Source organism: Nostoc sp. C057 (genome assembly GCF_013393925.1).
GTDB lineage: Bacteria > Cyanobacteriota > Cyanobacteriia > Cyanobacteriales > Nostocaceae > Nostoc > Nostoc muscorum_A.
Genome location: NZ_CP040281.1, coordinates 4,688,118 through 4,745,788 on the forward strand (window position 1 = coordinate 4,688,118; position 57,671 = coordinate 4,745,788).

At 41.5% G+C, this 57,671-nt stretch carries 34 protein-coding genes and 1 tRNA gene (1 of these 35 only partly in view); 17 read left to right on the forward strand and 18 right to left on the reverse strand.

The window, feature by feature from the left end; translation table 11 throughout:
* Positions 1-1,443: the 3' portion of a PRC-barrel domain-containing protein gene (locus FD724_RS20165; RefSeq protein ID WP_179073852.1), read on the forward strand. The gene continues 183 nt to the left of window position 1, outside the view; only the last 1,443 of its 1,626 coding nucleotides appear in the window; its start codon lies beyond the left edge, outside the window; the stop codon is at positions 1,441-1,443.
* A gap of 184 nt (positions 1,444-1,627) precedes the next feature.
* Here the strand turns inward: FD724_RS20165 and FD724_RS20170 are convergent, their stop codons facing one another.
* Positions 1,628-3,157 carry a PAS domain-containing sensor histidine kinase gene (locus FD724_RS20170; protein WP_179073853.1) on the reverse strand — a complete coding sequence of 510 codons (1,530 nt, stop codon included), beginning with the start codon at positions 3,155-3,157 and terminating at the stop codon, positions 1,628-1,630.
* Between the two features lie 487 nt (positions 3,158-3,644).
* Between FD724_RS20170 and FD724_RS20175 the strand changes: the two genes are divergently transcribed.
* Positions 3,645-5,018 (forward strand): AAA-like domain-containing protein, encoded by a 1,374-nt coding sequence (locus FD724_RS20175; RefSeq protein ID WP_179073854.1) that lies wholly within the window; start codon positions 3,645-3,647, stop codon positions 5,016-5,018.
* Between the two features lie 36 nt (positions 5,019-5,054).
* Here FD724_RS20175 and dnaG read toward each other — a convergent pair whose 3' ends face one another.
* Complete coding sequence (dnaG, locus tag FD724_RS20180; RefSeq protein ID WP_179073855.1) at positions 5,055-6,998, reverse strand: DNA primase; 1,944 nt, start codon at positions 6,996-6,998, stop codon at positions 5,055-5,057.
* Between the two features lie 141 nt (positions 6,999-7,139).
* Here dnaG and FD724_RS20185 point away from each other — a divergent pair, with 141 nt between their 5' ends.
* Together FD724_RS20185 and FD724_RS20190 are read left to right on the forward strand one after the other, a co-directional pair.
* A complete protein-coding gene (locus FD724_RS20185; protein WP_114081317.1) occupies positions 7,140-8,492 on the forward strand; it encodes an N-acetylmuramoyl-L-alanine amidase in 1,353 nt (450 codons plus the stop codon).
* A 123-nt stretch (positions 8,493-8,615) separates the two neighbouring features.
* Positions 8,616-12,740 carry a response regulator gene (locus tag FD724_RS20190; protein ID WP_179073856.1) on the forward strand — a complete coding sequence of 1,375 codons (4,125 nt, stop codon included), beginning with the start codon at positions 8,616-8,618 and terminating at the stop codon, positions 12,738-12,740.
* Between the two features lie 398 nt (positions 12,741-13,138).
* On the opposite strand, the gene FD724_RS20195 is transcribed toward FD724_RS20190, so the two are convergent.
* The 3 genes from FD724_RS20195 to FD724_RS20205 form a co-directional block, all read right to left on the reverse strand.
* Positions 13,139-14,983 (reverse strand): tetratricopeptide repeat protein, encoded by a 1,845-nt coding sequence (locus tag FD724_RS20195; protein ID WP_179073857.1) that lies wholly within the window; start codon positions 14,981-14,983, stop codon positions 13,139-13,141.
* A 527-nt stretch (positions 14,984-15,510) separates the two neighbouring features.
* Positions 15,511-18,693, reverse strand: a complete 3,183-nt coding sequence (locus FD724_RS20200; protein WP_179073858.1) for a PAS domain S-box protein — start codon at positions 18,691-18,693, stop codon at positions 15,511-15,513.
* Positions 18,694-18,995: 302 nt separating this feature from the next.
* Entirely contained in the window at positions 18,996-20,291 is a 1,296-nt protein-coding gene (locus FD724_RS20205) for an adenylate/guanylate cyclase domain-containing protein (protein ID WP_179073859.1), read from the reverse strand.
* Between the two features lie 164 nt (positions 20,292-20,455).
* Here FD724_RS20205 and FD724_RS20210 point away from each other — a divergent pair, with 164 nt between their 5' ends.
* The gene (locus tag FD724_RS20210) at positions 20,456-22,057 is read left to right on the forward strand and encodes a DEAD/DEAH box helicase (protein ID WP_179073860.1); all 1,602 of its coding nucleotides are present in this window, start codon (positions 20,456-20,458) and stop codon (positions 22,055-22,057) included.
* Positions 21,987-23,201: a DUF790 family protein gene (locus FD724_RS20215; RefSeq protein ID WP_179073861.1), complete on the forward strand. Its 1,215-nt coding sequence runs from the start codon at positions 21,987-21,989 to the stop codon at positions 23,199-23,201. The genes FD724_RS20210 and FD724_RS20215 overlap by 71 nt, the downstream gene beginning before the upstream one ends.
* Positions 23,202-23,296: 95 nt before the next feature.
* Here the strand turns inward: FD724_RS20215 and FD724_RS20220 are convergent, their stop codons facing one another.
* Complete coding sequence (locus FD724_RS20220) at positions 23,297-24,628, reverse strand: DEAD/DEAH box helicase (protein ID WP_114081309.1); 1,332 nt, start codon at positions 24,626-24,628, stop codon at positions 23,297-23,299.
* 291 nt (positions 24,629-24,919) lie between these two features.
* Between FD724_RS20220 and infC the strand changes: the two genes are divergently transcribed.
* Positions 24,920-25,354: a translation initiation factor IF-3 gene (gene infC / locus FD724_RS20225; protein WP_012409964.1), complete on the forward strand. Its 435-nt coding sequence runs from the start codon at positions 24,920-24,922 to the stop codon at positions 25,352-25,354.
* 180 nt (positions 25,355-25,534) lie between these two features.
* Here the strand turns inward: infC and FD724_RS20230 are convergent, their stop codons facing one another.
* The gene (locus tag FD724_RS20230; RefSeq protein ID WP_114081308.1) at positions 25,535-26,149 is read right to left on the reverse strand and encodes a TetR/AcrR family transcriptional regulator; all 615 of its coding nucleotides are present in this window, start codon (positions 26,147-26,149) and stop codon (positions 25,535-25,537) included.
* A gap of 258 nt (positions 26,150-26,407) precedes the next feature.
* Here FD724_RS20230 and FD724_RS20235 point away from each other — a divergent pair, with 258 nt between their 5' ends.
* The 3 genes from FD724_RS20235 (at position 26,408) to FD724_RS20245 (ending at position 29,671) form a co-directional block, all read left to right on the forward strand.
* Positions 26,408-27,715, forward strand: coding sequence for an HlyD family efflux transporter periplasmic adaptor subunit (locus tag FD724_RS20235; protein WP_179073862.1), 1,308 nt, complete (start codon positions 26,408-26,410; stop codon positions 27,713-27,715).
* Positions 27,712-28,887, forward strand: coding sequence for an ABC transporter permease DevC (gene devC / locus FD724_RS20240; RefSeq protein ID WP_179073863.1), 1,176 nt, complete (start codon positions 27,712-27,714; stop codon positions 28,885-28,887). Before FD724_RS20235 ends, devC begins: the two co-directional genes overlap by 4 nt.
* Before the next feature lie 73 nt (positions 28,888-28,960).
* Positions 28,961-29,671 carry a DevA family ABC transporter ATP-binding protein gene (locus tag FD724_RS20245; RefSeq protein ID WP_114081305.1) on the forward strand — a complete coding sequence of 237 codons (711 nt, stop codon included), beginning with the start codon at positions 28,961-28,963 and terminating at the stop codon, positions 29,669-29,671.
* Between the two features lie 131 nt (positions 29,672-29,802).
* Here FD724_RS20245 and FD724_RS20250 read toward each other — a convergent pair whose 3' ends face one another.
* From FD724_RS20250 to FD724_RS20260, 3 genes are all read right to left on the reverse strand, one after another.
* Positions 29,803-31,308, reverse strand: a complete 1,506-nt coding sequence (locus FD724_RS20250; RefSeq protein WP_179073864.1) for an NB-ARC domain-containing protein — start codon at positions 31,306-31,308, stop codon at positions 29,803-29,805.
* 4 nt (positions 31,309-31,312) lie between these two features.
* Positions 31,313-31,657 carry a hypothetical protein gene (locus FD724_RS20255; RefSeq protein ID WP_179073865.1) on the reverse strand — a complete coding sequence of 115 codons (345 nt, stop codon included), beginning with the start codon at positions 31,655-31,657 and terminating at the stop codon, positions 31,313-31,315.
* Positions 31,658-31,803: 146 nt separating this feature from the next.
* Entirely contained in the window at positions 31,804-34,455 is a 2,652-nt protein-coding gene (locus FD724_RS20260) for an AAA family ATPase (protein ID WP_179073866.1), read from the reverse strand.
* A gap of 347 nt (positions 34,456-34,802) precedes the next feature.
* On the opposite strand from FD724_RS20260, the gene FD724_RS20265 reads away from it, so the two are divergent.
* The 5 genes from FD724_RS20265 to FD724_RS20285 all read left to right on the forward strand — a co-directional run bounded on the left by FD724_RS20265 (position 34,803) and on the right by FD724_RS20285 (position 44,757).
* Positions 34,803-37,283, forward strand: a complete 2,481-nt coding sequence (locus FD724_RS20265; RefSeq protein ID WP_179073867.1) for a VIT domain-containing protein — start codon at positions 34,803-34,805, stop codon at positions 37,281-37,283.
* Positions 37,284-38,478: 1,195 nt separating this feature from the next.
* Positions 38,479-38,563 (forward strand) — tRNA-Ser (locus tag FD724_RS20270).
* Positions 38,564-38,756: 193 nt separating this feature from the next.
* Positions 38,757-39,935 (forward strand): CapA family protein, encoded by a 1,179-nt coding sequence (locus FD724_RS20275; protein WP_179073868.1) that lies wholly within the window; start codon positions 38,757-38,759, stop codon positions 39,933-39,935.
* A 749-nt stretch (positions 39,936-40,684) separates the two neighbouring features.
* A complete protein-coding gene (locus tag FD724_RS20280) occupies positions 40,685-43,459 on the forward strand; it encodes a hybrid sensor histidine kinase/response regulator (RefSeq protein WP_179073869.1) in 2,775 nt (924 codons plus the stop codon).
* Entirely contained in the window at positions 43,459-44,757 is a 1,299-nt protein-coding gene (locus FD724_RS20285) for a sensor histidine kinase (protein ID WP_179073870.1), read from the forward strand. The genes FD724_RS20280 and FD724_RS20285 overlap by 1 nt, the downstream gene beginning before the upstream one ends.
* Before the next feature lie 215 nt (positions 44,758-44,972).
* Here the strand turns inward: FD724_RS20285 and FD724_RS20290 are convergent, their stop codons facing one another.
* A complete protein-coding gene (locus FD724_RS20290) occupies positions 44,973-46,577 on the reverse strand; it encodes a serine/threonine-protein kinase (RefSeq protein ID WP_179073871.1) in 1,605 nt (534 codons plus the stop codon).
* 417 nt (positions 46,578-46,994) lie between these two features.
* Here FD724_RS20290 and FD724_RS20295 point away from each other — a divergent pair, with 417 nt between their 5' ends.
* Complete coding sequence (locus FD724_RS20295) at positions 46,995-48,383, forward strand: serine/threonine-protein kinase (RefSeq protein ID WP_179073872.1); 1,389 nt, start codon at positions 46,995-46,997, stop codon at positions 48,381-48,383.
* A gap of 51 nt (positions 48,384-48,434) precedes the next feature.
* On the opposite strand, the gene FD724_RS20300 is transcribed toward FD724_RS20295, so the two are convergent.
* The 3 genes from FD724_RS20300 to FD724_RS20310 all read right to left on the reverse strand — a co-directional run bounded on the left by FD724_RS20300 (position 48,435) and on the right by FD724_RS20310 (position 52,806).
* The gene (locus tag FD724_RS20300) at positions 48,435-49,763 is read right to left on the reverse strand and encodes an ATP-binding protein (protein WP_179073873.1); all 1,329 of its coding nucleotides are present in this window, start codon (positions 49,761-49,763) and stop codon (positions 48,435-48,437) included.
* 96 nt (positions 49,764-49,859) lie between these two features.
* Positions 49,860-51,149, reverse strand: coding sequence for a tellurite resistance TerB C-terminal domain-containing protein (locus FD724_RS20305; protein ID WP_179073874.1), 1,290 nt, complete (start codon positions 51,147-51,149; stop codon positions 49,860-49,862).
* 301 nt (positions 51,150-51,450) lie between these two features.
* Positions 51,451-52,806 (reverse strand): ATP-binding protein, encoded by a 1,356-nt coding sequence (locus FD724_RS20310; protein WP_179073875.1) that lies wholly within the window; start codon positions 52,804-52,806, stop codon positions 51,451-51,453.
* Positions 52,807-52,893: 87 nt separating this feature from the next.
* On the opposite strand from FD724_RS20310, the gene FD724_RS20315 reads away from it, so the two are divergent.
* On the forward strand, positions 52,894-53,211 hold the full coding sequence (locus FD724_RS20315; protein ID WP_179073876.1) for a TMEM14 family protein: 318 nt from the start codon (positions 52,894-52,896) through the stop codon (positions 53,209-53,211).
* A gap of 383 nt (positions 53,212-53,594) precedes the next feature.
* Here the strand turns inward: FD724_RS20315 and FD724_RS20320 are convergent, their stop codons facing one another.
* From FD724_RS20320 to FD724_RS20335, 4 genes are all read right to left on the reverse strand, one after another.
* Positions 53,595-54,455 carry a fructosamine kinase family protein gene (locus FD724_RS20320; protein WP_179073877.1) on the reverse strand — a complete coding sequence of 287 codons (861 nt, stop codon included), beginning with the start codon at positions 54,453-54,455 and terminating at the stop codon, positions 53,595-53,597.
* 134 nt (positions 54,456-54,589) lie between these two features.
* Positions 54,590-55,870 (reverse strand): pitrilysin family protein, encoded by a 1,281-nt coding sequence (locus FD724_RS20325; protein ID WP_179073878.1) that lies wholly within the window; start codon positions 55,868-55,870, stop codon positions 54,590-54,592.
* Positions 55,871-56,144: 274 nt separating this feature from the next.
* A complete protein-coding gene (locus FD724_RS20330; RefSeq protein WP_179073879.1) occupies positions 56,145-56,573 on the reverse strand; it encodes a hypothetical protein in 429 nt (142 codons plus the stop codon).
* 61 nt (positions 56,574-56,634) lie between these two features.
* Complete coding sequence (locus FD724_RS20335; RefSeq protein ID WP_114081288.1) at positions 56,635-57,504, reverse strand: zinc metalloprotease HtpX; 870 nt, start codon at positions 57,502-57,504, stop codon at positions 56,635-56,637.
* Positions 57,505-57,671: the final 167 nt, after the last annotated feature.

Below are 57,671 nucleotides of genomic sequence, written 5' to 3' on the forward strand. Positions count from 1 at the left end.
GGGTTGGATGCGATCGTAGTTAACTCGAAAAAATCTGTTGTTAAGGCACATCGTGTCCCTGCAATTAAAGAGATTCTGCACCAAAATATTGTGCTGAGAAAAAAAAGAATTCTGACTACTGAGGGACTTGACCTCGGTGGATTGGTCGATTTGTTCTTCGATGAGCATAGTGGACTGGTAGAAGGATACGAAGTTTCTGGCGGTGTATTTGCCGATGCTTACTCGGGGCGATCGTTCGTTCCTGCTCGTGAAGCCCTGAAAATTGGTTATGATGTTGCCTTTGTACCACCAGAAACCTCTCAAATGATGGAAGAACAGGTGGGTGGTATCCGAGGAGTTGTTCAAGCAACTGGAGATAGATTACAGGAATCGGCTGAGACTACCAATAGCAGATTGCAAACAGCAGCTCAAACCGTGAATCAGCAGCTGCAAAGCTCGGTAGAGAGTGTGAACCGTGGGCTACAGGAAGCGAGCCAGAATGTAGGTGAACAATTACAAGCTGCAACTGATGCTACTAGCAGCAAACTGCAAGACCTCAATCGAGATGCAACTGCTTCCCTAACAAACAATTTGGTTGATCCTGCCGAGCAAAAGGTATATGTGATTGGCAAGCATGTTGAGCAGGATGTGCTGACTCCAGACGGCAATGTACTGCTACTACAGGGGCAGGAAGTGACGCTAGTCGATGCAGAAGCGGCCGATCGCATGAACATTCTGGATGAACTTTATCGAGCTACGGGTGGTAGCCTGACTGTCAATATCAGCCGCAATTTGCAAGCAGCAACAGAATCTACTAGCAATCGAATTGGGAGCCTAACTCACAGTAGCGCCGCTAATCTGCGCCACTCGGTTGATTCGCTGGTAGGACATGTGGCGATCCAGCAGGCAAGAGGGCGTAGAGTCGTACAAACAGTGCGTGCCAACGATGGCTTAATTATTGCGGCATCTGGGCAAATTGTGACGGAATCCCTTCTGGATCGGGCCCAGACTTACGGTAAAGAAATAGAATTGCTGAACGCTGTTGGTCTGACTCTGGCAACCGCAGTCGGTTCTACCGCAAGTGACAGATGGTTAGAAAACAAAGTTCAACTGCGTGACGGGGCAAGTATTGCTCAAGAGAATCTCAACACTTTTTGGCAAGCCTTGAAAGCGAAGGCAGAAAACTTACAAGGACGCGGCACACGGGCAATGAAGAAGCAACGGATTGAACAAGCTCTGGGTCGTCCAGTTACCCGTGTCATTCTTGACCCAGAAGACAACGTGATTCTGAATGTAGGTGAATTGATTACACATCGCGCTGTTAGTCAAGCTGAAGAAAGTGGAGTTCTGAATATCTTACTGAGTTCGGTCTATACCAAGGAGCCAGAAATCTCTGATAAGGAGTTACGTGCTTCAGAATATGGAATGGCAGCCTTGGCGCATCATGGTAATGGGATAAAATGAGCAACCGATTCTGTTGCAATACGGTTCGGTTAAGACAAGAGACGCGATGAATCGCCGTCTCTACAATAATCAGTCTTTCATAGAGACGGCGATTTATCGCGTCTTTGTGATCTAGAATTTTCATCAAAAAACCTTAACCGAACCGTATTGGGCGTGTTGGCAACGCTCGTATTCATGAATTTATTTAAAAGCTGGCATGTTTTCTAATCGCGGCATAGTGCCTTGCTGTTGTATTCATTTCAATTACCAACTCTGTACCTTGACCTAATTTAGAATTACACTTAATTTTACCTTGATGTTTTTCAACGATAATTTCCCGACTAATTGATAGTCCAAGTCCCTTACCTTTACCTACTGGTTTGGTAGTAAAAAATGGTTCAAACATCTGTCTTTGGATATGGGGAAGTATGCCTTGGCCATTGTCAGAAATGCGAATTATAACTTTGTGTTTTTTTCCTATTTGTTTGTTATTTGGCCAAATATCATTACTATTGACTAATGACAAATGACTTCTAACAATTTCTGTATGAATAAAGATTTTGGGAGTAAAGGAATAATCATATTTCATCCTTTCTTCTAAGGCATCAATGGCATTAGTTAAGATGTTCATGAATACCTGATTTAAATCGCCGGGGTAACACTCGATTAAGGGCAGTTCCCCAAACTCTCTAATTACTTCAATCCTGGCTCTGTCAGGCTTTTCTTTGAGCCGATGTTGTAAAATTCTCAGAACACTATCAAGTCCTTCGTGCAGGTCAACCTTTTTCATTTGGCCTTCGTCAGAGGTTGAAAAATTCCGCAAGGCAAAAACAATTTCTTTAACGCGCTCTGAGCCGGCTCGCATTGACCACAGTAATTTTAAAAAGTCTGTCTTCACGAAACTAAGGTCGAGGCATTGCAGATGTAAGGCTATGACTGGGGTAGGTTTGGGATAGTAATGTTGGTAAAGTTCAATGATTCTGATTAAATCTTCAGCGTATTGACTCGCAGGATGGAGATTGCCGTAGATGAAGCTAACAGGATTGTTAATTTCGTTAGCCATATCCGCCACCAGTTGGCCGAGGTTAGCCATTTTCTGGTTCTGCAATAACTGCCTTTGGGTATATTTGAGTTCTTCGAGGGTAGTTTCTAGCTGCTGTGATTTTTCTCTAACTTGGTCTTCTGTAGACTGGTGTTGGGCAATTTCTCTTTGGAGTTGTTCAAGTAGTTGGTATTGTTGAGTAGCGATCGCTTTATCCTGACTAATATCCTTGTGTGTCCCCGCCATTCGCACTGGTTTACCGGATTCATCCCACTGAAATACTTTGCCACAAGCCAAAATCCATTTCCATTCGCCGGATTTAGTCAACATTCGCAATTCAACTTCAAACACAGGCGTGCATCCTTGGAGATAATCGTGCAACACCTGGCGAATTCTCGGTAAATCTTGTGGATGTACAAGTCGCTCAAAGGATTTATGCTCATGAGCGATTTCGTCTAATCCATACCCCAGAATGCCCTTCCACTGGGGATCGTAATAGGTTTTATTGGTTATAAGATTCCAATCCCACAACCCCAAGCCACTGGCGATTAATGCCATTTGTAAGGCTGCTTGTGAGCATTGACAAGGATCTAAATTTTCTGGAGATAAGTCTTTTGATTCTGGGAAACTCTGCGAATCTTGTACTGAAAGTGGAGCTTCCGGTTTATGGGTAGCGGGTTCTTCGATATGCATAGCTGCTGGTACGGTGAGGAAGATATCCTGTAGCTCTCTCTCTACGCTGTCTTAGCACCCTGACGATCCATTTATGGATAAATCGTCTACTTGGTTGATTAGGCTGTAACTTCAGTTAGAAATATATCAGCCCATATCATCAATTTGGATGGAATTTCGAAAAAGGTAAACGGACGAATGTAACCTCTGTTGCGATCGCCGCAGCCATTTTTTAGAAAAAATAGCTACATTGTGTGCATCTACATTCTAAGATATGTCTAAAAAAAGTAGTTCAAATCAAATATAATCACTTAAAAACTCGAAAAATTTTGTAAAAAAAATTCTATGATTGAGTCACGTCAAATGTTTCAGGATACAAAAATATTGTCAAGCCTTGTTTGTAGCTTTTTTAGGAAAGGGCTGGCTGCTATTCATACAAGGTAGACTACATTGATTTCCAAAACATAATGGTGTGATAAAATTCATGCTGAATTGGAGCCGATGAGTAATGACTATAGATGAAGTAGTATTGCTACTAAAAGCCAGTCAAGCAACGGGTTTAACAACGCTCCAAGAGATTATATTGCGTTCTTCATGGGAAGGAAAAACTTACACGAATATTGCCTGTAAAGCTCACTATGGCGAGGAACGTGTGAGGAAAATTGCTGCTCATTTATGGCAAGTAATGAGTGATTTTTGTAAAGAACCGATAAATAAATCTAACTTCCGCCAGACTGTAGAAAATCACCGTCTTAGCAAAGCACATCAGCAATTAATTAAGGAATTCAACAAAGCAGCTACGGCTATATCTTTAGAATTTCCTAGTGGCCCAGTATCCCTTAATTCCAGATTTTACATCCCTCGCCCGCCAATTGAGGAAATTGCCTACGCAGAAATAGCTAAACCTGGCTGTTTCATCTGCATCCAAGCACCCAAGAAGATGGGGAAAAGCTCTCTGATTTTACAATTGCTTGCACGCGCTAACAATCAAGGCTTTCGCACCGTGACGTTAGATTTTCAGCAAGCAGATAAAGTAATATTTACCAGTTTGGATAAATTTTTGCGCTGGTTCTGTGCTAATCTCAGCCGAGAGTTACAGTTAGAACCAAAACTCAATGATTATTGGGATGAAGATATGGGTAGCAAAGTAAGTTGCTCTATCTATTTTCAACATTATTTACTGTCTGCGCTGGAAACTCCCCTTGTGTTGGTATTGAATGAGGTGGATTGGGTATTTGAATATGAGGAAATTGCTGGAGAATTGTTACCGTTAGTGCGATCGTGGTATGAACAAGCTAAAAGGGTAGAAATTTGGCAAAAACTGCGGCTGATTCTGGTTTATTCAACGGAAATTCTTGTTCCCATAAAACTAACTCAATCACCATTTAATATTGGTTTGCCGATTAAGTTACCTCCCTTTACAAAAGAGCAGGTGCAGGATTTAGCACTACGTCACGGCTTGGATTGGACAAATGCTAAAGTCGAGAGTTTGATGGCACTGGTAGGAGGATATCCTTATTTGGTGCGATTAGCTTTTTATCACCTAGTGGGTAAAGGGGGACTAGAACGGGATTTAGAAAAGCTATTGCAAGAAGCACCCACAGAAGCAGGAATTTATCACGAGTATTTAAAGCAATATGTGTTAGCGCTACGAGATGAATCAGCCTTAAAAAATGCTTTTTATGAAGTAATTAACGCTACAAATTATGTAAAATTAGAGCCAGTATTGGCATATAAATTACAAAGTATGGGGCTAATTAATTTAGAAGGCGATCGCAGTACTCCTGCCTGTGAATTATATCGTTTATATTTCCGACAATATTTGAAGACAAGCGAGCATTTCAATAACGGCTGTTTTAACTGTGAGTTTAAGCATGGCTAGCGTTATTTCTGCGAGGGTAACTTCAGGAGAGCAAAGCTACAGCAACTCTGTGATGGAAAAGAGCCGTTGTCGGTCTATTTTCTGGAGCTTGATTTTTTCGGTGTAGAAAGCTTGATAATAAGATTGATAACGCTCTGGTTCAGCTTCTGGATCGGTTTGTTGCCATAGTTCCAAAAAGTGGCGATAGCGTTTTTCCAGCATAACCAAGTCCATGCAAGCGATCGCAGCTTGAACTACTTGCGGAGTCCGAAGTATTTCTTTCTGGTTTTTTTCATTCACATGAAATAAATGGGAAATTAACCCCATCTCGCTGCTAAATTCTAAAAAGTGGTCTTGCAAGCGGGAAATTAAATCTGGTTGAGACGCAAAATTTCTTATCTCTCCATCACCGGATGAGATTTCTAAAATCTGTTGCCATAAAAATCGGTGGTGGGAAAGGCTAAATTGCAAATCTCGTTCCTCTAGTTCGGCAATAATCGCTTGACGTTGTTCAGGACAATGCAAGTAAATTCGCAGTAATAAGGCTTCTGCGTGTTCTAAAAGACTGCGTTCTGTAGGAAGTGGGGATTGAGAAACTTTACTACTTCCCCATGCTTGCTTCGCTGATACAGGTTTAGTGTATGCAGCCGCAGCCGGAGCAATTTGAGTTAGCAGATTTTCGACTCGCAGGGGTATAAGTCTGGTATCTCCCAAACTGAGTATTTCTGCACAGTAGGAAACGTAATAATTTCGTGTATCGCTGTTAGCTATATTTTTAAGTAATTTGACTAATTGCTGAGTTACTTGCTGAAAATCAGTAGCCTGTTTCAAGTCTCGGTTTTGAATAATTTGTTGAATCTGCCAATCTAACCAAAGTGGCGCATTTTTTAGCAGTTCTCCATAGTCTTCTGGAGTGTGGCTATGCAAATATTCATCAGCATCTTTACCATCGGCTAAATTAAGAATTTTTAGCTGAACTTCGCCTTTGTATGCTAGTTCGGCAATTTCACCGATCGCACGTTCGGCGGCATTGGTTCCGGCTTTATCAGCATCAAAGTTGAGTACTAATTGTTTCGATTCGGTATAGCGTAAAATTAACCGGACTTGTTCTAAGCTTAAGGCTGTACCGAGGGAAGCAACGGCATTATTAATCCCAGCAGCGTGGAGAGCGATCGCATCAAAATATCCCTCTACCACCACCGCTTGATCGAGTTGGGAAATCCCACCCTTAGCTTGATCAAGGGCAAATAATGTTTTACCTTTACTAAAAAGTTCCGTTTCTGGTGAATTCAGATATTTCGGTTGTTCATCTGTGAGAGTTCTGCCACCAAAGGCAATGACGCGCCCTTGAACATCGCGGATGGGAATCATCAAGCGATCGCGAAATACATCATAATAACCGCCTCCTTCCTTGCGCGGCTTAATCAATCCCGCTTTTTCTAGGATCTGCGCTGGGTAATGTTTATCTTCCACTAGATAACGATGGAGAGTTTCCCAACCTGCGGGGGCATAACCTAAACCAAATTGCTGTATAGTTTCTTCTTTGAGTTGGCGGTTAGATTGCAAATATTGAAGTGCCTTTTGCCCTTGGGATTGTCTCAGGGCGTGTTGATAAAATTGGGCGGACATTGCCAGAACTTCATACAACTGCTCACGCAAAGATAGCTGACGCTGCAATTCTTGGCGTTGTTCTGGTTCGAGGGTTTGTACAGGTACTTGGTAACGCCGTGCTAAATCCAGCACCACATCGGCAAAAGAGCGCTTTCCCAACTCCATTACAAACTTGATGGCATTTCCTCCAGCTTGACAGCCGAAGCAATAGTACATTTGCTTAGTCTGGCTGACGGTGAAACTAGGAGATTTCTCGTCATGGAAGGGGCACAAACCGACAAAATCCTTTCCACGTTTGCGTAAAACTGCGTATTCCGAGACGACATCTACAATATCGGCCCGTAGTTTAACTTCCTCAATTGTATCTGGGTGCAAGCGGGGGATTTGCATTCTAGTCTATTTGTTAAGTCATGAGTTGGTAGTTAACACTGCGGTGGGTTTACCAACTGATAGCTATTATATTCTTGTTGCTAGACCAAGAATGATCTATACAATTGCTTACATTTAATTTTATCAGAGGAAATACTGAAAATGGGACGTATTTTTATATCAGCCGCTCATGGAGGCAGAGAAGCTGGAGGGATCGATCTAGGTGCGATCGCAGGTGGTACAACTGAAGCTAAAGAGATGATTCTGCTGCGGGATTTGATTGTCACCGAACTGAGGGCGCGGAATTTGGAAATTTTGGCAGTTCCCGATGACTTGAGTGCCGCCCAAACCATCACCTGGATCAATTCTCGCGGCCGCCGAGGTGATATTGCCTTAGAGATTAAATCTGATGCAGCTAACAGCCCTTCTGTGCGTGGGGCTAGCGTCTTTTATATTGCGAATAATAGCGATCGCAAAAGCAATGGTGAACAGTTGCTAGTGGGTTTATTGCGCCGCGTCCCTCAATTACCAAATCGGGGAGTCAAGCCAGATACAGATAGTGGATTAGGTAGTTTAGCATTCTGTCGCCAGACAACGCTTCCAGCTTTGGCAATGCAAGTAGGCTTTCTTAGCAATCCAGAGGATCGGGCTTTGCTGCAAACTCGTCGCCGCGATTTTGCTTTAGGAATTGCTGATGGATTGGCAACTTGGAGCCGTGCGATCGATCCTACTCCTGGCACTCCAACCGAAGCAAATTATCCACCAATTAATATTAATATTAATGGACAAAATTACTCAGAGCAAGGAGTATTAGTTAATGGCAATGCTTACATCCCCATTGATTTAGTAGATCGTTTGCGAATTGACCTTTCAAAAGCCGCTAATGTTAATCGAATTACCTATCGCAAAATAGTTTATATTAAAGCAATAGAACTCCGAGATTTTAATGTCGCCGTTAATTGGGACGCTGCAACTCGGACTGTCAGTTTGCGCTCCAATTTGATCGTTTGCCCTGGTCAATTGGAACGAGTAATGTCAAATGGTAATACTTCCGAAATACAGTTGCAATTATTCCTCAGAAACAATAACGAAAATGCTTTGGCAAAGTTTCCAGATATTCCCAAACTTTATCGGGAAGAAGCAGGGATAGAGGGAGTAAACTATGATATTGCCTTTTGCCAAATGTGTGTAGAAACTGGATTTTTACGCTTTGGCGGAGATATTAAACCTGAGCAAAATAACTTTGCAGGTTTAGGTGCGATCGGTGGTGGTTCAGAGGCTGCATCTTTTCCAAGTGCCAGAATTGGAGTGAGGGCACACGTCCAACATTTGAAAGCTTACGCCAGTTTAGAACCTTTGGTACAAGAAGTAGTAGATCCAAGGTTTCGCTTTGTCACACGTGGAATTGCAACATTAATCGATCAACTATCAGGGCGATGGTCAGCAGATTTAGACTATGGTGCCAGGATTTCAGCAATGCTTAAACGATTATATGAATCAGCAGGACTTCTTTGAGTGTTGATTAAATAAACTTGCACTAAGTTTATTTTCTTTTATATTTTAGTGCCCGTGTTAAATAGGTTAGTAGAACGGGCATTATAAAGTGTCAGTTGAAAAATTTGAAATGTCCTTGTAAGAATGTTCATATCTTCCACTGCTTTGACAGAAGCTGATTTGGAGTCAGCGATTGTTCGCAACCCACTGATCGTTTTGCCAAGTACATCTGTGATGGCGGCGATCGCTCAGATGAGTGGTAGTCGCACTGTGTGTTCATCTTCAAGAGAAGCAGATATGGAAATTGAAGCCAGGCATCTTGAGGCGCGATCAAGTTGCGTGTTGATTGTTGAAGGGAATCAGTTGTTAGGGATTTTTACTGAACGAGACGTGGTTCGACTCAGTTCTCAAATGCGAAAACTAGAGAATCTGGCGATCGCTGATGTCATGGCACATCCAGTCATTAGCTTACACCAATCTGCATTTACCGATCTGTTCTTAGCTGTCAATTTACTCCAGCAGTATCGGATTCGCCACTTGCCCCTGCTCAATGAACAAGATGAAATAGTTGGACTATTGACTCATGAAAGCTTGCAGCAATTGTCACGTCCAATAGACTTGCTGCACCTGCGCCTAGCGGAAGATGTGATGACTTCGGAAGTGATTTGTGCTGCTCCAAGCATCTCTATGCTAGCTATTACTCATTTGATGGCAGAAAATCGGGTCAGTTCAGTGATGCTTGTAAAAGAACGAGTAGCGCAAGATCAACTCATACAACTACCGATTGGGATTTTAACAGAGCGAGATATTGTTCAATTTCAAGCATTAAAACTGGATTTTGAACATCTCCAGGCAGAGGTTGTGATGAGTACGCCAGTTTTCTCAGTCAATCCTGAATACTCTCTGTGGAGAGTTCAAGAGCTAATGCGGCAATACTTAGTCAAGCGGATAGCAGTGACTGGAACTCGAGGAGAGTTATTAGGAATCGTCACTCAGACCAGTATTCTGAAAGTACTCAATCCAGTCGAGTTAACTAATTTAGTTGGAGTATTGGAATATCAGGTGAATCGATTAGAAGCAGAGAAATTAGCACTGCTGAAAAATCGCAACGCCGAATTAGAGGAGCTAGTCCAGCAGCGTACAGCTACACTCAAGGCAAAAGCAGAGCGAGAACAATTAATTGCAACTATTGCTAGCCAAGTCCATTCTTCGCTCAATCTACAGGATATTCTCGACACAACAGTTCAAGAGGTGCGATCGCTCCTAGATTGCGATCGCGCGATGATCTTGCAGTTTCAACCCGACTGGAGCATGGTTGTGGTGGCAGACTCAGTAAAGAATGGTTATGTTTCTTACCGAGGTAAACAGATTGAGGATACCTGTTGTGCTACTGATGTGTTTGATCTATATCACCATGAAGGAATTCGAGTTGTGTGTGATATCTACACAGTACAGATGAGTGATTGCCATCGAAAACTACTGGAAACGTTGCAGACTAGAGCCAAAATTTTGGTTCCAATTATCCAAGATGGCAACCTGTGGGGACTCCTGAACGTTGTTGAAAGTCTTGCTCCTCGAATTTGGCAAGCTGAAGAAATCTCTCTAGTGCAACAGCTTTCGACCCAGATGGCGATCGCAATTAAACAAGCTACTGCTTACCAGCAACTTAAAACAGCAGAGCATGAATTGCAACAGCAAAACCTGCGCTCGAAATTGTTAGCTAATGTCACCCTAAAAATTCGTGAATCTTTACAAATTGATGAAATCCTCAAAACCAGCGTTACAGAGGTTCAAAAGCTTCTAAAGGCAGACCGTGTATTAATCTTCCAGCTAGAATCAAATTATTCCCTAACTGCGGTTCAAGAGGCAGTGCTTCCCAATTTTCCCGCAGCTTTCGGAGAGAACATTTTCGACCCTTGTTTCACGGAAAATTATATTCAGAAATACCGTGAAGGACGGATACAAGCTTTTACCGATATAGAAAAAGCGAATATCCAACCTTGCCACATTGAATTACTGCAAAGATTTGCTGTTAAAGCTAATGTTGTTGTCCCCATTATCCTCAAACATGAACTTTGGGGATTGCTCATTGCCCATCAATGTAGTCATTCCCGACAATGGATAACCTGGGAAATTGAACTTTTAGGAGAACTAGCTAACCAAATAGGCATTGGTTTAACTCAGGCCAAGTTACTAGAAGCGGAAACCCTGCAACGACAAGAACTTGAAATAGCTCGCCAACAAGCAGAATTGGCTTCGGAAGCCAAAAGTAGTTTTTTGGCGAACATGAGCCATGAAATTCGCACTCCCATGAACGCTGTTTTGGGAATGACTGGTTTGCTATTAGAAACTTCTTTAACACCAGAACAAAGAGATTTAGCAGAAACAATTAGTGTCAGTGGTGATGCGCTTCTATATCTCATCAATGAGATTTTGGATTTATCCAAACTGGAGGCTGGGGAAATGATGCTTGAAACCCTGGATTTTGATTTATCCACTTGTGTTGAAGAAGTTTTAGAATTGTTGGCTCCTCAAGCCCATCATAAGGGATTAAAAATTGCCGCCTTGATTCATCGCAATGTCCCTACTTATCTTCAAGGAGATGCTAATCGCTTACGGCAAGTTCTGATGAACCTAATAGGTAATGCTATTAAGTTTACCAGTACTGGTGAGGTGGTGGTACGAGCAGAATTGCAATCAGAAAATTATGCTACACCTACGATCCAGTTCTCCGTTACAGATACGGGGATTGGCATGGCATTACAAGACCAAAGTAAACTTTTTCAACCATTTACCCAAGTGGATGCTTCTATTACACGTAAATATGGTGGTACAGGTTTAGGATTAGCTATCTGTAAACAATTAGTAAATTTGATGGGAGGAGAAATTAAGGTCGAAAGTCAAATAGATAAAGGATCTAAATTTTGGTTTGAGTTACCTTTTACCAAACAGCATCAACCTGTTTATCAAAATCATGAACGTGAACTTTTAAATCAACGGCGCTTGTTAGTCGTAGATGACAATGCAACTAATCGTAAAATTATCTATCATCAAGCTACACGTTGGGGGATGCACGTAGATGAGGCTAGTTCTGCAACTACGGCTTTACAAGCTTTACAGCAAAGTGTCGAGCAGGGAGTACCCTATGATATAGCTGTGATTGATATGCAAATGTCCCAAATAGATGGGATGACCTTGGGGATACAAATTAAGAAAAACTCTGCTATTGCTGATATCCCTTTAATCATGTTGACCCATACTAATCAAACAGATGAAGTGCAAAGGGCGCTAAACATAGGATTTACTAGTTATTTGGTCAAGCCAGTGAAGCCATCACGGTTACTTGAGACGATCGTGAATATCTTAGGAAATCAAACAAAACTAGATGACTCTCATGTTTATAGAATTGAGCAAACGTTTGTGCCAATACAGGTAGAACCAATACATAATTCCAATAAACCCAAATTGAAATTGTTGCTAGCAGAAGATAATCTTGTTAATCAAAAAGTCATCCTTAAGCAGCTTCAGAATTTAGGCTACAAAGCTGATGTTGTCGCCAATGGTCGAGAAGTTTTGCAAATATTAGATAAAATTCCTTACGACTTGATTTTCATGGATTACCAAATGCCAATTTTGGATGGTTTAGAAACGACAAGAGAAATTCGTCGTCGGTCAGCAAGTTCATTTGCTAGCCATCGGCAACCTGTGGTGGTTGCTCTTACTGCTAACGCTATGGCAGAAGACCAACAAAACTGTAGAGATGCAGGGATGGATGACTATTTAAGTAAACCAGTAAATAAAAAAGATTTAGCAGTAGTGCTAGAGCGTTGGAGTGAAATAATTATTACTTCTGAGGCCGTTATGATTCCAGATCCCGCATCTACTAATCAAGATAGTCAAAATAGAGATTTAATCGACCTAATAATTGATTGGGAATACTTACATCAACTTTCAGATAACGATACAGAGTTGGAGTTAGAATTTTTGCAACTGTTCCAAGAAGATAGCCAAATTCATTTAGAGTCTACCAAAGCTGCATTCGCTGCTCAAGACTTTCGACAAATTGCATGGGAAGCTCATCATCTCAAGGGTTCTAGTGGGAATATGGGAGTTACAATTATACAGAAATCGGCAGAAAAGCTAGAACTACTAAGTCGTAAACATGAGATTGCTGGTATGGTCAATTTAATCGCAGATTTGGAAAATTTCATCAATCGGATTCAAGATTTTTTAACCAAGACAAATCTTAATAAGTTGACTGATCAATAGACAAGACAAAGTTAACAATTCAAAATTAAAAAATAAATTTTAAACTGTGTCCCTACTTATTATAGTTTTCCTCTAATTCTATTGACGATCAGAACTTGGCAATATATCAATGCGCTTGGGTTAAGAAAAAATTGTAGTGGCATTGCAAGACTAAAATAACGTGAGTTCGACAAGTCTTATTTGACCTCTCCCCCAGGGCAAACGCATCTAAAGTATAAGAATCCTTTAATAGCAAGGGTTTTGGCGTTTTTTAATTTAGCCTATTTTTTCATCAAGATCCTTGCCCAGCAAGGGTTTCAGAAATCCCGTGCGTTCGCCCTGACCTCTCCCCCAACCCCTCTCCGACATGGAGAGGGGAGCAAAAAGCTGAATTTTTCGTTGCTCAGAGATTTTAGAAGTCACATATCTTGCTTGTATATCTCTAATAATTTTGGAATGTAATCATACCCATCTACACCGATAACCGCAATTATTTTAGGGCGATGTTGCTGTAAGAACTTTTGGAAAGTTTCTGCCCCAATTTGCCCCTGCAAGATTGTTAGTAACCCTGCTGCTTGCCGCCACTCATTAGAAGCAATTTGCTCCAAAAGATACATTCCCAAGCAGCCTGTGTAAACGGTTTTTTCAGAATTTTGGAGATGATAATAAGCTTCTGCCAAATAAGCTAAGTTCCGCCCTTGAAGATACAAATCGCCGGAAACTTGCGCTGTTTTAAAGCCATCCTCCAGATATTTAATTGCAGTTTGGTGTTCTCCAATTACTAGATAAGCGATTCCTAAGCTGCTGACACATAAAGCTTTACTTTGAATATCGCCTAATTTTTCTGATAGTTTTAAACCTTGTTCTAAATAGTTAATTGCGGCTTCGTAAGTTTCAGGTTCTAGATTCTCCAGTTCTTGAGCCTGCATGACTTCGCTGTAACCTAAATTTACTAGTGCGTTAGCTTCCCCTGTTCTATCGCCTGCTTGCCGACTCAATATTAATGCTCGTTGGCTGTAGTTAATTGCTTCAGCATAATTTTGCTGTTGCACGTAGGTGCGGCTGAGGTGGTTGAGATTGGCAATTTCACAGGCGCGATCGCCTGCATTTCTGGCTATCTCTAACGCCTGCTGATGAAAATCAATTGAGCGCTGGTATTGCCCCATAGCACGCTGAGAATAACCTAAAAGGGTCAAAATCCGCGCCTTTTCTTGGGTTCCCTCACCTCGTCGCAATGGCTCATCCAAATAATCTAGGGCATCTCGTAAATAAGTGCCAGTAAAAGAGGCAAATATACCGCCGTAAAAGGGAAAATATGGACGCTGGGCAAAGGTTCGCAAAATCTGGAGCATGATTTGAGAACAGGCATCGGCGTATACTGTGCCAATGCTTCCAAAACCACTTGCTAATTGACTCCAAATCACTGCAAAGGTCAAAAAAGTCGAAATGGACAACTTTGGCCCGGCCTTAACATCGTAAGCTTGTTGGTCAAACCAGTTAATTAGCCCCCGTTGCAAGAACTGTAAAATTAATGCCATTTCCACCCAATCTCTCAGGGTGATTCCCCGTTGTCGCTGGGCAAACTCAATTGCCGATTCTTCCATCGCTAAGGTGCGAAGCAGTGCTTTGGGTAACTCACTATTGAGTTGTTTCGCCCAACTTGCCCAAGGGCCACGTTCTCCCGGTACACCGCCAAATCCTAAAGCTTCTTTTTGCTCGTACATCCAACTGAGCAAGTTGTCTTGCAATCGCTGCCAAGAAGCTAAACCACGGGTAATCCCTTCGGAAAATTGTTCTAAATCGCTATCTGCCTGGGCAAATTGCTGTAATGCTTTTGATAATTGCTGTAACTGTTGCAAATTTAGCGGATACTTCTGATTTGGGTCAGTAATCCGTAAAAATGTCGCCAGTCGCTCGTCAGATGGGGCTGTGGTTATTTCTGTAACCACAGAAGCGATCGCTTCTGTTGTTTTGTTTTGTTCTTGCCAACGTTGCCATTGACTCTGAATAGTCTTAATGGCTCTCAAACTGCGAGTAGCTTTGGCTTTCTTGAGTTCGTCTTTTTCACCATCTACTTGGCTTTGGAGGGCATTCAAGCGATCGCTCAAAGCTAACTCAAATACCTCCCCTGTACCGGAAGTAATGCCTTTAAGCAGCATTTGGTACACCATATCAACAGAGCTAATTTTGCCCTTGAGGGTGGTTTCAACAATTTCATCGATTAAGGCTATATAGCAATCGCGCAATGGCAGAGAATCTGACACTTTAGCTACTAAGAAACGTCACGTCAATTCTAATTCTAGTCTAGTGGGGAGAAGGGGGAAGGGGACAGGAGAGCAGGAGGAAACTTGGTTCATCCATTATGGAACTGGTTGACATACTCCCCGGCGTGTTTGCCCTTGGCGTTCCCGTTCGCGCAGCGTCTCCGTCAGGAGAAGGATACGCACGGTGATTCTGGAGTAATGAGTAATAAGTAATAAGTAATGAGTAAATACCCATTTTTCATCCACTCATTACTCATTACTCCTTACTCATTACTTTAAAGCATTGCGTGAAGCACAGGGTTTCAGACCCATATTTTTGATGAATCCACCTCTGAACTCCGTCGTCGAGTATTTGAACCGGATGAATCCACCTTTGAACTCCGTTCACGAGTATTAAAGGCTCATTCATAAGCCTTTAATACTCGTAAACCATTATAAAAATTCATCAAACAAGGCAAAAGTAAAAAGCAAAAGAAATATTAAATTCATCTTGAATTTTTACTTTTTAATTTTTAATTTTTAATTCTTCAAGTGCGTCCAGTGAGGTTGGCAACTACAACTGCTAATTCGGAAGGATTTACTGGCTTGGGGACGTGGAGTTGAAAGCCTGCTAACAACGCTTGGGTTCGATCTTCTGCCCTAGCGTAGGCTGTCAGCGCCACTGCTGGAATCCGCCCTCCTTGATCTGTTGGTAGCGCCCTCACTTGACGAATTAGTGCGTAGCCATCTTGTTGTGGCATACCGATATCACTCACCAGTATATGGGGGCGAAATTGTTGCAAAGCAAGCAGGGCTTCACAAGCAGATGCTGCTGCTATGACTTGCGCCCCATACTGTCCCAGAATTGTGGTGAGTAAATGACGCGCGTCTGCCTCATCATCAACAATTAGCACTCGCAAGTCATCTAATCTCGGCAGGTAATTATTAGCCTCGGCGACATCCACCAGAGATGAAGGCTGTTCTGCTGTATTAGCCTCTACATAAACGGCTTTCATCGGCAGATTGACAATGAATGTCGCTCCCTGTCCAACTCCTAGACTTTCGACAGAGACTGTGCCACCGTGTAATTCTACCAAGTGACGGACGATCGCTAACCCTAATCCTAGTCCGCCGTGCGATCGCGTGCTGGAACTGTCAGCTTGACGAAAGCGTTCAAATACATGGGGGAGGAATTCGGCAGCAATTCCCGCTCCCGTATCACTCACGCGAATTTGCACGGAAGATTCAATCCGCTCTAATTGCACATCAACTGTTCCGCCCTTGGGTGTAAACTTGACGGCGTTGGAGAGTAAGTTCCACACAACCTGTTGCAAGCGGTTGGTATCACCCACAACTACCCCAACTTCAGGATCGAATTTACACTTGATGTTAATCTCTTTAGCCTCAGCTGCTGGGCGCACAGTATCGATTGCCGCCTCTACAAGTGGTACAAGTTTTATCCGATGGATACTGAGATGAAGTGTGCCTCTAATAATCCGTGACACATCTAGGACATCTTCGATCAGTTGTGTCAGGGATTTAGTGTTACGCTCAATTGTTTCTAACGCCCGCGCAGTAGTAGCCTCATCAAACTTACGATTTCTCAGTAGCTGCGTCCAACCTAATATGGCGTTTAAGGGTGTGCGGAGTTCGTGGGAGAGGGTGGCGAGAAACTCATCCTTCATCCGGTTTGCTGCTTCTGCATCGGCGCGTGCTGCTTTTTCGCGCTCAAGCAGTTGTTCGCGTTCTTGCTCTGCTTGCTTGCGATCGGTAATATCGAGCATAAACCCATGTAGTAGCTGCGGCCCATTCTCATCCCGCACGACATTAACAATGTCATACAGCCACACAACTCTGCCATCAGCAGCCAACATTCTGTATTCAAATTCGTAATTATTCAGTGACAGCGAAGATTCTTGGCAATATTGAATAACCCACTCGCGATCTTCTGGATGTATATGTTTTGCCCAGAAATCATCGATATACCAGTCTGATAATGGATAGCCAAGAATCTCAACGGTTTGCGGCCCTACATAAGTAAAATTTCCGTTAGTGGCATTCACCTCCCAAGGAATTATGCGGACTTTTTCGGTTAGCGTCTTTAACCGTTTCTCGCTCTGTTTTAGTGCTGCCTCCGCTAACTTGTGAAGTGTAATATCTGTGATTAGGGCAACAAATCCTTCAACTTTTCCTTGCTCACTAAACTGGGGAACGTAACTTACATTTATGTAATGGTTTGTGCCATCTTTATGAGGTAATTGGGTTTCATAAGTGACTTCCTCTCCAGAAAGTACTGCTTCTACATAAGGAAGAATTGACTGATAAACCGACTCTCCCAGAATTTCTCTAATGTGTTTACCATAAATTTCGGAAGCGGGAAGCCCAAACCAGTCTTCATATTTCTTGTTATTAAAGCGATAACGCTGCTGAGTATCAACATAAGAAATCTGGACAGGCACAGCATTTGTAATTAGCCGCAGTTCATCTTCTCGTTGATGTAGTGCTGCTTCTGCTCGTTTGCGTTCTGTAATGTCGCGTTGAGTTCCCCATGCTCTGACTAAAAGCCCATTTTCGACAATTCCCACCAGATTATTCAAAAAATATTTGGAATTACCTTGCTTATCTATTTCGTGAGACTCTGCATCGATTAGTCGGTAATTAGAACGGATAAAATTACGCAGGTATGCAATATTATGTGGATCGGAGGGAATGAGAAAATCTCCTAGTCTGGCGTTGATAATTTCTTCGGCACGAGAACAGCCATACATCTGTGCCATTACATTGTTGCATTCGGCTAAGTAAACATATTGATAAAAATGTTGAATTTGTTCATCTTCTGGACAGTCTACCGAAATTGGTACTTCTAGTTCAATGCACCAAATACCTTCTGAACTCTGCTCTAAAAAAGCGCGGTAGCGTTCTTCGCTTTGGCATAGGGCAAGCTCTACCTGTTTGCGTTCGCGTAGCGCAGCTTGCTGTTCGCTTAAATCAAGGACAAAAGAGATAATATCGTTAGAATTATTTTCTAACAAAGCAGAACCTAGCAGGATGGGAACACAGTTCTGGTCTTTGCAGATGTATTCGTTCTCAAAAGGCTGACATACACCTTTGGCTTTGAGTTCTGCGTAGGCGTAGCCCGCCGTAGGCATCGCACTGTTGTTTGCTTCAATATATTTTGGTGAGATCATATCGCGCCACCGAACCCGCCCGGCAAGTAAATCTTCTTGCGAATAAACTACCATTCGTAAAAAAGCATCATTGGCTTCTGCGTTGGCGTAGCCCGCCGTAGGTATCGCTCCATCCATATTGGCTACAATTACCCCAATAATGTTGGACTCTACCAACCTTCTAAACTTTGCCTCGCTCACTTTTAACTTCTGCAAACTCATTTGAAGATGTTGTTTGGCAGTGCGTAACTCTGAGTTTAGCAAGGTGATGAATGTTGTCACCAGGACAAACAAGCCTAACCGTCTTATGTTGTCTAGACTCGCAACCGAGAGCGAAAACACTGGCTCTAAGAAAAAATAGCTAACAGTCAAAGTAGACAAAGCAGTAGCCAGCAACCCTGCTTCCATACCACCATACCAAGCACTAACCGCCACGGCAGCAAAAAATAGCAGGAAAATAGTTGGTTTCAGTAGTGGCTGTAGCAATAGTGTTAGTAGCAATGCGCTACCAACAGCCAATAGTACAACAGCATAGGGTGCTAGAAGGGAACGTGTTCCTTTCAATGTGGCTTCTCCTTTTATGCAGCTAGCTAAAGGATTATTCCCAAAATCAGCTAGAGAATGCGATGCGTTAGCCAGTCTGCGTTCGCTTCTAGCGTCTCGTAGAGAGCATCACAGCCCGTCGTAGACATCGCTCAATATTTATTATGCATCGGAATAATACACATTAAAGCAGTTATTTGCTGTGAATCTATCTAAAGGATTAAAGCTTAGTTTTAGCAGGGGTTAAATAGCTAAGATTTATCGCTCTAATTATATATTTTATATTTCTCTGTATCCGTCAAATAGCATAGCTGTAATTAATTTTAAAAATTAACTTCTTTTAGGATATAAGTCATCATTTCTCCTTTGCCTTTAACCTGAATTAAACCTCGTTTATCGAATAAGTATTTATCTTTTAAAAGCTGATAAGTTGCTTCACAGACCTGGATACTACCAGCTATTCCATGTGATTCCATTCTACTAGCAGTATTTACTGTATCTCCCCAGAGATCGTAAGCAAACTTTTTCAGCCCAATCACTCCCGCTACAACTGGACCTGTACTAATGCCAACACGGATGCTAAATAATTGATTATTTTCTGCATTAAAGATAGCTATAGCATTTTGCATGTCCAACGCCATATTAGCTATTGCTGAAGCATGATCGTTAGACTGATTTGGCAATCCGGCAACAGCCATATATGCGTCGCCAATAGTCTTAATTTTCTCTACTCCGTGAAGTTCTGCTAATTGGTCAAACAAACAGAATATTGTATTTAAGAACTCAACTAATTCCGTAGGAGATGTACGAGCTGAAAGCTCTGTAAAACCAACAATATCGGCAAATAATACCGTAACTTCCATAAAACTATCAGCAATAGTTGTAGGCTGTTGTTTTAATTGTTCTGCAATCATCCCTGGCAGAATATTTAGTAGCAGCCGTTCCGATTTTTGCTGCGCCAGTTCCATTGCTTTACGTGCATAAAATTCTTTTTTTCGCAAGCGTTCGTATAAGAATACAGAAAATACACAAATTATGCAAGTCCAAAAGAAGTATAATCCTTGTTCAGCATAAAAAGCTGATGGATTATTCAATATAGGATTATATAAGAAATATAAGGTTAAATAGCAAATTATTGTTCCGAATTGAGATATTAAATGCATCCACCATTGAACTGGTATAATTGTAGCCTGAGTGAGAAACATCAGAGTCCAAATATTGCTTCTAGGTTCCAGATTATTAAACAATAAAGCTATATCAATTTGGACAACACAAGTTACAGCCCAGCATAAACTCAAAAAAATTAAGTCAGGATGGCGACGACCAATAGAAGTTTTACATAAACCCCAACAAATAAGAGTGAATAATTCTACGACAATCCCAATTTTAAAAGCGTATATCTTGGCTTCTAAATATGAATTTGCCCAAAGGAAAAAAGCGATTAAAGTCAAGCCAGCTACCAGCATAATCTGCGCCTGCAATTGTAGCCGTTTCAGTAGAAAGCTCTGTCGCTGTTCTTTATAGGATTCGGCAAGGTTATTGTTGGTTTGCCGATTGGACATTCCGTGACTAATGAGGGCATCTAGTTGGGTTTTATCTGAGTTACTTGGATGAATCATGCACTTTTTGCGTTATTAGTAATCAATAGACTAAGGAGTAAAGAAGGGAATAGGGTACAGGTTACAGGGTACAGATTATTCCCTATCACCTGTCACCTGTAACCTAATCCCTATGCCCAATTCCCAATCCCCAATCCCCAATTCCCAATTCCCAATTCCCATAAATGGCTCGTACCCCTACACTAAATTTTGATCGTGGCACATTAATTTTGCATCCACCACCACGCGGCAAAGGCTGGATGGATTATGCGACGTGGGATGATAGAGTTGAAAAATTCCGCATTCCAGCAATTAGATACCGATCGCTAGTAGAAGCACTACAAGCGGAAGATGTGAATTTTATCGATGAGGCCAAGCAATTTTATCCTGTAGATTTGGTTCCCACTTTGGAAATGGAACCCTATCCCCACCAGACTGAGGCGTTAGCGGCTTGGAAACTGGCGGGTAGGCAGGGAGTGGTTGTGCTTCCCACGGCGGCGGGAAAGACTTATTTAGCACAAATGGCGATGCAGTCAACGCCGCGCACGACGCTGATTGTAGTGCCAACTTTAGATTTAATGCATCAGTGGTATGCACATTTGGTAGCAGCTTTTCCCGATGCTGAGGTGGGATTGCTGGGAGGTGGTTCGCGGGATAGAACAGCTATTCTCGTTGCAACTTATGATAGTGCAGCAATTCACGCCGAAACCTTGGGAAATCAATATGCGCTGATTGTTTTTGATGAATGCCATCATTTACCGACAGATTTTAATCGGGTGATTGCTGAATATGCGATCGCGCCTTATCGCTTAGGACTCTCTGCTACACCGGAACGTACTGATGGCAAACACGCTGATTTAAATATTCTCATTGGTGAAGAAGTATATCGCAAACGCGCCGAAGATTTGGCGGGGAAAGCGTTAGCAGAACATGAAATTGTCCAAATTAAGGTAAAGTTATCGCAACTTGAGCGAGAAAGATACAACCAACTCATTCAAACCCGCAATGACTTTTTGAAGCAATCGAAGATTTCTTTGGGAAGTCTACAAGGTTGGCAAATGTTTGTGCAGATGAGTGCTAGATCGCAATCTGGACGTAGGGCGATGTTAGCGCACCGGGAAGCGAAAGATATCGCTTTGGGGACTGATGGAAAGTTGCGAATTTTGATTAATTTATTGGCAGAACATTATCCGGCAAGAATTTTGATTTTTACTGCTGATAATGCAACGGTTTACCGGATTTCTCAAGAGTTGCTAATTCCGGCGATTACTCATCAAACTCCTGTGAAGGAACGGCATGAGATATTAACTAAGTTTCGAGAGGGTAAATATAATACTTTGGTTGCTTCTCATGTGTTGAATGAAGGCGTTGATGTACCTGCCGCTTCTGTGGCAATTATTTTATCGGGGACGGGTTCAGCTAGGGAGTATACTCAGCGCTTGGGAAGGATTTTAAGGAAGGGGAATATTGAAAATAAGCAAGCGATTTTGTATGAGGTTGTGGCGGAGGATACAAGTGAGGAGGGGACTTCGGCTAGAAGAAGAGGGGAGAGGAATAACGAACCGCAGAGGCGCGGAGGACGCAGAGAGGAAGAGGAGAGGAAGGGGAAGTTAGAGGTTGTGTATGGGAGTGGGAAGGAAAGGAGTTTGAAGGCTGCGGAACAGTTAGAAATTAATTATTCAACGGGAAGTTCAAAATCTAAAATCCAAAATTCAGATGTTACCGACAGACTTACTGATGCATCGCCAAAACGGGGAGGAGATCATCCCGAAGAGACTGAAGATTGATCAAAAAACTTCGGAGTTGGCGATTGAGTTAATTAATTATTTTCAATCAGCAGTGGGGAAGACTCAGGGTGTGCTTGAGCGACAACTGACTGATTTTGAAGGAGATTCTACAGATTATCGGGTGAAGCGAGGGTTAGCTTATATTCTCAAAAGCAGTTTTTGCACTTTTGAGGTGGTTAGTCCTTTGGAACCACAGATGTTAAGAGAACGGGTGTTTTCGTTGGCTGCAAAGTCTGTTTCTAGTCGAGAATCAACCCAAGCTACTCTGAGTAAAATTGCTGATGAGTTAACTCAAGAACTTGAGCGGGAAGTTCTACTAGAACAGGTTCGGAATGGACTATATGCTGATTTATCTGAAAATAAAATTTTGACAGTTTTTGATGCACCAACAGCGCCAGATTTGTTAAATCGATATAACTTATCTCAGGTGCAGGGTGTATTTTATAAGGCCAGTAAACTGGTGTTAAATGCTCATCGCAATGTTCCGGGTGAATATAAGCTGTTATTTCGCTATCTGAAGTTGTTTCAATTGATGGCTTATATTGAGGGCGATGCTGACCACGGGTTTACCATTACCATTGACGGGCCGACGAGTTTGTTTAATCCTAGTACACGATATGGGTTAGCGATCGCTAAACTTATTCCGGCTTTACTTCACGTTACTAAATGGAGTCTTTCGTCGATTCTCCAAACCCGCGATGCTTATACAAATAGTTGGAAAACTGGACGTTTCACCCTCAATTCCGAATGTGGTTTAGTATCCCACTATCCACCGGGGAAGCCTTACGATAGTATGTTAGAAGCATCTTTTGCTGATAAGTGGGATGCTTTAAAAAGTGGTTGGGCATTAGAGCGAGAAGTTGATTTAATACCGATTCCCGGTAGTGTAATGATTCCCGATTTTCGCTTAGTGCATTCTGATGGACGCACTTTCTTATTAGAAATTGTTGGTTATTGGCGGCCAGAATATTTACAAAAGAAATTTTCTCAGGTGCGGCGGGCTGGACGCGATGACTTAATTTTGGCAATTTCTGAACGGCTTAATTTAGAAAAGGCGGGAGTAAAATTAAATGATGTCCCCGCCAGAATTGTTTGGTTTAAAGATAAGTTATTGCCGAAAGCTGTCTTAGCTGTAATGGATTGATTATGGAGACTGGGTAATTGCTATTGGATATTTCATAATTGGAAAAGTCTTCCCTCATTCCCAGTCCCCAGTCCCCAGTCCCCAGTCCCCAGTCCCTACTTAGAACGACGCGATGCGGACGAACGAGCCCCAGGCTTCTCGCCGTTAGTCGCGGGTGGCGCTGCTTTACGTTTAGCTGATGTCCGTGGTAAAGGTTTAGGAGTCCGAGGCGATCGCTTTTCACCTCCAGATTTGGGTCTGTGTTGCCGTCCATTGGGGATTGGTTCGGCCGTTGTATCGGGGTTAGGGCCAAAGCCAGCCACTACTTCCCTTGGCAAACGCTGCTCAATCAGTTTTTCGATATCTGTCAATAGACTGTATTCATCGACGCATACCAGCGATACAGCTTCACCTGACGCACCAGCACGACCAGTTCGCCCAATGCGATGAACATAATCTTCCGGTACATTGGGTAGATCGAAGTTGACTACATGGGGTAGTTCACTGATGTCAAGACCTCTAGCTGCAATGTCTGTCGCCACTAATACCTGTAAGCTACCATTCTTGAATTTTGCCAGAGCATTGGTACGCACCGGTTGGCTCTTATTCCCGTGGATTGCCAATGCTTGAATGCGGTCTTCACCCAACTGCTTAACTAAACGGTCAGCGCCATACTTGGTACGAGTAAACACTAGCACTTGATACCAATTATCTCGCCGAATCAGGTGAGCAAGTAATTGACGTTTCTTGTCACGGTCTACTTGGTAAATTTTTTGGGCGATTGTCTCGGCGGTGACGTTGCGGCGTGCCACCTCAATCATCTTCGGGTTATTGAGCAACCCGGCGGCTAGTGCTTTAATTTTGTCCGAAAAAGTAGCGAAGAATAGCAAATTTTGTCGCTTTTTGGGCAAAAGTGCAAGGATGCGGCGGATATCATGGATAAAGCCCATGTCCAGCATCCGATCTGCTTCATCTAGAACTAAAACCTCAATATGTGACAGGTTTAGCGTGCCCTGCTGTACGTGATCCAGCAGTCGCCCTGGAGTAGCCACCAAAATATCCACTCGGTTCTTCAAACGCTGTTTTTGCAGATTAATACCGACTCCGCCAAACATCACCATCGAGTTTAGCTGCAAGTATTTGCCATACTCGCGCACGCTTTCTTCTACTTGGGCGGCGAGTTCACGAGTCGGGGTGAGAATCAGTGCCCGGATCGGGCGGTATCCATTAGATGTAACTTTGACGTTCTTTTCGGACGATAACCGATGTAGAAGTGGTAGGGTAAAACTAGCGGTTTTTCCAGTGCCAGTTTGTGCCCCAGCTAGTAAATCGCTACCCGATAAGACGGCAGGAATCGACTGTATCTGAATTGGCGTAGGTTCGGTGTACCCTCGCTCTGTAACCGCACGTATAATTTCATTGGACAAGCCGAGAGTAGAAAAATTCATAAAACTCCAAAAGTAACATCGGCCTGTCGCCAATGGCGGCGTCAGTCTTAGGCGGACGGATAAAAAAGTCTTGAAAGGCTGGATGGGCAGTAACGCAAAGACTGAAGAGCGAGTGCCACAGTCACACATTCTAACAGAATGTAGCCCATTGTGTGGTTAAAGTTGCTCTGATTCAGTGTTGTGTTAAATTAGCATTACTTGGGATATAAAGTATTGAACAATTAGGAGAAATTCGTTATCGCAATCCAAAAGCAACTGATTAATTCACAAATCAAGTCACCTCATGTCTTCTTGATTGACCATGAGAATAACAATCGTGGTCTAATCGACACCAATGAGGCGCTACAGTTAGCCGAGAGCCTAGAGCTTGACTTGGTTGTAGTCTCTCAAGGCAAAGAGGCCCCAATCGCCAAAATCCTGAATTATGGCAAGCTTCAGTATCAAAAGAAAAAACGTCAGAGCCAAAGTGCTAGACCTACGGTAAAAGAAGTTCGTTTCGGTTTAAACGTGGGTGTGGCTGATTACAATTTACGTATTGAAAAAGCAGTTGGGTGGTTGAGTAAAGGCGATTCGGTGAAGTTTGCCATTCGTTTACGAGGCCGAGAACATCAATATCGTGACCAAGCAGGAGAACTGCTAGACAGAATTGCAAAAGACCTCAGTCAAGTAGGTAAAATCCAGTCACTGGATAAACGCTCACTAATTGTTCAAGTCATTCCTGCCTAGTTAATCTTGCGATCGCTGGAGGATGTATTTGTGCCAGCTTTTAAAACTCCCACGGCCATGAAAACATTGCTATTGCTCGTTTTCAGATCAAGCCGTGGGATTTTAGCTCAAAGCTCAGAAACCAAAAAAGCCAGAGGATAGGCAACAGCACTCCATCAGCTAAGAATGGGACATGGCCAATCAATCGGCGCATTTAGTGATTAGGTGTGTCAACGCATCAATCAGGCGATCGCTTTCCATTGGTATAATGTCCCTCCCATGCATCACATCTTGAGTAATATGAAAATGCACCAATGCCCCTAAGAGAATTCTTGCTGTTGCCTCTGGGTCAGGTATTTTTAGCTCAGGAGCAGCCAAGTATTGAGTGAGAGTCTCCGTTACTGGCTTAATCATGGCATGAACACAAATTTGAGCTAACTCAGGAAAACGACCAGATTCTCCTATTAATACTCGCATAAATGCACTATGCTCTTGGTCGCTATTCATCAGTTCTAACGCTTTGGTTCCTATACCACGCAGTACGGCTCTTGGTTCTCCCTCAATGGGTACTGTGCCAAAAATAGAGTTATTCTTTTTGCTTGCTAGTTGCTCTATCAGAACTTTAAAAAGTCCTTCTTTATCTTGAAAGTGGCTGTAGACTGTCGCTTTAGAAACACCAGCCGCTACTGCTACCCGATCCATACTTGTACCAGCATAGCCATTTTGGAGGAACTCCTGCATTGCCCCTTGCAGAATTTGCTCTACTTTATCAACCGAATTATCTCGATCAACTTCGTCAGTTTTTATGCGTACCATTTCTTAATTATCCTCTCTTATAAAGAATTTTAATGAGTTAATCGGCATTTAATGCAGGAGACAGGAGTTATTTTTTTCTCCCAATCCCTCACTTTCCTTGATCCCCGTATTCTTGTTTTCATTTGGGTGGGGAAGGCAGGGAAAACGGGTTAATTGCCGAGTTGGACTTTTGACTATTGACTAAACTACTCCGTTTAGTTTAGCATTAATTGAACTGAACAGTTTAGTTCAATTTGCTAATGGTAAAAGGTGAACAGTATGGTGCAGAACTGGAAACTAGAGGATTTAAAGTCTTCCCAAAATCTTTTGCGAGCGCCTCTTACACTAGCAGTAATTACATCTTTGCTAATCGGTGGAGCTAGTGTTTATACGGTACTAAAGTTCCAGGCTACTTCTAATGAGAAGTCAGCCACGCCAGTAGCTGTTCAACCAGTGGTACAAACAGTGACAGCATTGGGACACTTAGAACCAAATGGAGAAGTCATAAAACTATCTGCAACTTCTTCGACCGAGGGAAGTCTGCTTCAGAAACTATTGGTGAAAGAAGGCGATCGCGTCAAGGCTGGACAGGTAATTGCAATTATGGATAGCCGCGATCGCTTGCAGGCAAGTTTAGTTGAGGCCCAAAAGCAAGTTCAAGTTGCCAAATCTAACCTTGACCAGGTAAAAGCGGGAGCAAAACAGGGAGAAATTGGAGCAAAGCAAGCTGCTGTCAGCCGTCTGCAAGTCGAACTAGAGGGAAACATCAAAACTCAGCAAGCCATAATCGATCGCCTAACAGCAGACTTGCAAGGACAACGAGAGAGCTTACAAGCAACGGTGGATCGCGTCGCCGCCGAAAAACGTAACGCTCAAGTAGATGTGCAACGCTACGAAGCTTTATACAAAGCAGGGGCAATTTCCAGTCAGCAAGCCGATCAAAAACGCTTGAGTGCAGAAACTTCTACTCAGCAGTTAATCGAAAATCAAGCCAACAAAACAAGAACTGTCGCAACTTTAGAACAGCAGATTAAAGAAGCCAAAGCTAACGGCAATCAAACCATCGCTAGCTTGCAACAGCAGATTAACGAAGCCAAAGCCACTCTTAACCAAACAGCTGAAGTCCGTCCGACAGATATTGCCAACGCTCAAGCAGAGGTAGACAGCGCTCAAGCGACTGTGGCAAAAATTAGAGCGCAATTGGATCAAGCTTATGTCCGCGCACCCGAAGCGGGACAAATTTTGAAGATTCATACACGAGCCGGAGAAACCGTTTCTAGTGACGGGATTGTAGAATTAGGTCGAACCGACCAGATGTATGCAGTTGCAGAAGTTTACCAAAGTGATATTAACAAAGTGCGATCGGGGCAACGGGTCAAGGTAATCAGCGATTCCATTCCCGAAGAATTACAAGGAACCGTTGATTGGACGGGGATGCAGGTACAGCGACAAAATCTGGTTAACAGCGATCCTTCTAGCAATATTGATGCCAGAGTAGTGGAAGTTCATGTGCAACTAGATCGAGCATCTAGCGCCAAAGCTGCCAAGTTTACCAATCTGCAAGTAAAAGCGGTGATAGAACTATGATTGGATTTATTCAACAACTGCGGCAGCGAACCCCTCTAGGATGGTTGCAATTGAGTCATGAAAAAAGCCGTCTGTTGGTAGCTTTATCAGGCATTGCTTTCGCTGATATTTTGATGTTCATGCAGCTAGGGTTTCAGACTGCCTTGTTTGACAGTAATACTAAACTGCACAACAGTATACAGGCTGATATTTTTCTACTTAGTCCTCAAGCCCGTAACGTCTTAAATGCGTCCACCTTTACACGGCGGCGACTGTATCAAGCAATGGATATACAGGGGGTGAAGTCAGCAGAACCAATGTATGTCAACATTGTCGATTGGAAGAATCCGAAAACACGCCAAAAGACATCTGTCCTAGTTATTGGGATTAATCCTGAAAAACCAGCTTTTAACTTACCAGATGTGAACAGCCAGATAGATCGGGTGAAGCTACCAGATACCCTGCTGTTCGATCGCGCCTCTAGAGGAGATTATAAAGAAGCGATCGCTCAAGTTGAACAAGGCTTGCCTGTAACTACTGAAATTGACCGCCGTACAATTACCATTAGTGGCTTATTTTCAATCGGCGCATCCTTTGCGGCTGATGGGAACCTAATTACCAGCGACCAGAACTTTTTGCGATTATTTCCTAAACGAGAAGCCAGCAGTGTCAGTGTAGGTTTGATTCAACTCGAACCAGGGTACGATCCAAAACAAATTAAAGCAGCTTTAGAATCTCATTTAGATAATGATATTAAAGTTTTGACCAAAGCTGAATTTATCGAATTTGAAACAGATTATTGGAAAAAAAATACAGCCATCGGGTTTATCTTTAACTTGGGTGTAGGAATGGGGTTTATGGTAGGCGTGATTATCGTCTATCAAGTTCTTTCTACAGATGTGAATTCCCATATCAAAGAGTACGCAACCTTCAAAGCAATGGGGTATAACAATCTCTATTTATTGGGTGTGGTGTTTGAAGAGGCGATAATTTTGGCAATCTTGGGCTTTATCCCAGGAATGATCGCACCTTTAGGACTTTACCGTCTAACTCGTAATGCCACTAATTTGCCACTTTACATGACCGTAGCACGAGCCACCACAGTGCTAATACTAACTATGATTATGTGTATTATTTCTGGTGCGATCGCCACTCGGAAATTACAATCCGCCGATCCCGCAGATATGTTTTAAATTTGTCATTTGTCATTTGTCATTTGTTACTCAAAAGGACTAATGACAATCATCACGAATAATCAAGCTATTTATGAGTAGTCAACCTGTAATCTCTGTTAAAAATCTCGATCATTACTTTGGTTCTGGTCAACTCCGTAAGCAAGTTCTATTTGATATCAACCTGGATATTAACGCCGGCGAAATTATTATTATGACTGGGCCTTCTGGTTCTGGTAAAACTACACTTCTCACCTTAGCCGGCGGCTTGCGTTCTGCCCAATCTGGCAGTTTGCAGATATTGGGACAAGAACTTTGTGGCGCTAGTACAGCACAACTTACCCAGGTGCGACGCAATAACGGTTACATTTTTCAAGCGCACAACTTGCACGGTAGCCTGACAGTACTTCAGAACGTCAGAATGGGCTTGGAAGTGCATAATAATATTTCACCAGCAGAGATGAAAACCCGTTCAGCCCAAATGTTAGAAGAGGTAGGATTAGGGCATCGGCTGAATTATTATCCTGATGATTTATCTGGGGGACAAAAACAAAGAGTTGCGATCGCTCGTGCGTTGGTAGGTCGTCCTAAAATTGTCTTAGCAGATGAACCCACCGCCGCGCTTGACAGTAAATCAGGACGAGATGTGGTCAACCTCATGCAAAAACTAGCTAAAGAACAGGACTGTACCATTCTCTTGGTTACTCATGACAACCGCATTCTAGATATTGCCGATCGTATTGTCTACATGGAAGATGGCAAATTAGTAAATGACGGTGCTGTTATCGTAAATTCAAGGGTTTAAATCCCCGACTCCAACTGTCTTTAATTTTGAAGTAATGAGTAATAAGTAATTGGTATTACTCATTACTCATTACTCATTACTCATTACTCATTTATTTAATGCAGCCGATTAGTTAGGCTGGTTGTTTTTTATTAAACTGATTCTATTCCTGAGAGGATCGCAACATTACTCTTGATGTAACCCATTGCCAAAGGAGATTGACCATTTAACAACAACAGAATCTGATTAAATATTTGTGGAAGAGTTGCACCATACAAATGCCAAAGCTTTTTCCAAAGTTGAGTTAAAATACGATCGCCTGCAATATCGTCAGTACCTGGCCGTAGCAACCAATGGGTTCGCAATATTTGAAAATGACGAATATCATGACTCTGCATAACTCGATGAATTTCTTGAGCAGTATGTTCTACCAATTCATCTGTAACCACTTTCATTATCAGGGGTTGCAATGTAAATGAGGGTTCATAATCACTGACCCATTTTTCTAAAAGCGATCGCCTTTCTAAGGCCACAATGCCCTCTAAAACCATCGCTGGATCAACGGATATCAGCAAATGGGTTTGCAATCGAGAGAATGAGACAGGTTCTTGCCAAATAGCCAGCCAGTAGAGAATGTCTTGCTCTAAGCCGGAAAGTTGCTCAAATTGCTGTTTGAGAATTACACGCAAGCGATCGCCTACAATTAGAGTATGCTGACTCAGAAAAGCAGCAACATTCCCAGCAAATACAGACTGAATCAATGGTGTGACTAGTTTCAACGCTAAGGGATTACCGCGATAAAGTTGAATTAAAACTGATAACCCCAGTTCCTTGCCTGTCAATCCCCTTGATTGTAATAATTCTACAGCCTCTATTTTTTGCAAGCCTTTGAGATTTAAACAGCGAAATGTTTTGCTATTAATTTCACCAGTGTTTATCTGTTCGCGGCTGCTAATCAGAATACAACTTTGATGCCGTTCTCGACTTAATTGTTGGATAAATTGACCATAGCTGAGGTCTTCTGGCTGGGAGAAAGTAGCCTCGAATCCATCCAATACCAACAGACAGCGACGTTTTTGTAACTGCTGTATAAGTTGTGCAGTACCTTGTTGAATATTTTGGGCAACGCTTTGCTCAAAGGAGTTTAGTAAGCTATTCAGCAGGGAAATGAGAGATGGGGAAGTTTGCAGAGACTTCCAAATTAAACAATCAAATTTTGACTGAATGCGGTCTACTAAAGCTAGTGCTAGGGTGGTTTTGCCAATACCAGCAATACCGTTAATGGTGATTAATTTACAGTTTTGGCTAGTTATCCATTCTTCTAACTGCGCCAATTCCTGATTTCGTCCATAAAAGCTTTCGATATCAGGTGCTTCATTGTAGTCTAAGTAAGGCGTAGTAATATCTGCAAGAAAATCTAAGTCTGCATTAGGTGAATCTGCGATCGCTTCCCAGTTGACAATACCAACAGCTTGACAGATAGCGATGAAAATTTCTCGCTGGATGCGATCGCCTTGCAAAAATCGGCGTAAAGTAGCTTTAGAGGTATGGGCATCTTGCCACCAACGCGCCGTGCTAGTTTTTGTCCAACCTAGACGTTGACGCGATTTGTCTACAATTGCTAATCCTGAATCAGAGGCTTTCAGCGAGTTTGACATACATCTATGGTTTAGATTCCGACTTATTTAAGAAGTCGGTAATCTGGGAATGATTTTCAAACAATTCTAATAAACCAATTGTACCCACAAAAAAAGTATAAATTCCATATTGAATTGGCTGATGATTTTTCCCAGGTGCATAAAAAGCGGCAATTATTCCTTCAATGAAATGAGCCGATAATGCAAAGTGAGCAATTATCAAAACTCGATTTAAGATAATAGGTAGATAATTGTTAGTTGCTAATGCTTGAATATGCCATAATTCTAAGCCTATTGCACTGGCGATCGCTACTATTGATATTACTTTAATTACAAAAAATGATTTTTCTTTAAAATAATTTAAATTCATTTTATTTACCAATATTTTATTTCAATTTTCCCAATATTCCAGAGCTACAGGTTCTGTTGGAGCTTCATAACGGTATGGTTGTGTATCGTGCAAAGGATAAAAATCTGTATCTGAACTCTCTCTACGTAATAACAGAAGCTTTCAAGTTAACTAGAAGCTGTAGAATCAGCGTTGCCTATATTATTTTTACTCTTCGATTTTTTAACATTCATAGTTTTTGCTTCAGATGATGAAGAAGTATCTGAATCATCATGATCTAACGGAGAAGCTTTAGATGACTCTAAACTCTGATTATTGCCTGATGAATTAATTGATTTACCTTCATTAATAATTTGTAAATTTTCCTGTTTTTCTTGACTTGCAAACTTGCCTAAATACTTAAGACGTTGTAAATCTTGCTTGAATTTTTCATAATTCTCTACACGTTCACCCAAGTTAAAGTTAAGCTGGTAATCATTTCTAATACATCCTATACCTTTTCTAATTTCATCACTATCAAAACTATCATCTGAAATTAAAAGAGCTTCTAGTTTTTCTAAAAACTGTACAACATCTTCCCGATTAGCAGTATTTGGATGATTAGAGAAAAAACTCTCCTCAATATCTTTCAGCTTTTGAGAAGCTTTTTCTCTAGTGCGCTCAAGTTCTGCTAAAGATTTTCGTCTGTCAAGTTCTCGAAATAATATCTTGAAATTGAATTCAAATTTATCTAAAGCGTCAGTATATTTCACTTCTCGATTTGTGTCTCTTTTTAAAGAGTTAATTACTTCAACAACGCTGCGTGCAAACCCTACTTTATCAAGATAGTGTGGATCTTTTGAACATTTCTTAACGCAAGCATCTACAGCATCAAACATTGTTTCACCTAATTCAACTTTTTGCTGAACAAATTCTTCCGTAATATCTCTAGTGTCACGCTCCCTAATACCCCGCACCTCTGAAGCAAATTTTTGAGCAGCTAAAATACTAATAGGTATTGGTATTAAATCTTCAACTTCAGGACTTGAAAGTGTTTCATGAAAATTAACACCTAATTGCCTCAAATCACCAATTTGCAGGACAAATTCTTCTTTTAGTGGTGGTTTTTTTCGAGGACCATAACCTTTCTTAGTTAATTCTTTTTTAGCGTTATTACCGGAATCATCACTATCTAGTAAAACAATTACTGCTGGTTGTTCTGAGTCACGTCCACGAGCTAGATAAGTTAAGTATGGAATATTTGATGCTCCCTCAGCAGGAACAATAGTCACTTCGTTCAGATCAAGTGATTCACGCTTGGAAGCTACATCAAAAGTACGTAAGTAAGTTGATACTCCTGCAAGAAGGACTTGATCAACAGGTCCTTCTACCATTAAATTGCAATGACTGATATAAACAGTTTCAGCTACAAAAGCACCAAATGCAGAACGCAGTGGTTCATAGTGATTTCTAGATACACTTTTTACTACACGAGTACCTTCATAATCACTTCCTTTATCTAAAACTCGAATTCTTTCGCCGTGATTTTTATCTATCAAAAATGGTGAATGAGTTACATATACTACCTGAGAGGCTGATTTTCCATTTTCTGAATTTGCAACTTCCTCAAAGATTTTCAATAAATCTTGCTGCGCTCGACTGGATAGGAAAGCATCAGGCTCGTCCATTAATAGAATTTCAGGGACATTATTTGGAGGTTCATAGGAGCGATGCTGAATGAAGTAACTAAGGAAATACTTCAAACCATTACTACGTTCATCAAAAGAATATTTTGTTCCTGTTCTGTCAACTATTGTGAATTCCAGATTATGATCTTTTGCTGACATGAGTAAGCGAAATTTGCTATCTTGAACCCAATAGTTTGGAAAGTTAAGATTTGCCGATAGTTGTCTATTTATTTTATCTATTATAGCCTGTGTATACCCTACATCATTAGCTTCCATTGAATGAGCTAAATCTAGCAAATTTATCTCATTAACTTCAGCTATTGTACAGAGTAGTTGGTAAGTTAGATTAACCTCTTGTTCTTGCTTATCTTTATCTTTTTCGTTTAAATTGCTATCGGGATTCGATAAAATATTGATAATTTCTTGTATTACATTATTGGATACCTTATCTTCATTAGAAGTATATGGATTTTTAGAATTATTAAATCTTTCGGGGTTATGATAAAACTCATCTATTAACTTACGAATTCTTTGACGATGAGTAGTTGAAAGTATTTCATATCTAGTACAATCAGCTTCCCCTTTTACTTTTTGAACAAGTTTTTGAATTGGTATACTTGAAGGAAGTGCTATGTTACTCTTCAGCCTGCGAGTTCCTGGTAGTATTTTTATAAACTCATCTACTTTTTCAGGATCAACTTCATGAGAGGAATATTTTCCCTCGTCTTCAGGAAGGTATATACTGAGCAAGTTGCCACTAGTCCTAAAAAGAAAAAATCTATCTAATGGACGGCTTTGAGAAATATCAGATAGTTTTTTGATGTGCTTACACTCTATCTCAGATAGACATGACCATTCTGTACCAAAGTCAGGTAGACGATTTTTGTCAGAAGTTACAAGAAAACGCTCTGAATAGCGACAAAAATCTCTTGAAGAAATTGGTTGTTTTTTAGAGTCGTATTCAATAGCATACCCAGTAATTGCTTTTTCAATGGCACTTAAAAGATGAGACTTACCTGATTCATTTGCACCTACAATAGCTGTGATTTTTGGATCTATCGGTACTTGAATATAGGGATACCACATTTCAGTATCATCGGCTTTAATGATTTCCCAAGGCTTTTTATGTACTCTAGAATCATGTTGCTTCATATAGTCAACATTGAATGACTTATAAAATCTAACGAAAACTGAATCGAGACGCATAAGTTTTATCTTGATGTAAGTGTATTATTAGCTATTAAGTTCGCCCATGTATACTTATTGCAATAAGTGTTTTAATATATTCATTTTTGGTATTTTTTATTACATCAGTATACTGCTAAAATCATATAGGCTGCAAGTAGTATCTAAAAAAATTAGTTAGTATATGCTTAAACGGAACTGAATATTTCACCTTAAACCCATCACTGAGCATCAAGTGAGCATAAAACTGAGCATATCTCCCAGAAAAACCCGCCTACGCTAGAGACAGCAAACAAAAGCGTCAGGTAAATATTATGACTCAAACCCTAGAACAACAAACCAGTGGCTTATATCTGCAAAACTCCAGCCAACAGATTGCCTTTCCCCTCAAACACACGGAAGTAAAAGCCAAAATCGCTGGTAACATCTCACGGGTGGAAGTTACCCAAAGCTTTGAAAATCCCTTTACCACAACCCTAGAAGCCGTTTATATCTTCCCCTTACCCGATGAAGCCGCAGTTGATGATATGCTGATTCGCATAGGCGATCGCACAATTCAAGGCAGCATCAAAAAACGCCAAGAAGCTGTAGCCATCTACGAACAAGCCAGAAAACAAGGACAGACAGCCGGACTCCTCGAACAAGAACGAGATAATATCTTCACCCAATCCCTGGCAAACATCAAACCAGGTGAACAAATCGATGTGATTATTCGCTACAGCGACAGCCTAAAATTTGAGGGTGGAAATTACGAATTTGTCTTCCCAATGGTTGTTGGCCCCCGTTACATTCCCGGAATCACCATCGAAGAAGATGCAGTCGGGGGTGGTTCAGCTATTGCACCCATGACTTTAAATCAAGATACCGATTTAGTTCCAGATGCTTCCCGCTTAAACGCTCCCATTTTGCCAGCAGGAATGCGCTCAAGTCATGATATTAATGTCACCATCGAAATTAATGCTGGCGTTGAGATTCAAGATATTAACTCACCCTCTCACCAAATCCAAATCATCCGTGAAGGACAGTTGGTAAATGTCAAATTAGGAGGTGGAGACACTATACCCAACAAAGACCTAATTTTACGCTACCAAGTTGCCAGTAATAACATTCAAACAACCACGCTGAACCAAGCTGATGAACGGGGTGGACACTTCGCACTCTACCTGATTCCCGCCTTTGAGTATCGTCCTGATGAGATTGTCGCCAAAGATATGGTGTTTCTCATCGACTCCTCCGGTTCCCAAAGTGGCGAACCACTGATGCAATGTCAAGAATTGATGCGTCGTTTTATCAATGGACTCAACCCTGACGACACCTTTAACATTATTGATTTTTCCGATACCACACAGCAACTCTCACCCGTTCCTATTCCCAATACTTCTGCAAATCGTTTATTAGCAATCAACTATATTAATCGGTTAAACGCTGGCGGTGGAACCGAGATGTTAGGCGGTATTCGCACCGTCTTAAACTTAAAAGCCACAAATCCGGGACGCTTGCGAAATATTGTTTTACTAACTGATGGCTATATCGGCAACGAAAACCAAATTTTAGCAGAAGTTAAACAGCGTCTTCAGCCAGGAACCCGCCTTCATAGCTTTGGTGCAGGTAGTTCGGTAAATCGTTTCTTACTCAATCGGATTGCAGAATTAGGACGGGGTATTGCTCGGATTATTCGCCACGATGAACCTGTAGATGAAGTGGTAGAAAAATTCTTCCGCCAAATAAATAATCCAGTCCTCGCCAATATTCAATTGCAATGGGAGGGTGATGGGGAATCCCCAATTATGTATCCCTCTACACCACCAGATTTATTTGCAGAGCAACCGTTAGTGCTATTTGGACGCAAACCAGACGCGCATTCGGGAAAGTTGCACATCATTGGCATTGCTGCGGGTGGTAGGCGTTATCAGCACACCTTTCAACTAAATTTTCCCCAAACAGGTAATCCCGCTATTGCTCAACTTTGGGGACGTTCCCGCATCAAGGATTTAATGAATCAAATGGTTAGTGGAGACACAAAGGGAGGTGTGGAAGCAGTCACAGATACAGCTCTGACTTATCAACTGTTATCGCAATATACCGCTTTTGTTGCCGTCAGTGATGATATTAGAGTCAATCCCAATCAGGATTTCATCTCTGTGCAAGTACCTGTAGAAATACCTGAAGCAATCAGTCATGAAGGTATTTTTAGTAACGTGACTTTTGGTGCTGCTCCTGGCGGTGGAATGGCAAGAAGTCGCAGGGAAGCAAAGAAACAATCTGCACCACCCGTATCATCCCCAATGTCTGTATTACCACCACCATCCCCAATGTCTGCACCAGCAAAACCGATGCAACGGTTTGAAGAAATGGAGTCATTGGCGATGGAATGCGATATTCCAGCATCAGAGCCAGAAATCGGATTTGCAGATGATGATTTTAGTAATTTTGATAGCCTGTTATCAGTTCCCGAAAAATCGATGCCACAATTGGAAGATTTAGAAGCTTTACGGAAAGAAGAATCTTCTGTCCCTCATTTACAGGTTGTGAGCGTGACGGGATTGAATCAGCAGATGATTTCTCTGCTGACTCAATACTTGCAAGCAATTCAACTCCCTAGAGGTTTCGGTGGTGATTTGGTATTTGAATTCCAGGTTAGCCGGGGACGGGTGAGACAGTTAGTACTGGATGAACAGGCTTCATCTCTGAAGGAACAGACGGTGATTGAATTAATTAAGCGATCGCTTTTGGCTTGGCTACCCTCCCATTCCCTCACCAGTACTGTGCTGTTAACACTTCGGATTCAACCGTAATCGCTCCTTTATTAAGATAGTAGAGAGCGATCGCTAAAAGGGTTGGCGTAGGCAGAACTCGACTTTATCCAAAATTAAGAACTTGGTTCTCTTTATAGAGCAAAAGCCTTAGCTTTTTGGCAAAAACTTTTTCCATATCACTGATTCACGCTAAAATCGAAAAAGTAAAACTACTGTCCTACAAAGGTTTCAGCGCCAGATGGAGTGTTGCCAAAAAATGGATAAAGTCGAGCTAAGTGGTAATGCAAGATAAGTGACTTATGCTACCGCTTGGTTGATGGCATACTTTAGATTCAAAGAAGTAAGAAGAGTAAAAAATATTCATCAACAAAATTGGCTCAGATTTGTGAACCAGTTTTTTTTAGCAGAAGTACTTGATATAAGTACTTTTGTCTAGATTAGTTACTACCACAAAAAAAACTGTCATAATTACAATCAGGTAAACACTCACTTCAGAAATATATTAAGAATAGAGGTTCAATAATTTCTCTATACTGAAGTCTTAAATGCTATTAAAAATTGAAATATTTTTTCTGAAAGCAACAATTTCAAAAAACGTAAGACATACTTCTGATGTATTTTCTTCGTAGTTATGTTTGAAATTGTTAAGTTTTATGTTGAAAATTACGGTACTTGTTTTTGTAGTGTTGTCTCTGTTTTATATTTTACTTTTAAAAGATGCTGACACGTCTATGGTTTATATGCTTGGTGCAATAGTTTGTACACTTTTATTAATAAATAATAAACTCTAATCTAGAAATTAATGGTTCTTCAGTACAGCTTCGAGAGCTTGACATTGTTCATTAGACAGATCCGGAAATTTGCAAAGTTGGTCTACGTCTGGGTTTTCTTCATAGTGTTAACACCGAACTAGGGGAAAAAATCAAAAAAGCCAGGGAGGGAGATAAACGCTCTCTATCCCCGATTTATGATGTCTTTTTCGATGTCTACAAACCTTACAGCAGTTTTTATGTATTTGAACCACATCCGTCGTAGTAGGGGCGCAAGGCCTTGCGCTCCTACCCTATGGTCTATTTACCTGAAAATCGCTGTAATTAGCCTTTGGTGTTTCCGAAGCATTCTGTTACGCAGATAAAGCGCTAATGTTATAGTAGTATAGGAAATGAGCTAACATTTACCTCAATTCACGGCATTTGCATATAAAATAGATACTCTAATGCGTGAATAAATATCTGGAGAGGTGTCCGAGCGGTTCATGGTGACGCACTCGAAATGCGTTTTGGGGAAACCCAACGGGGGTTCGAATCCCCCCCTCTCCGTTTAAAAATATTTTTCAAGAACTGGACAAACAGATTGTGTTTGGCTTTAAAACTGGCACGTATAATTATTTGCAAGTGGAACGATCTCATATTTACGTGTCTACTGAGCCAAATATTGCCCAAAAACACTAAAATATACAGTGCAAACACAAATTTTTGGGATAAACTAATGCCATCGTGTGAGGAGTGAACGATGGCAAATCTCAGCCTGGAGAAAGGGTTTTCATTTAGTTTTATCAGTATCTGTTTATATCTGGGTATTAGTATAGGAGTCGTTATTCGGCTTGGGCAATCACAGCAATTAAACGCTGCGACTACACCCACTGAACCTGTATCATTACCCTTTGCTATTCCTGAACCTAGGTCATTAACACCAAAACAGCAAATCTCTTCAGATATTATTACTATCAAAGCTGTTGGAGATATTATTCCCGGAACTAATTTTCCTAACTATAGATTACCCCGATTTCGAGATCAATTATTACCAAAGTCAGTGAGATCCCACTTGCAAGGATCAGATATTTTATTTGGTAACTTTGAAAGTAGCTTAACTAATTATCCTTACACTACTAAAGATACGAGTAGAGGACAAGTCTTTGCTTTTCGCTCTCCACCTGGATATGCTCGGCTATTTGCTGAAGCTGGTTTTAATGTGTTTAATATGGCAAATAACCATGCAATGGATTTCGGCCCGGTAGGGTTCAAAGATACAAAGAAAAATCTTGAGGCTGTGGGCATTGCAACATTAGGCCATAAAAATCAAATTCTTTATTTGAAAGCTAACAATATCCCTGTAGCAATGGTCGGGTTTTCTCCTTATGAAATGTATAATTCCATCCATAATTTAGGAGCAGCCCAAGCACTTATAGCAGAAGCAAAAAATAAAGCAAAGATTGTAGTAGTATCGATGCACGCTGGAGCCGAAGGGACTGGGGCACTACATGTTAAGAATCAGACAGAGTTTTTTTATGGAGAAAACCGAGGTAATTCAATCCAGTTTGCTCGAAATATGATTGATGCGGGAGCAGATTTAGTACTAGGACATGGGCCTCATGTTCCGAGAGCGATGGAAATTTATAAGGGAAAAATTATTGCCTATTCTTTAGGGAATTTTTTAGGATATCGAACTTTGTCAACAAATGCCCAGACGGGTGACTCGATGATTTTAGAAGTTAAACTCAACTCTGTAGGAAATCTGATATCAAGTAAAATTATCCCTGTGCGGATGAATCGGCAAGGAATCCCTCAAATCGATCAACATTTTCGGACTGTGAAACTTATACGTTCTTTGAATAATCAAGCTTTTCCAAAAAATCCGGTAAAGATTAATAAGAAAGGGGAAGTTGTTGTACAAAGGAAATCAGGAATTTAGCTAACAATAAAACAAAATCTACTCGTGATTTTTATAATAAAAATTACATACTAAAATATTAATTTGACAAGTTTTTATAAAATTAATCTTGAATTCCCAAAAACCTCGATCGGGAAAAACCTTAACTGTTTAAGGTTTTTCCTGATTAGCTGATATAATTACGGATAAAAAACTGATAAATGTCAGCAGCAATAACGTTTCAGGTTACTAAAAGCTATCCCTCAGTAAGAAAAATTGTTAAGCAATGGCTCTTTTATAAAGGCTAGCAATAACTGGTTTATGTTCATATACAACAGAATAAGTCCAGTTTGAATTCACGTATAAATACGGCGTTTTTTTTGGAAAAAATGGCAAATAATATAAGTACTAATTTTCAGAATATTACAAAACTTAATTTGTGAAATTGCATGGAATAGTAGTTTTATTTAATTTAGATTATCTTAGATTTTGTAATGATAGACATGGACGTATCTAGGGAGACATCTACTTAAGAAAAGTGAATATTACATTCAAAAACAAAATCCAAAACTCTCCCAATTGAGTAGCGCATTATGGTGGAAAATAATTTGCTGGAGTTATTCGCAATACTGATGAATATAGCTGAGAAATATAGATTTATTAAGTAAAAATTATTGTTCATCGGCTAACCGGAGTATTTAAAAGTCTTGAAACCAAGTTTTGTAATTTATTGGGTACTGATAAGGGCGATAGCACACTTCAGCATTGCCAGTTTATAGGAGTCAGCAGTTATGTCTTCCTTTTCAAAAAAAATCATAGCTCGTAGCTTGATTCACCGTTTGCCATTGCGATCGCTCTTGATTGTTCCATTTGTCCTGCAAATCTTTGCAGCCGTTGGGCTAACGGGATATATTTCCTTGCGGAATGGGCAGAAGGCAGTCAATGATGTTTCTGGTCAGTTACGTCAAGAGATGAGCGATCGCCTCAACCTGCAAGTCCTGGACTATTTGGAAAGACCTTATGTGACTGGACAAGTGATCGTCGCAGCTGCTCAAGAGGGACAGCTTGATTTAACCGATGTCACCAAACTGGAACGGCCTTTTTGGCGGTTAGTCAGCCAAGATATAGTCGAATTTATGCAAATTGCGATGGCTGACGGCACGAGTATACAAGTAGAGGATTTACCGAATAAAGGCATCGTGGCTTTGATTGGGAACAAAAAGGATCTACCTCAGCGCAAAATTTACCAACTTGATGATAAAGGTCAACGGACTGCATTGATAGAAACTATAGCTAATTTTGACCCTCGATCTCGACCCTGGTATAAAACTGCACAGTCAGCCGGAAAACCAACCTGGACAAAGCCTTTTTTGGGCAACTCGATTAAAATCCCTTCAATTTCTTTAACCCAACCCATATACAACAACAATGGGGTGTTCTTAGGAGTTCAAAATAATCTTTTTCGGATTAACAAAATTCATAATTTTCTCAATAAGCTAAAGGTGGGACAGACGGGACAAACCTTTATCATTGATCGTTCAGGCAATCTGATTGCAAGTTCAAGACTTCCAGACCCCTATATCATCAACCTGAAAGAGAAGACTTTACAACAAATTCCTGCCGTCAAATCTGAAAGCTCTGTAATTAGCGCCACGGCACAAGCTATTCTCGATCGGTTTGGTAGTTTCAATGCCATTCAAGAGAGTCAACAGATTGATTTCAAACTGCCAACTGGAAGACAGTTTGTGCAAGTTTCAGCGATTCGAGACGGACGAGGCATTGACTGGTTGAGTGTAGTTGTCGTACCTGAATCGGACTTTATGGCACAAATTGATGCCAATACGCGCAACACGATTTTGCTCTGCTTGGGTGCGTTGGGTTTGGCAACCATGTTGGGTATCTATACTTCACGCTGGATTACCGATCCCATCCTCCAATTACAGCAAGCGAGTGAAGCGATCGCCACTGGAGACCTTGATCGCACCGTAGAAGTTAAAGGCATCAATGAACTAGAAGCATTGGCGCGATCGTTTAATCAAATGGCGGCCCAACTCAAAACCTCCTTCACCGAACTCGAAGATCGCGTTGCCGAACGCACGGTTGAACTTCAGCAGGCGAAAGAAGTAGCCGACAGTGCAAACCATGCCAAGAGTGAATTTCTGGCTAACATGAGCCATGAGCTACGTACACCACTCAACGGCATTCTTGGCTTTGCCCAAATTCTAAATCGCTCCAAATCTCTACCAGATAAAGAACGTCATGGAGTGAATATTATTCATCAGTGCGGCTCTCATCTTCTGACACTGATCAACGACATCTTAGATTTGTCCAAAATTGAAGCCCGCAAACTCGAACTCATCCCCAAAGCCATCCATTTTCCCGCCTTTTTGCAAGGAATTGTGGAAATTTGTCGCGTCCGGGCTGACCAAAAAGGCATCGATTTCGTTTATCAGCCCGATGACAACTTTCCCATAGGCGTTGAGGCTGACGAAAAACGTCTGCGCCAAGTTTTGCTCAACCTTCTAGGCAACGCAATTAAATTCACTGACCAGGGCTGTGTTACTCTCAAAGTCGAGGTGCTGGAGACCAATGCAGATGTTTCCATACCCCGAATCAAATTTCAAATTCTAGATACTGGAGTAGGTATCGCCGCCGATCAGATACACCAACTCTTCCAACCCTTTGAACAAGTTGGGGATCAAAAGCGCCAGTCAGAAGGCACTGGCTTAGGGCTAGCAATCAGCCAAAGCATCATCCAACTCATGGGTGGAAAAATTCAGTTGAAGAGTGAACTTGGCGCGGGGAGTGAGTTCTTTTTTGAAGTAGAATTAGCGATCGCCACCGATTGGGTGCAACAAAGCGCTAATAGCTCCGGCAAGCAAATCATTGGCTACGAAGGGTCAAAACGCAGCATTTTAGTCATTGACGATCGCTGGGAAAATCGGTCGGTGATTGTGAACTTACTAGAGCCTCTGGGTTTCAACTTGCTAGAAGCGGAAAATGGTAAAGAAGGGTTAGCTCAAGCTCAACAGTACCACCCCGATCTGATCATCACCGATCTTGCCATGCCAGTGATGAATGGCTTCGAGATGCTGAAACATCTCCGCAAATCAGCCGATTTACAACATCACAAAGTGATCGTCTCTTCAGCATCCGTGGCAGAAATCGATCAGCAAATGAGCATCAATGCAGGCGGGAATGACTTCTTACCGAAACCCGTCCATGCTGATGAGTTGTTCGCAACTTTGGAAAAGTTTTTAAATCTAGTTTGGCAGTATGAAATCCCAACCAATGGAGAAACTACGGAGAGCAAGGCTAGCTGGCTGAAGGCTGACTCTACAAGCTTTGCTCCCGATCAAGTACCGCCGCTAGAAGACTTGCAAAAACTCCTCAAACTAGTGCAACAAGGGCGGTTAAAAAAACTCATTGAGATGGCGGAACAGCTAGAGCAACGCGATCGCATCTACCAACCCTTTTGCCAACAGATCGTCAAACTGGCTCAACAATTTCAGCCAAAGCAGATTCACCAGTTGATCCAAGCCTATTTAGGGGCAGGAGCAAGTTAATGAGCAATGGCTTGATCTTGATTGTGGATGATATGCCCACTAATTTGGAAGTCATTTCCAGCACCTTAGAAGATGCTGGCTTTGAAGTAGCGATCGCTCTGGATGGACTTAGCGCGATCGAACAAGCACAGCTTAATGAGGAACTCGATCTGATTTTATTGGATGTGATGATGCCGGGAATTGACGGCTTTGAAACCTGTCAACGCCTCAAAAGCAATCCCGCCACCAGCCATATCCCGATTATTTTTATGACTGCACTCTCGGATACCACGAACAAAGTCCGCGCTCTAGAATTGGGAGCCGTAGATTACATCACCAAACCTTTTTCTGAGCAAGAAGTCCTCGCACGAGTCAAAACTCAAACCAAGCTATATCGACTCAGCCGTAGCTTAGAACAGCAAGTGGTCGAGCGCACAACCCAACTATCTGAGGCATTGGCAGAACTCAAGACCTCACAAATCCAACTCGTGCAACGCGAAAAACTATCTGCTTTGGGCAACTTAGTCGCAGGAGTCGCTCATGAAATTAATAATCCCATTGGGTTCTTGAGTGGGAACATCGAGCCGGCTCTACAGTATATCAACGATATTTTTGGATTAGTTGACCTTTATCAACAGGAATATCCACAGCCCAGTGCTGCAATTCAAAACGAGATTAAAACCATTGACCTCGATTATATCCGTGAGGATCTTCCTAAACTAGTCGGCTCGATGCGTGAAGGAGTGAGGCGAATTACAGATATTAGCACTAGTCTCAGAACCTTTTCTCGTGCTGACACCGATCGCCCCGTCCTTTGCAACCTTCACGATGGTATTGACAGCACAATTTTAATTTTAAAACATCGTCTGAAGGCAAATGAAGAACGCCCCGCTATTGATGTGATCACTGATTATGGTGATTTGCCCCAAATTGAATGTTTTCCGGGTCAGTTAAATCAGGTATTTATGAATATTTTGGCGAATGCCATTGATGCATTAGAAGACTCGAACAATGGACGCACCTTTAAGGAAATTGAAGCCAATCCTAACCGCATTATCATAAAAACTAGAGTCAAAGATAACCAAATTCAAATCGCAATTGCGGATAATGGTATTGGGATGAGTGAACAAGTCAAAGAAAAAATATTTGACCATTTATTTACTACTAAAGCTGTTGGTCAAGGAACGGGTTTAGGATTAGCGATCGCTCATCAAATCATCACAGAAAAACATAACGGGTTGCTTTCTGTAAATTCTACACCCGGTAAGGGAACTGAATTTTTGATTACCATACCGATTCTGGCTGAGATGCGGGGTTAAAGCAGAGCAAAGGTATATTTATTCTCTGTCGCAGAAGGGTAACTCCCAAGTATTTCTTGAGACAGAAAATCCCCTTTTTAGACCTACACTGATTGCAGGACTCCAAAATCTCTGCGAGACGCTGCGCGAACAGTCGTTGCAGAGGGCAGGAATCAGAATTCCCTCCTGCCCTCTGCCTCCTGCCTCCTGCCTTCTGCCTTTCTTGCTAAAATTGACTAATTATTGTCATCTTGTAGCTTTTCCGGTAATTTGCGATCGCTCTGGGGTTGATTATCAGTTGGTGAATTTTGCTTTTCCAATGTTGGTACTACTACAGCAGAAGGATCTGACTGTTTGGATTGTGTCGGTGGTGCTGCTGGTATAACCACAGAATTTGGTGGAATTACCAATTGGGGGGAAGCAGAATTCTGATTAGAGGCGGGTGAGTTATTTTGTGGCAATGGTGCGGGGGAAGCACTACGAGATGAGCGGATCGCCCGTAGTTTTTCCACTAGCGAGGGTGTGGGGGAAACGCTAGGTGAAGCTCCAGATTGCTGCAAATCGCCCCGTTGTGATTCTCCTGTAGGGCTACTAGGAGTTTCTTCGGGGGAAGAACGGCGATTACGTCGGCGCTGCTTGGAATTAGAAAGAGGTGCTGATTCTGTTCTTGAGGTGGTGTTAGTCTCTTCACCATTTTCTAAGCTAGGTGCTTTCGCGGCTGGCTGTTGAGTAGGCTGTTCAAAAAGCGGCTTTGTGGTTGGCTGCGGCTGAGATTTGGGTAAAATGCTAGTGATGCCAAAACCTGCGGTAGCAGCAATCAAGGCTACACCTACACCCATTAGTATTTGAGATGATCCCGGTTTTTTTGCCAGTGGATTTTCTTTAGCGATGCCTTGGTTGGGCTGTGCTAACACAGATGGCTTATGAAGGCGATTTTGGCCAGTTTTTCCAAGTAAAGTTGCAGCTTGTTGGGCAGATATATTGACAGTTGGGACTGCATAAGTTGCTAAGGCTTCCGATGTCATCAGCCCCTCATTTCCAGGTAGGAGTTGTAACCACTCAGCAACTGTCGCTGGTCGAAAACGAGACTCCACCGCCATACCACGCATTATTGCCTGATTGACAGCAGCACTCAAGTGTGGTTGCAATTCGCGGGGAGAAGGCATTTGTTCGCGATCGCGCAATAATGCTGGCATAGGTACTTGTGCTGTCAACAGTGCATACAAAGTTGCGGCTAAACCATAAACATCTGTGGCGGGTGTGCGCGGCGCTTGCGTCAAATATTGCTCAATTGGAGAATAACCTTCAGAAACCAGACCAGTGTGAGTCTGTCTGACATTGCCATTAAATTCCCTGGCAATGCCAAAATCAATTAGTACTACTTCTTGTGTTCCTTGACGAAGAATAATATTATCTGGTTTGACATCTCGGTGCAGCAAACCATTGTTATGTACTACCTGTAAAGCTGCTCCAATTTGCCGAATGTAATGAATTGCTGTGGCTTCAGGCAAAGTTATTCCTGGTAATACAAATGCGTCTCCCAAGGTTTCGCCACGAATGTATTCCATTACCATGTAAGGCAGTCCAGCTTCCACAAAAAAGTCACTGACTCGGACTATATTTGGATGAATACACGTAGCTAATCGTCTGGCTTCATCTTGGAATTGGCGCTCAAATTTCGCAAAATCAGGATGTTGTCGCAGCCGTTCATTGATGGTTTTCATCACCACCTCCTGGCCCAAGTAGTGATGGGTAGCTTTAAATGTAATACCAAAGCCACCCCGCCCTATTTCTTGAATTAGGGTATATTTTCCATCTTGCAAAATTGTGCCTGCTAACATAAAGAGTCCTGAATCCTGAGTGAGCAGATAAATAGCGAGTCCTGAGTCTTGAGGAATTTCTATTTCTAAAATTTTTCCGTATTTTATATGAGGCAGGGTTTATTACCTGTCTATTCTACGGGATGATTTAGTTATCGGAACTCCCTAAGCGAGAAAACCTCCCCACCTCACAAAAGTTTTATCTTTTTCAGATGATAACGCGGGAGTAAAGAAATTCTGAAGTAGGAAAAAGACTTAAGCTATCTGCTACATCCGTAATGTCAAGGAGAAAATACGACTCGACGCGCTAGTTGCTACAACATAGTTTCTTAATTGACGCTTTAATTTTGTCCTAATTCAGGACATAAGTAATCTTACAGTAGGTCAGAAGCAAGCAGGAAAGCTATAAAAGCGATAAAGCTTTGGAGTCACTAGCAAATGACAAATCATGAATCGCCAGATTTTAACCAAGAAATCCTATTGGAAAGGTATCAAGTGCAACAGGAACTAAGCAAAAAAGCCGGGCGGCGATCGCTGCTAGCTCGTGACTTACAAACTCTAGAATTAGTAGTAGTCAAAATACTGTCCTTTGGTAATGAGTTTGAATGGAACGACCTCAAACTATTTGAGCGCGAAGCTGAAACTCTCAAAGCACTCTCCCACCCAAGCATTCCCCGCTACCTTGACTACTTTGAGCTAGATTCACCCAACAGCAAAGGATTTGCACTCGTACAAAGTTATATTCCAGCCCAATCTCTAGAAGTACAACTCAAAGCTGGGCGTAGTTTCAGTGAAGAAGAAGTTAAGGAACTAGCAAAAGCGATTCTAGAAATTCTCAAATATCTGCATGGTCGTCAACCGCCCGTAATTCATCGTGATATCAAACCAAGTAATATTCTATTAACAAATCGCTCTGGCAATAGTGTGGGTGAAGTCTACTTAGTAGATTTTGGTTCAGTGCAAACCATCGCCAGAACAAGTAGCACTATGACAGTTGTGGGAAGTTACGGCTATATGCCACCAGAACAATTTAATGGTAGAGCTACCTGTGCTTCTGACCTTTACAGTTTAGGAGCAACTTTAATTTATTTAGTAACAGGTCAGCATCCAGGCGATTTACCACAAACAGACCTACGAATTGAATTTGAACAGGCTGCTAATATTAGTCTTGGTTTTAGCAGTTGGTTAAGGCACATGACAGAACCTATTATGAGTCAACGCTTGCCTTCCACTGAAGATGCTATGCGAACCTTAGAGGAAGGAGAAGAGGATAATCAGAGTCAGCTTAGGGGAAGGGCAATTAATTCAATTCCTAAAAAACCTCTTGGTAGTAAAATTTTGTTGAAGAAGAATGCTAGTTTTATAGATATCATCATTCCAGGGGCAGGATTATTATCTATTCAAACACTTACATTTATAATTCTCTACTTTTTTATACTTTTTATGATGAGTATTCCGCTTTTAAGTGGTGATGGGAGTAGTTTACTTAGAGGTATTTTAGTAATTTCCCCTGTAGCTTTTATTCTGATTTGTATATGTGTATTTGGGCGAAAGCGACTTTACATAAATCGGCAACAGATTTATTTGATTTATAAAATATTTAAGCTTGAGCGTCACAATCTGCTTCCAAGTTCTAGACAAGAGATTCTACGTTTAGATATAAACAAAAGTGATTTCAATAAATATTATTTAACAATATGGGCAGGTATAAAAAAATATGTAATTTCCAGCAATGAACTCGATATTTTTACTGTAACTCTCTTGGAACTTGATTGGCTAGCTTATGAACTCAGCGATTGGCTAGGCTTACCAATTACAAAAAAGTAAACTTTGTAGAGTAATGTGCTTACTTTTATTGTTCAGTCTCTTCATCATTAATCACAAACTAAATTCTGCTGCGCCATCCTCATCCACATCTGCATTCTTACCCATAGCAGTAGGTTTAAATTTAGAGCCATGAATTAATTCAGCAAACACAATTCCTGGGTTTTGGTGAAGAATATTCAGCACACTCATAAAATCCCGCACAATTTCTCCTGGTGTCAGTAATGCTTCTGCACCCAAACGATTAATAATTTCTTGCACAAACTCCTTCAACTCACGATTTGTCAAAGTCTGTTCATACCCAAAATTAAGTGCATGAATCTCAGCTAAACGTTGCAGAAGGGTTAAGATTTCTGCTTCACTCAACGGATTTAGCCGAATCACTGGCCCTGAATTTTCTTGAACATTAGCTTGTGCAACAAAACGACTTTCTTTTGTGCGTCTTTGCCAAGCTTGGTCTGCAAAAAGTCCGCGTTTGGGGTCTTCTAAAAATTTAGTTGTTCCACCAACGACAATGCCAAGATGTTCAGCTTTACACTGCATGGTGTCGTTAAACATTGCTAGGAGTCGATTATAATTTTTTTCCCGCGTAACTGTGGTAGATATTTGATATAAATGTACAGCTTCATCAACTAAAATTAACAGTCCTTTATAACCAATCTCAGCGACAAATTTCGCAAACAGTTTTATATAGTCATACCAACTATCATCATCAATAATGACGCGAACTCCTAAAGCTGCTTTTGCCTCAACTTTCGTGGTAAATTCTCCGCGCAACCAGCGCATCGCCGCATTTTTTAAATTATCATCATCCATTCGGTAGCCACGCCAATAAGCGATAATCACGCTACCAAAATCGAAACCGTGAACTAAATCTTCAATATACTGAACTACTTCCCTAATTTTTAATTCAACTTTGTCATCAAAACCATCGTCATTGGGACGCATTTCAGTTTCTTTAACCACTTCTTGTTGAATTTTATTAATCCATCCTTCTAAAATCGAGACTAAAGCACCACCATCAGGGCGAGTTTTTGTAGCTAGGTGGCTCATTAATTCTCTATAAGTGGCTACACCTTCATTGTTGCTCCCAGCTAATCGCCGTTCAGGGGATAAATCAGCATCAGCGACTACAAAACCTTGCTCCATAGCGCGGTTGCGAAGTAGTTGCAATAAAAAGCTTTTCCCGGAACCGTAGTTACCGATTATGAAGCGAAATGCTGCTACACCTTCTGCAATATCATCAAGATTTTGTAATAGGCTTTTTAGTTCTTTTTCTCGACCTACCGCGATATATTCAACTCCTACTCTTGGCACTACCCCCACACCAAGGGAATTGATTAAACCAGTGGAGATTTTTTTCGAGATTTTGAGCTTTGCCATGTATTACACTTCTTTTTATTCTAAACGCATAAGCACGCAGTAAATAGGTAAGGTACATATTCACCTTACTACTAACCTGACGACGGCAATAATATTTTAATTTGGCGACGCATGTCTAGCCATGAGACTTTCATGCGTTGCGATCATTTTTTTGACATGGGTAATATGCTCATGATAAACTTCTGGAATTTCCGAATCTGAGTTAATTATTAATTCCCCAATAGTATCATTTGCCCGTTCATTTATAGAATCGATTAAAAGATTCGGCATAGTGATATTTGCTTCGGCAATTTTTTTAATAGCAGCCTTGGGATTATCTTGCTCAACTATCGCTTTTAATACTTGTAGTTCGTATTCTGGGAGATTTTCTAAAAAATTAGTCCATTCTTCAGGTATATTCTCTGATGTATCAATTTCCGATTTATTTATGACTGCTGTAGTTTCCATTATTTCAGAAAAGGGAAACAATTCAGTATCATCTTCTTGGAAATTATCAGTTAAAGGTTCTTGATTAAATGTTTCTAGTTGTTGGAGTAATTCCCATACTTGATTTTGCAATGAATCTCGTTCTTCTTGCAATAATGAAATTTGCCCTTGCAACTGCTGTAATTCGGCTTTGTGTTCTGCTAGTTGGGTTTGTGAAGAATGTAGGATAGCTTGAATATTTTCTCTTTCTGTTTTTGTCGCTACCAGTAACTGATTTTTTTGGGTTGTCTCGACTTCTAACTCTTGAATTGCAATTCGCAGTTCGTATAGTTTTTCTTCTAATTGGGGTTTGAGTCTGCCTAAAAGAGTTAAATTACTTTCAACTTCTTGTTTCTCTTGCTGGAGTTCTGAAATTTGGCTTTGCAATTGCGTGATTTCAGCACGAGATACATTACAATTCGACTCTAGACGACGCTTTTCTGCTGTAAGTATAGAAAAAGCATTATTCAATTCTGTTTGACTTTTCTGCAAGTTATTAATTTCAATTTGCAGAGTATTTATTTCAGCTTCTAGCTGTTTTTTTTGTCCGGCAAATGTTCTTAATTCTCGGTGTAAACTATCTCTTTGGTTACGGCTTTCTGTGACTTGATTTTGGAGTTGCTGTGACTCTGCATATAATAAATTATGATGTTCTTCGATTTGATTTATTTCTCTGACAACACGAGCTTTCAACCCCTCCATTTCTTTAATTCGTTTGCGGAGAGAACCTAAAACAAACATTTCATAATTTCTCCGCCGCTTATCTACAAATAATGCTGTTGCATAGATAGTAGCGGCAGTAATTAAACCTGTGAGAAAAGCTTTATTAAAATCCCAGCTTGGGACGAGACTAAGACCAAAACTCACACTAAAGGCAACTATTCCTAGTATAAATCGATTGCTGATCGTTACTGATTGCATATTGCTCGTTTTTAGCGTAGTGAAATTATCAGAATAAGTAAGTTTCATACTAATTCGTAATACTCGCCATTGGCGTAGCCTCTCGTAGAGAAGGCGAGAAGCAAGCTACGTAATTCGTAATTACATTGGCAGATACGCGAATGTAATTACGAATTAGAATACACAGGTAATTCTGTTTGGTTAAATAAGGCATTTTTCCAAAGTTTTGTATCATAGTAGTTATGAAATATGTAGTTTTAGTTACTGGTGCATCATATTGTTATGTAAATAACAAAAAAAATTAATCATCAATAAATTAATTTTAATCAGAAGTATTGGATGTATTGTTGTTTGCAGAAAAAAGTCTTAAATCTGCTTTTAAAAAATCAACAAACTGCCGTGCTGTGCGTCCAGAACGACCGTTGTGGCGAGTTGCCCACTGTAATGCTTGAAATTCCAAATCTTCATGGGTAATATTAATTTCAGCTTGTGCTGCAAGATGTTGTACTATCTTCAAATAAGTTTTCTGATCGGCTGGTTCAAAGGTCAAGGTTAAACCAAAGCGATCGCTAAATGAAAGCTTCTCCTGCATCGTATCCCAAGCATGGACTTCCTCATTATCCTTGGGGGTAGGTCTATCCACAAAAAATTCCCGAATCAGATGGCGGCGATTGGAAGTAGCATACACAACTACATTTTGCGGCCGCGCGGTTAAATTACCTTCTAAAACTACCTTGAGCGCTTTAAAGGCATCATCATCTTCTTCAAAGGAAAGATCGTCGACAAAGATAATAAATTTTTGTGACACTCCTCGTAAATGTTCCACAATTTCTGGTAATTCTTTTAAATCAGATTTTGTCACTTCCAATAAGCGGAGACTACGCTCGCTATATTCATTTAACAAAGATTTCACTAAAGAAGATTTGCCAGAACCACGACTACCGTAAAGTAATACATGAAGTGCCATCTCTCCTGATAATAAAAACTCTGTATTTTTTAACAAAGCATCTCTTTGAGACTCGTAACCTACAAGCGCACTCAACTTAACCGGATCAGAATATCGGATACCGATAAACTGCCCAGCTTGCCAACGTAAAGCGCGATATTCTGCAAATAAACCAGAGCCACATTGCCGATAATAAGCCGCCAACTCTTCTACAGCATCACCCCAATTGTCTAAGTCTTGTAAATATGTAGCGAACTTTGTCTCTACTCCTACGAATTCTTGCTCTTTATACCACACTACCGGCGAAATCGGCATGTGAGCTACGCTTTGTATCCACTCACTCAAAGAGGCGCTGCTACATTCATAGAGACTTTGTAATATTTGTAAATCATGCTGCACTGCTGCTACTAAAGCTGGGGGTAATTCTTCAAATTCTTTCACTTGCGCCAGTTTTGTAAAAGGATTATTAGAGAAAAGAAGTTGAGTAATTAAATAGTCTTCCCAGTTTTGATTTTTAGCAGCTAAAGCGTGGAAGTAACGACCGTAGGCTTGGAGACAACCCCGTGCATCAGAGTCAGTGTAACGTATAGCTTGCAACAGTTCCAGAAATGCTATCCCCACTTCGCCTTGAAGAACAGACTGGTACAGTAAAAGTGAGGCCGCTTGACGCTGGAGATATTGGACTTTTGTATATGAGGTAGTACTTGTTATTGGCATCGCTTGATTATCCATCAATCAACTGTGTGGTATAGCTATTTAGCTATGGTAAATTGTCGGCTGACCTTGGCAGTAAAGTCAAAATCTACAGATGTATTAACAATGAATTTAAGTATAATTGCTGCTTTCGCCTACGGCATATTAGCGATCGCTGGTGGAATTATTGGCTATACTCAGGCTAGAAGTAGAGTTTCACTGTTAAGTGGTAGCATTAGCGGTTTATTACTAATACTTGCCGCTTACTTTCAACTCCAAGGACAAACCTGGGGTTCGATTTTAGCAGTGTTAGTTACTGCTGTTTTAGTTGTAGTCTTTGCAGTTCGACTAGCTAAAACACGTAAGTTTATGCCGGCGGGATTAATGACGATTTTGGGGATGGTGGCATTGGCGGTGATGGTGAATCAAATAGTGGCTTTATAGTCTTAATACTTTTCGGTTAAGGGGGAAAGGGGAAAGGGAAAGGGTTTGAATTTACTTTTCCCCCAAGCCCAGTAACCTTTCCCCAGTTCAAAAGAGAGATTGTTGGGTTTATCCGAAAAGTATTGGCATCAGTTTATAAGCAATAACCACGTTCCTGTTTTTATATCCAAGGGTATGCATTCACAAGGCAAGCCGATGCACTAACAAAGCAAGCTAACGCATTCACAAAGCAAGCCGACGCATTCATAAGGCAAGCCGATACATTCATAAAGCAAGCCGATGCACTAATAAAGCAAGCCGACGCATTCACAATGCAAGCCGATGCACTAATAAAGCACGGTATTGCCAAATTTGATTCGTTACGAATTAATGAAATGCTGTAGTTAGCGCAAAATCTGGTCAATCATCCGGTTCGCCTGGAAAGCATAACCACCGCCGAATAAATTGAAGTGATTCAAAATGTGATAAAGGTTATAGAGTGTTTTTCTCTGCTCATAGCCTGCATCTAAAGGAAAAACTTCGTTGTAACCTTTGTAAAAAGCTGCGGGGAACCCACCAAATAATTCTGTCATGGCAATATCAACTTCGCGATCGCCAAAATAAGTTGCTGGATCAAAAATCACGGGTTCTCCTGACGCAGTACACCCGGCATTTCCACCCCATAAATCGCCATGTACTAAGGAAGGTTGTACTTGGTGTGCCAATAGTTCAGGGATTGCTGCGAGTAGTTTTGCTTCCTGGGGGAAACTTCCTCCCCGTCGCCTTGCCAAGTGAAATTGATAACCAAGGCGATGTTTAATATAAAATTCTGTCCAGTCTGCTGTCCAAGTATTGATTTGGGGCGTTGAACCAATGGTATTGTTAATTTTCCAACCAAACCCTTGGCTACTGCTAGCTTGGTGCATCGCCGCCAACTTGCGCCCCATCTCTTGCCACGAGTTGCTGTTGCCATTACCAAGTTCTAACCATTCCAGCACAATGTAGCTAGAGTTCTCAGCTACACCCCAGCAAATAGGTTTTGGGATGCGAATACTAGCTGTTGCTAGCATTTCCTTTAAACCCAGTGCCTCAGCCTCAAACATCGCAACTTGCGATGCAAGGTTGAGCTTGGCGAAGTAGGTAATCTCATCATTGGAAACAGCATAACCTTGGTTGATACATCCACCACCAACCGATCGCCGTTGCTGACTCTGAAATTTTTCGCCAGTCACCTGGCTGATATAGGTGTCGATTTGAGTCCACATGATTAAATTGGGGATTGGGGAGTGGGGATGAGGGAGCAGGGGACAGAGAGCAGGGGAAAAATTCTTCTTCCAACCTCCTGCCTGGTTGTTGAGCGTAGTCGAAACACTGCCTCCTGCCTCCTGCCTTCTTCACTTTACGGCTTAACGACAACTACACCATAAGCATCTGGGGAAAGATACTCTTTGGCTGCTTGCATTAAGTCAGTTGCCTCTTGACTCTGAATATAATCTGGGTAGTTAAAGGCGGGTTCTAAATCTCCCACCAAGGAATGATAGTAACCATACAACCCAGTGCGATCGCTTGGTGTCTCATTGCCAAAAATAAATCTGTTCGCTACTCGCCGCCGTACACGGGCAATTTCTGACTCTGTGATTAACTCGGTTTGGACTGTGCGAATATGTTGAGCGATCGCATTCTCTACTTCTGCTAAATTTTCTACTGCACATTTAGCTGAAATATAAAATGTCCCTTGCAGCTGATTGCTCATATTGCTCACAGAAATTGAAGAAACTAATCCCCGTTCTTCTCGTAAATCTCTCACCAGTCTTGATGTCCGTCCGTGTCCCAAAACTCCAGCTAAAACATCCAATCCATAGGTGCGATCTAACTGCACCATTCCTGGAACCCGCCAAAGCATCAATAGCCTGCCTTGCTGGAGACTTTCATCTATAAATTCTCGACGGACAATTTCTGTAAATGGTGACTCAGGATTTAGTGAGGAGTGGGGGGTGGGGAGTGGGGAGTGCTGAGTTTTATTAGCTTTTGTAAATCCTTCAGCCACGATCGCAATTAATTCTTCCACAGGCAAATTGCCTACAGCTACAGCAGTAATTGACTGGGGTTGATACCAACTATGATGAAAATCCCGCATCTGCTGGGGTTTAAGTTCGGCAATTACCGATTCTGGCCCCAATACCGCACGACGATAAGGTAGCTCATTATATGCTGTCTCCATTGCCCGGCGAAATGTCCGCCGTTGGGGATTATCTTCTGAACGCCTAATTTCTTCTAAAACTACTAATCGCTCACGTTCAAAAGCATCATCGGGAATACTAGCATTTGATACTACATCTATTTGTAATGGAGCAAGCTGGGCAAAATCTTTGGGGGCAGTAGTTATATAGTAATGAGTATAGTCTTGGCTGGTAGCGGCATTGGTGACAGCACCCCGTTCTTCAATTCGACGTTCAAACTCGCCGCTAGCCAATCGTTCTGTTCCCTTAAAAATCATGTGTTCTAAAAAGTGAGCCATACCGTTAATGGCATCAGATTCGACGGCTGAACCAACTTTAATCCATAAGTTGAGGTTTACAGCTTCAACTGGCATCTGCTCCGCTATGATTGTCAAACCATTGGGTAACTGATGCAGAGTTGGGCTATGAAGACGAGTAAATTTCCGCAGGGTTGAAGTCATTGCTACTTGTGTGAGGAGCTACGTTACCTCTTTATCTTATCCGCGACGCAAAATCTATATAAAAAGACCTCCCCCTAGCTTTAGAACTTTCAAATAAAAAATATCCCCAAGTCGATTGCAAAATCTCTCCATTCCTCTTCACTCTGTGTTCTCTGCGCCTCTGTGGTTCGATAATTTATTTCTTGGAAATCCCTTACTACACAAAACTTGTCCCTCTCCGAGTCGGAGAGGGACAGACTTTAACTTTAGTTCAAGATAGGGAAAATTCGGCAAACTAACGAGAGTAAGGATTATTGAAGGTTTCCCAAGCTGCAATAGCCGCCTTTTGCAGGCGAAAATTGAAGTCCACTAAGTCTTTCATCAATAAATACCAGTTTCTCTCAACTTCATCCTGAATTACCGCCCAAGAGTCCTCTAAGCGATCGCGTTGCATCAGTTTTCTGCCTTCAACCAATTCTCGTGCTTGTCGCACAGCTTTCAAATAGGTTTCACGTGTGAGAGTTCCTGCTGAATCAGCCTCAGCTTGAGCGCGTCTTTTTAGTGCCTCAATCAGCGCTTTAGTTTCGCGCTTCACTTCATCACTTTCGTTAGCCATTTCGGTTTCTACTAGTTCGTCGGTTTGAGAACTAATTTCTACAATTACTATGGATTCTGTAGATTCAATGACTGTGCTTTCAAAGGATTCGATGTTGTTAGCATTCATAGTTAAAACATCCTTAAATTGCAAAATTTACTCTTGGATGAAAACTACATCAAATGACAAATCAATAAGCTTTTGTTGGCAGTTGTTGCTCTAATTTCAATAATGCTGCAACTCTTGCTTCTGTAGCAGGGTGACTGGAAAATAAGTTACCTAAAAACTGTCCAGAGATAGAATTGATAATTAATAACGGTTCAAAAGCTGGATTGGCATTTAAAGGGATCTGTTTTGCTGAGGCTTCTAAGCGTTGTAATGCCCTAGCTAATGCACGGGGATTACCAGTTAACCTAGCTGAACCTGCATCAGCAGAGAATTCTCGTGTGCGCGAAATTGCTAGCTGAATAATCGTTGCAGCTAATGGCGCAAGCATTACTGTTAACAAAACGCCCAGAGGATTACCGCCTCTGTTGTTATCTCGTGAACCACCGCCAAACCATAAGCTATAACTCACCATTTGCGCTAGGAATGAGATCGCACCAGCAACGGTAGCAGCAACAGCTTGTGTTAGGGTGTCACGATTAATAATGTGGGTGAGTTCGTGGGCGATAACACCTTCGAGTTCATCATCTGGCAATATATTCAAAATGCCTTCGGTGACAGCTACAGCAGCGTGTTCGGGATCGCGCCCAGTAGCAAAGGCGTTAGCACCTTGGCTTGGGACAATGTAAACTCTAGGCATAGGAATGTTAGCGCGATCGCTTAGTCTCTGCACCATCCGATAAAGTCCTGGTGCTTCTCCTTCACTCACAGGCTGGGCCTGATATACTGCCAGAGCAATCTTATCTGATTGATACCAGGAAAATAGGTTTGTTGCTGCTGCCAAGCCAATTCCAATTATTAAGCCACTACTACCGCCAATTACCCAGTAACTAATTGCGATCAAAAGACCACTTAATGCAGCTAGTAAAGCAGCTGTTTTCACTTGATTTCCCATATTTTCGCTCTCCTATTAATGCTGTATGAATTTTCTAGAAAACAGCATTACTTAAGCCATACTTTGATTGTATCCAGCTAAACTTAGATATATAGTACAGAAAACCTATCAGACAAGTACGGTTTTCCTACTTAACTTTTACGAATACTAATTTATTTATTCTTGTT

What these genes read in the sequence shown, in the direction of transcription:
- FD724_RS20285 (WP_179073870.1), top strand. Translation starts at nt 43,459, where the DNA reads ATGAGCAATGGCTTGATCTTGATTGTGGATGATATGCCCACTAATTTG.
- FD724_RS20290 (WP_179073871.1), bottom strand. Translation starts at nt 46,577, where the DNA reads ATGTTAGCAGGCACAATTTTGCAAGATGGAAAATATACCCTAATTCAA.
- FD724_RS20190 (WP_179073856.1), top strand. Translation starts at nt 8,616, where the DNA reads ATGTTCATATCTTCCACTGCTTTGACAGAAGCTGATTTGGAGTCAGCG.
- FD724_RS20320 (WP_179073877.1), bottom strand. Translation starts at nt 54,455, where the DNA reads ATGTGGACTCAAATCGACACCTATATCAGCCAGGTGACTGGCGAAAAA.
- FD724_RS20325 (WP_179073878.1), bottom strand. Translation starts at nt 55,870, where the DNA reads ATGACTTCAACCCTGCGGAAATTTACTCGTCTTCATAGCCCAACTCTG.
- FD724_RS20330 (WP_179073879.1), bottom strand. Translation starts at nt 56,573, where the DNA reads ATGAATGCTAACAACATCGAATCCTTTGAAAGCACAGTCATTGAATCT.
- FD724_RS20215 (WP_179073861.1), top strand. Translation starts at nt 21,987, where the DNA reads ATGTTACCGACAGACTTACTGATGCATCGCCAAAACGGGGAGGAGATC.
- FD724_RS20305 (WP_179073874.1), bottom strand. Translation starts at nt 51,149, where the DNA reads ATGCAATCAGTAACGATCAGCAATCGATTTATACTAGGAATAGTTGCC.
- FD724_RS20220 (WP_114081309.1), bottom strand. Translation starts at nt 24,628, where the DNA reads ATGAATTTTTCTACTCTCGGCTTGTCCAATGAAATTATACGTGCGGTT.
- FD724_RS20260 (WP_179073866.1), bottom strand. Translation starts at nt 34,455, where the DNA reads ATGAAGCAACATGATTCTAGAGTACATAAAAAGCCTTGGGAAATCATT.
- FD724_RS20275 (WP_179073868.1), top strand. Translation starts at nt 38,757, where the DNA reads ATGGCAAATCTCAGCCTGGAGAAAGGGTTTTCATTTAGTTTTATCAGT.
- FD724_RS20185 (WP_114081317.1), top strand. Translation starts at nt 7,140, where the DNA reads ATGGGACGTATTTTTATATCAGCCGCTCATGGAGGCAGAGAAGCTGGA.
- FD724_RS20245 (WP_114081305.1), top strand. Translation starts at nt 28,961, where the DNA reads ATGAGTAGTCAACCTGTAATCTCTGTTAAAAATCTCGATCATTACTTT.
- FD724_RS20265 (WP_179073867.1), top strand. Translation starts at nt 34,803, where the DNA reads ATGACTCAAACCCTAGAACAACAAACCAGTGGCTTATATCTGCAAAAC.
- FD724_RS20280 (WP_179073869.1), top strand. Translation starts at nt 40,685, where the DNA reads ATGTCTTCCTTTTCAAAAAAAATCATAGCTCGTAGCTTGATTCACCGT.
- FD724_RS20300 (WP_179073873.1), bottom strand. Translation starts at nt 49,763, where the DNA reads ATGGCAAAGCTCAAAATCTCGAAAAAAATCTCCACTGGTTTAATCAAT.
- FD724_RS20235 (WP_179073862.1), top strand. Translation starts at nt 26,408, where the DNA reads ATGGTGCAGAACTGGAAACTAGAGGATTTAAAGTCTTCCCAAAATCTT.
- FD724_RS20205 (WP_179073859.1), bottom strand. Translation starts at nt 20,291, where the DNA reads ATGATTCATCCAAGTAACTCAGATAAAACCCAACTAGATGCCCTCATT.
- FD724_RS20255 (WP_179073865.1), bottom strand. Translation starts at nt 31,657, where the DNA reads ATGAATTTAAATTATTTTAAAGAAAAATCATTTTTTGTAATTAAAGTA.
- FD724_RS20335 (WP_114081288.1), bottom strand. Translation starts at nt 57,504, where the DNA reads ATGGGAAATCAAGTGAAAACAGCTGCTTTACTAGCTGCATTAAGTGGT.
- FD724_RS20170 (WP_179073853.1), bottom strand. Translation starts at nt 3,157, where the DNA reads ATGCATATCGAAGAACCCGCTACCCATAAACCGGAAGCTCCACTTTCA.
- FD724_RS20210 (WP_179073860.1), top strand. Translation starts at nt 20,456, where the DNA reads ATGGCTCGTACCCCTACACTAAATTTTGATCGTGGCACATTAATTTTG.
- FD724_RS20250 (WP_179073864.1), bottom strand. Translation starts at nt 31,308, where the DNA reads ATGTCAAACTCGCTGAAAGCCTCTGATTCAGGATTAGCAATTGTAGAC.
- FD724_RS20315 (WP_179073876.1), top strand. Translation starts at nt 52,894, where the DNA reads ATGAATTTAAGTATAATTGCTGCTTTCGCCTACGGCATATTAGCGATC.
- FD724_RS20295 (WP_179073872.1), top strand. Translation starts at nt 46,995, where the DNA reads ATGACAAATCATGAATCGCCAGATTTTAACCAAGAAATCCTATTGGAA.
- FD724_RS20310 (WP_179073875.1), bottom strand. Translation starts at nt 52,806, where the DNA reads ATGGATAATCAAGCGATGCCAATAACAAGTACTACCTCATATACAAAA.
- dnaG (WP_179073855.1), bottom strand. Translation starts at nt 6,998, where the DNA reads ATGCAAATCCCCCGCTTGCACCCAGATACAATTGAGGAAGTTAAACTA.
- FD724_RS20230 (WP_114081308.1), bottom strand. Translation starts at nt 26,149, where the DNA reads ATGGTACGCATAAAAACTGACGAAGTTGATCGAGATAATTCGGTTGAT.
- FD724_RS20175 (WP_179073854.1), top strand. Translation starts at nt 3,645, where the DNA reads ATGACTATAGATGAAGTAGTATTGCTACTAAAAGCCAGTCAAGCAACG.
- devC (WP_179073863.1), top strand. Translation starts at nt 27,712, where the DNA reads ATGATTGGATTTATTCAACAACTGCGGCAGCGAACCCCTCTAGGATGG.